Annotated in this window: 52 protein-coding genes (2 of these 52 running past the window's edge); 23 read left to right on the top strand and 29 right to left on the bottom strand. The window is 42.8% G+C overall.

The features are described 5' to 3' along the window. The 3 genes in view from LX73_RS09935 to LX73_RS09925 are tightly spaced (at most 47 nt apart) and all read left to right on the top strand, a layout consistent with a single transcriptional unit that may run on beyond the window. On the top strand, positions 1–116 hold the final stretch of the coding sequence (locus LX73_RS09935) for a DUF4350 domain-containing protein (protein ID WP_148899349.1). The gene continues 1078 nt to the left of window position 1, outside the view; only the last 116 of its 1194 coding nucleotides appear in the window; the start codon falls outside the window, past its left edge; the stop codon is at positions 114–116. Next, positions 113–1117 carry an AAA family ATPase gene (locus tag LX73_RS09930; RefSeq protein WP_148899348.1) on the top strand — a complete coding sequence of 335 codons (1005 nt, stop codon included), beginning with the start codon at positions 113–115 and terminating at the stop codon, positions 1115–1117. Before LX73_RS09935 ends, LX73_RS09930 begins: the two co-directional genes overlap by 4 nt. Before the next feature lie 47 nt (positions 1118–1164). After that, positions 1165–2448, top strand: a complete 1284-nt coding sequence (locus LX73_RS09925) for a DUF58 domain-containing protein (RefSeq protein WP_246138226.1) — start codon at positions 1165–1167, stop codon at positions 2446–2448. A gap of 58 nt (positions 2449–2506) precedes the next feature. Here LX73_RS09925 and LX73_RS09920 read toward each other — a convergent pair whose 3' ends face one another. The 6 genes from LX73_RS09920 to LX73_RS09895 all read right to left on the bottom strand — a co-directional run bounded on the left by LX73_RS09920 (position 2507) and on the right by LX73_RS09895 (position 11527). Beyond that, positions 2507–4948 (bottom strand): alpha-ketoacid dehydrogenase subunit alpha/beta, encoded by a 2442-nt coding sequence (locus tag LX73_RS09920; RefSeq protein ID WP_148899346.1) that lies wholly within the window; start codon positions 4946–4948, stop codon positions 2507–2509. A 233-nt stretch (positions 4949–5181) separates the two neighbouring features. Then, positions 5182–6576: a class II fumarate hydratase gene (locus LX73_RS09915; protein WP_148899345.1), complete on the bottom strand. Its 1395-nt coding sequence runs from the start codon at positions 6574–6576 to the stop codon at positions 5182–5184. Between the two features lie 168 nt (positions 6577–6744). After that, a complete protein-coding gene (locus tag LX73_RS09910; protein ID WP_148899344.1) occupies positions 6745–7878 on the bottom strand; it encodes a GNAT family N-acetyltransferase in 1134 nt (377 codons plus the stop codon). Between the two features lie 3 nt (positions 7879–7881). Then, entirely contained in the window at positions 7882–9126 is a 1245-nt protein-coding gene (locus tag LX73_RS09905; protein ID WP_148899343.1) for an aminotransferase class I/II-fold pyridoxal phosphate-dependent enzyme, read from the bottom strand. 90 nt (positions 9127–9216) lie between these two features. Beyond that, positions 9217–10356 (bottom strand): glycosyltransferase family 4 protein, encoded by a 1140-nt coding sequence (locus LX73_RS09900; RefSeq protein WP_246138225.1) that lies wholly within the window; start codon positions 10354–10356, stop codon positions 9217–9219. A 16-nt stretch (positions 10357–10372) separates the two neighbouring features. After that, the gene (locus LX73_RS09895) at positions 10373–11527 is read right to left on the bottom strand and encodes a glycosyltransferase family 4 protein (protein WP_148899342.1); all 1155 of its coding nucleotides are present in this window, start codon (positions 11525–11527) and stop codon (positions 10373–10375) included. Positions 11528–11644: 117 nt separating this feature from the next. Between LX73_RS09895 and LX73_RS09890 the strand changes: the two genes are divergently transcribed. From LX73_RS09890 to rpsU, 6 genes are all read left to right on the top strand, one after another. Beyond that, on the top strand, positions 11645–12619 hold the full coding sequence (locus LX73_RS09890; RefSeq protein ID WP_148899341.1) for an NAD-dependent epimerase/dehydratase family protein: 975 nt from the start codon (positions 11645–11647) through the stop codon (positions 12617–12619). A gap of 16 nt (positions 12620–12635) precedes the next feature. Further along, positions 12636–14189 (top strand): putative Ig domain-containing protein, encoded by a 1554-nt coding sequence (locus LX73_RS09885; protein WP_148899340.1) that lies wholly within the window; start codon positions 12636–12638, stop codon positions 14187–14189. Positions 14190–14234: 45 nt separating this feature from the next. After that, on the top strand, positions 14235–15329 hold the full coding sequence (mutY, locus tag LX73_RS09880) for an A/G-specific adenine glycosylase (RefSeq protein ID WP_148899339.1): 1095 nt from the start codon (positions 14235–14237) through the stop codon (positions 15327–15329). An 89-nt stretch (positions 15330–15418) separates the two neighbouring features. Continuing rightward, positions 15419–16261, top strand: a complete 843-nt coding sequence (locus tag LX73_RS09875) for a TIGR02757 family protein (protein WP_148899338.1) — start codon at positions 15419–15421, stop codon at positions 16259–16261. A gap of 387 nt (positions 16262–16648) precedes the next feature. Beyond that, positions 16649–17167 (top strand): hypothetical protein, encoded by a 519-nt coding sequence (locus LX73_RS09870; RefSeq protein WP_148899337.1) that lies wholly within the window; start codon positions 16649–16651, stop codon positions 17165–17167. A 228-nt stretch (positions 17168–17395) separates the two neighbouring features. Further along, positions 17396–17590: a 30S ribosomal protein S21 gene (rpsU, locus tag LX73_RS09865; protein WP_148899336.1), complete on the top strand. Its 195-nt coding sequence runs from the start codon at positions 17396–17398 to the stop codon at positions 17588–17590. Between the two features lie 32 nt (positions 17591–17622). On the opposite strand, the gene radA is transcribed toward rpsU, so the two are convergent. From radA to LX73_RS09850, 3 genes are all read right to left on the bottom strand, one after another. Continuing rightward, positions 17623–18993, bottom strand: a complete 1371-nt coding sequence (gene radA, locus LX73_RS09860; protein WP_148899335.1) for a DNA repair protein RadA — start codon at positions 18991–18993, stop codon at positions 17623–17625. Continuing rightward, the gene (locus LX73_RS09855; RefSeq protein ID WP_246138224.1) at positions 18993–20093 is read right to left on the bottom strand and encodes a lysylphosphatidylglycerol synthase transmembrane domain-containing protein; all 1101 of its coding nucleotides are present in this window, start codon (positions 20091–20093) and stop codon (positions 18993–18995) included. The genes radA and LX73_RS09855 overlap by 1 nt, the downstream gene beginning before the upstream one ends. 151 nt (positions 20094–20244) lie before the next feature. Next, entirely contained in the window at positions 20245–21321 is a 1077-nt protein-coding gene (locus LX73_RS09850; protein WP_148899334.1) for a class I fructose-bisphosphate aldolase, read from the bottom strand. 177 nt (positions 21322–21498) lie between these two features. Here LX73_RS09850 and dusB point away from each other — a divergent pair, with 177 nt between their 5' ends. Beyond that, the gene (gene dusB / locus LX73_RS09845; RefSeq protein ID WP_148899333.1) at positions 21499–22491 is read left to right on the top strand and encodes a tRNA dihydrouridine synthase DusB; all 993 of its coding nucleotides are present in this window, start codon (positions 21499–21501) and stop codon (positions 22489–22491) included. Positions 22492–22784: 293 nt separating this feature from the next. Further along, entirely contained in the window at positions 22785–23006 is a 222-nt protein-coding gene (locus LX73_RS09840; protein WP_148899332.1) for a hypothetical protein, read from the top strand. On the opposite strand, the gene LX73_RS09835 is transcribed toward LX73_RS09840, so the two are convergent. From LX73_RS09835 to serS, 3 genes are read right to left on the bottom strand one after another with little or no spacing between them, the layout of a single operon-like run. Next, complete coding sequence (locus LX73_RS09835) at positions 23003–23857, bottom strand: mechanosensitive ion channel family protein (protein ID WP_148899331.1); 855 nt, start codon at positions 23855–23857, stop codon at positions 23003–23005. The two genes, LX73_RS09840 and LX73_RS09835, sit on opposite strands and share 4 nt — an antisense overlap. 22 nt (positions 23858–23879) lie before the next feature. Then, positions 23880–24656 (bottom strand): DUF432 domain-containing protein, encoded by a 777-nt coding sequence (locus LX73_RS09830; protein ID WP_148899330.1) that lies wholly within the window; start codon positions 24654–24656, stop codon positions 23880–23882. Positions 24657–24673: 17 nt separating this feature from the next. Continuing rightward, positions 24674–25948, bottom strand: coding sequence for a serine--tRNA ligase (serS, locus tag LX73_RS09825; protein WP_148899329.1), 1275 nt, complete (start codon positions 25946–25948; stop codon positions 24674–24676). 200 nt (positions 25949–26148) lie between these two features. Between serS and LX73_RS09820 the strand changes: the two genes are divergently transcribed. Both LX73_RS09820 and LX73_RS09815 read left to right on the top strand, forming a co-directional pair. Continuing rightward, positions 26149–26625: an Lrp/AsnC family transcriptional regulator gene (locus tag LX73_RS09820; protein ID WP_148899328.1), complete on the top strand. Its 477-nt coding sequence runs from the start codon at positions 26149–26151 to the stop codon at positions 26623–26625. A gap of 22 nt (positions 26626–26647) precedes the next feature. Beyond that, positions 26648–28162, top strand: a complete 1515-nt coding sequence (locus LX73_RS09815) for a hypothetical protein (protein WP_148899327.1) — start codon at positions 26648–26650, stop codon at positions 28160–28162. On the opposite strand, the gene rpoN is transcribed toward LX73_RS09815, so the two are convergent. Continuing rightward, positions 28159–29691 (bottom strand): RNA polymerase factor sigma-54, encoded by a 1533-nt coding sequence (gene rpoN / locus LX73_RS09810; protein ID WP_148899326.1) that lies wholly within the window; start codon positions 29689–29691, stop codon positions 28159–28161. The two genes, LX73_RS09815 and rpoN, sit on opposite strands and share 4 nt — an antisense overlap. A 164-nt stretch (positions 29692–29855) precedes the next feature. On the opposite strand from rpoN, the gene LX73_RS09805 reads away from it, so the two are divergent. Further along, positions 29856–30599, top strand: coding sequence for an MBL fold metallo-hydrolase (locus LX73_RS09805; protein WP_148899325.1), 744 nt, complete (start codon positions 29856–29858; stop codon positions 30597–30599). Between the two features lie 27 nt (positions 30600–30626). Here the strand turns inward: LX73_RS09805 and dprA are convergent, their stop codons facing one another. From dprA to LX73_RS09775, 6 genes are all read right to left on the bottom strand, one after another. Further along, positions 30627–31769, bottom strand: a complete 1143-nt coding sequence (dprA, locus tag LX73_RS09800; protein WP_246138223.1) for a DNA-processing protein DprA — start codon at positions 31767–31769, stop codon at positions 30627–30629. Continuing rightward, complete coding sequence (gene obgE, locus LX73_RS09795; protein WP_148899324.1) at positions 31744–32754, bottom strand: GTPase ObgE; 1011 nt, start codon at positions 32752–32754, stop codon at positions 31744–31746. The genes dprA and obgE overlap by 26 nt, the downstream gene beginning before the upstream one ends. A 190-nt stretch (positions 32755–32944) precedes the next feature. Further along, positions 32945–33796 carry an acetyl-CoA carboxylase, carboxyltransferase subunit beta gene (gene accD, locus LX73_RS09790; RefSeq protein WP_148899323.1) on the bottom strand — a complete coding sequence of 284 codons (852 nt, stop codon included), beginning with the start codon at positions 33794–33796 and terminating at the stop codon, positions 32945–32947. Between the two features lie 284 nt (positions 33797–34080). After that, the gene (gene tsaB / locus LX73_RS09785) at positions 34081–34737 is read right to left on the bottom strand and encodes a tRNA (adenosine(37)-N6)-threonylcarbamoyltransferase complex dimerization subunit type 1 TsaB (protein ID WP_148899322.1); all 657 of its coding nucleotides are present in this window, start codon (positions 34735–34737) and stop codon (positions 34081–34083) included. 148 nt (positions 34738–34885) lie between these two features. Next, positions 34886–36853 carry a DUF3857 domain-containing protein gene (locus LX73_RS09780; protein ID WP_148899321.1) on the bottom strand — a complete coding sequence of 656 codons (1968 nt, stop codon included), beginning with the start codon at positions 36851–36853 and terminating at the stop codon, positions 34886–34888. A 63-nt stretch (positions 36854–36916) separates the two neighbouring features. Then, the gene (locus LX73_RS09775; RefSeq protein WP_148899320.1) at positions 36917–38212 is read right to left on the bottom strand and encodes a dihydroorotase; all 1296 of its coding nucleotides are present in this window, start codon (positions 38210–38212) and stop codon (positions 36917–36919) included. A 92-nt stretch (positions 38213–38304) separates the two neighbouring features. Here LX73_RS09775 and xseA point away from each other — a divergent pair, with 92 nt between their 5' ends. Beyond that, positions 38305–39498 (top strand): exodeoxyribonuclease VII large subunit, encoded by a 1194-nt coding sequence (xseA, locus tag LX73_RS09770; protein ID WP_148899319.1) that lies wholly within the window; start codon positions 38305–38307, stop codon positions 39496–39498. A gap of 23 nt (positions 39499–39521) precedes the next feature. Further along, a complete protein-coding gene (locus LX73_RS09765) occupies positions 39522–39983 on the top strand; it encodes a hypothetical protein (protein ID WP_148899318.1) in 462 nt (153 codons plus the stop codon). A 132-nt stretch (positions 39984–40115) separates the two neighbouring features. Here LX73_RS09765 and pheA read toward each other — a convergent pair whose 3' ends face one another. From pheA to LX73_RS09725, 8 genes are all read right to left on the bottom strand, one after another. After that, positions 40116–41267, bottom strand: coding sequence for a prephenate dehydratase (pheA, locus tag LX73_RS09760; protein ID WP_148899317.1), 1152 nt, complete (start codon positions 41265–41267; stop codon positions 40116–40118). Positions 41268–41618: 351 nt separating this feature from the next. Continuing rightward, positions 41619–43331, bottom strand: a complete 1713-nt coding sequence (locus LX73_RS09755; RefSeq protein ID WP_148899316.1) for an ATP-binding protein — start codon at positions 43329–43331, stop codon at positions 41619–41621. A 44-nt stretch (positions 43332–43375) separates the two neighbouring features. Next, positions 43376–44635 (bottom strand): hemolysin family protein, encoded by a 1260-nt coding sequence (locus tag LX73_RS09750; protein ID WP_148899315.1) that lies wholly within the window; start codon positions 44633–44635, stop codon positions 43376–43378. A gap of 125 nt (positions 44636–44760) precedes the next feature. Then, on the bottom strand, positions 44761–45540 hold the full coding sequence (locus tag LX73_RS09745) for an enoyl-CoA hydratase/isomerase family protein (RefSeq protein WP_148899314.1): 780 nt from the start codon (positions 45538–45540) through the stop codon (positions 44761–44763). Positions 45541–45547: 7 nt separating this feature from the next. Then, positions 45548–46444 carry a hypothetical protein gene (locus LX73_RS09740; RefSeq protein ID WP_148899313.1) on the bottom strand — a complete coding sequence of 299 codons (897 nt, stop codon included), beginning with the start codon at positions 46442–46444 and terminating at the stop codon, positions 45548–45550. 11 nt (positions 46445–46455) lie between these two features. Beyond that, complete coding sequence (locus tag LX73_RS09735; protein WP_148899312.1) at positions 46456–46911, bottom strand: hypothetical protein; 456 nt, start codon at positions 46909–46911, stop codon at positions 46456–46458. A 9-nt stretch (positions 46912–46920) separates the two neighbouring features. Further along, positions 46921–47706: a PspA/IM30 family protein gene (locus LX73_RS09730; RefSeq protein ID WP_148899311.1), complete on the bottom strand. Its 786-nt coding sequence runs from the start codon at positions 47704–47706 to the stop codon at positions 46921–46923. Between the two features lie 88 nt (positions 47707–47794). Then, entirely contained in the window at positions 47795–49135 is a 1341-nt protein-coding gene (locus LX73_RS09725) for a thymidine phosphorylase (RefSeq protein WP_148899310.1), read from the bottom strand. 75 nt (positions 49136–49210) lie between these two features. Between LX73_RS09725 and LX73_RS09720 the strand changes: the two genes are divergently transcribed. Beyond that, entirely contained in the window at positions 49211–50344 is a 1134-nt protein-coding gene (locus LX73_RS09720; RefSeq protein WP_148899309.1) for a 4-phosphoerythronate dehydrogenase, read from the top strand. On the opposite strand, the gene LX73_RS09715 is transcribed toward LX73_RS09720, so the two are convergent. Together LX73_RS09715 and LX73_RS09710 are read right to left on the bottom strand one after the other, a co-directional pair. Continuing rightward, a complete protein-coding gene (locus tag LX73_RS09715; protein ID WP_148899308.1) occupies positions 50324–51088 on the bottom strand; it encodes a TatD family hydrolase in 765 nt (254 codons plus the stop codon). The two genes, LX73_RS09720 and LX73_RS09715, sit on opposite strands and share 21 nt — an antisense overlap. 13 nt (positions 51089–51101) lie before the next feature. Then, positions 51102–51932: a hypothetical protein gene (locus LX73_RS09710; protein WP_148899307.1), complete on the bottom strand. Its 831-nt coding sequence runs from the start codon at positions 51930–51932 to the stop codon at positions 51102–51104. 140 nt (positions 51933–52072) lie between these two features. Here LX73_RS09710 and LX73_RS09705 point away from each other — a divergent pair, with 140 nt between their 5' ends. The 6 genes from LX73_RS09705 to purN form a co-directional block, all read left to right on the top strand. Beyond that, entirely contained in the window at positions 52073–52855 is a 783-nt protein-coding gene (locus LX73_RS09705; RefSeq protein WP_148899306.1) for a tryptophan 2,3-dioxygenase, read from the top strand. A 94-nt stretch (positions 52856–52949) separates the two neighbouring features. Continuing rightward, positions 52950–54137, top strand: a complete 1188-nt coding sequence (locus LX73_RS09700; protein WP_148899305.1) for an aminotransferase class V-fold PLP-dependent enzyme — start codon at positions 52950–52952, stop codon at positions 54135–54137. Between the two features lie 222 nt (positions 54138–54359). Beyond that, complete coding sequence (recA, locus tag LX73_RS09695) at positions 54360–55424, top strand: recombinase RecA (RefSeq protein WP_148899304.1); 1065 nt, start codon at positions 54360–54362, stop codon at positions 55422–55424. Beyond that, positions 55424–56092, top strand: coding sequence for a regulatory protein RecX (locus LX73_RS09690; protein WP_148899303.1), 669 nt, complete (start codon positions 55424–55426; stop codon positions 56090–56092). The genes recA and LX73_RS09690 overlap by 1 nt, the downstream gene beginning before the upstream one ends. Continuing rightward, a complete protein-coding gene (locus LX73_RS09685) occupies positions 56089–57153 on the top strand; it encodes an AI-2E family transporter (RefSeq protein ID WP_148899302.1) in 1065 nt (354 codons plus the stop codon). Before LX73_RS09690 ends, LX73_RS09685 begins: the two co-directional genes overlap by 4 nt. Before the next feature lie 101 nt (positions 57154–57254). Further along, positions 57255–57671, top strand: partial view of a phosphoribosylglycinamide formyltransferase gene (gene purN / locus LX73_RS09680; RefSeq protein WP_148899301.1) — the 5' portion only. The gene runs 186 nt beyond the window's last position; only the first 417 of its 603 coding nucleotides appear in the window; the start codon lies at positions 57255–57257; the stop codon falls past the right edge of the window.

Below are 57671 nucleotides of genomic sequence, written 5' to 3'. Positions count from 1 at the left end.
TACAACATCTCTTTGAGCAAATTACAGCTATTAAAAAGAAACAAGATATTTCTGCAAAAGAACTTTGGAAGCTGAATAACCAAATTGAAACCTTTTACCAACAATCATCACGATGAATAATACATCTGAAGAATCAAACACCTTTGCACCTTCATTCGAAGATCGCACCGATCTTTCGGGCATCCAAGAAATGGCTGATCAAATACGTGCAGAAATCAGTAAAATTATCTTGGGCCAGCAGAAAATGATCGACCTGTTAATTACGGCTCTGCTGGCTAATGGACACGTACTTATCGAAGGTGTACCTGGCGTAGCTAAAACGTTGTCGGCCAAACTACTGGCTCAAACCATTTCTACGGATTTTTCGCGCATACAGTTTACCCCCGATCTTATGCCCTCGGATGTAATTGGCACTTCGGTTTTTAATCCCAAAACAACAGAATTCAATTTTAAAGAAGGTCCGGTTTTTGCCAATGTAGTGCTCATTGACGAAGTAAACCGTTCGCCCGCTAAAACACAGGCTGCTCTTTTTGAGGTGATGCAAGAACGACAAATATCTGTTGACGGCACTACTTATACAATGGATGAACCTTTCATCATCCTGGCAACACAAAATCCTATTGAGCAAGAGGGCACATACAAGCTGCCTGAAGCTCAACTTGATCGTTTTCTGTTTAAAATTGAAGTTGGATATCCCGAATCGAATCACGAAACGGCAATTCTTGAAGGTGCCCACAAACGAAACCATAAAACAAATCCCGATCAGCTCGAGGCCGTAGTTGAGTCTAAACGTCTGATCAAAAACCAACAAAAAGTAACCCAGGTTCATGTTGAAAAATCGCTGATGCAATATATTACCCAAATTACTCAGCGCAGCCGTAATCACAGTGCCATCCACATGGGAGCATCACCGCGGGCATCTGTATTTTTAATGCGTGCTTCACAGGCCTGGGCCGCTGTTATGGGACGTGATTTCGTAATTCCAGAAGATGTACAACAGATGGCACCTCCGGTCTTACGACACCGGCTGATACTGACTCCCGAAAAAGAAATGGAAGGAACCAATGCCGATGAAGTAATAAGCCGAATTTTAGAACAAATTGAGGTACCGCGATAGTCCGTTTCCTCCGAAATATCTACCTAAAAGACCGACTCTTTACCCTGTTGGCCGTTATAGCCGGTATTTTTATACTTGGCTATTTTTACCCCCTGCTCTATGCTGCAGCAAAAATGCTGTTGCTGGCTATGGGTATATGCATCGTCATTGACAGCCTGATGCTCTTTCGATATAACCAACCGGTACAAGCAGGTAGAAACTTACCAAAACGACTCTCCAACGGGGATCCAAATCACATTTCGATTACACTGTCCCACGTCTATCCGTTTCATGCCTCATTTACAATTATCGATGAGCTTCCGTTTCAATTTCAGCGGCGCAATCATCACTTCGACTTCAAAGCTGATGCCCACAAATCTACTGAAATAAGTTATGAGTTAACACCTACCCAACGCGGTGAATATAGCTTCGGTGCTTTAAATGTGTATGCCTCATCACCATTGGGACTTGTTGAACGCCGACTCCGTTTTAATGAAGAACAAAGTGTGCCGGTCTATCCATCTTTCATTCAAATGCGTCAGCTGGAACTAAAAGCTATCTCGGATCAACTGCAGGATGTGGGCATCAAGAAAATCAGGCGTATTGGTCACACTATGGAGTTCGATCAAATCAGAGAATATGTGCGCGGTGATGATGTGCGTTCTATCAACTGGAAGGCCACGGCACGCGCTAATGATTTGATGGTAAACCAGTATCGGGATGAACGATCGCAGCAAATATACAGCGTCATTGATACCGGACGTGTTATGAAGATGCCCTTTGAGGGATTAAGCCTGCTGGACTATGCAATTAACAGTAGTCTGGCGATCTCGAATATTGCACTCACCAAACATGATAAGGCGGGCTTTGTTACTTTTGGCGACCACGAAAATATGATTGTGCCTGCCCAAAAGAAACGGAGCCACATCTACCGCATCCAGGAGGCCCTTTACAATGTAGAAACTAATTTCATGGAATCGGATTTTAACCGGCTCCTTACCTTTCTGCATAATAAGGTCCACCAGCGCAGCCTGATACTGCTGTACACTAACTTCCAGACGCTCAGCAGCATGAAGCGCAAACTGCCTGTGCTAAAACATATTGCTTCTAAGCATTTACTGGTGAATATCTTTTTTATTAATACTGAGCTGGATGATCTGCTTGATAGTACTCCAGAGGATGAGGAGGATATTTATATAAAAACTATGGCTGAAAAGTTTGCCTTTGAAAAAAGAAGCATCGTGCGCATCTTAAATCAGCATGGCATTCAAACGATCCTCACACGACCACAAGACCTTTCGGTCAATACCATTAATAAGTACCTGGAGCTTAAGGCACGGGGATTAATTTAGAGGAGGAAGAGTTTCCCTTCTCTACTCTCATCCCCTTCAGTCGGCCGACGAAGTATAATTATTCATAAATCGGTGGATATTGGGCCGGATTAGCCTCACTCATAAGCGCATATATCGCCTCAAAGATATCCTCTTCATTAGGCTTGGAAAAGTAATCACCATCAGAACCATATGCTCCACGATGTGCTTTAGCGGTGAGACATTGAGGTTCAGAATCCAGATAATAATACCCTTTCTGCTCCTGAAGTACTTTGTTCATCATATAGGCCGACGCGCCGCCCGGCACATCCTCATCCACAAACAAAATGCGATTCGTTTTTTCGAGCGATGCTACAATATCTTGGTTGCGATCGAACGGCAACAATGTACGCACGTCAATAAGCTCAGCAGAAATGCCAACTTCTTCAAGTTCCGGAAGTACCGATTCACAAATGTTACAAGTAGATCCATAAGAAACAATAGTAATATCACTACCTTCTGAAACAATATTGGGAATACCGAGCGGCACCGTAAATTCACCCAGATTATCCGGCATTTTTTCCTTCAGGCGATACGCATTGAGCGGTTCAATCATCAGTGCAGGATCATCACCCTGCAACAGCGTATTGTACATGCCTGCCGCTTCCGTAAGATTGCGGGGCACGCACACATGTAGCCCCCGAACTCCGTTGATAATCATACCCATGGGAGAACCGGTGTGCCATATTCCCTCAAGACGATGCCCCCGCGTACGGACAATCAGCGGTGCCTTCTGTCCGCCCATGCTGCGGTAGCGAACAGTGGCAAGGTCATCACTTAATCCCTGAAAACAGTACAGCAGATAATCGAGATACTGAATTTCGGCAATGGGTCGGAGTCCGCGCAGCGCCATCCCAATGCCCTGTCCTAAAATAGTAGCCTCACGAATGCCGGTATCGCGGACACGCAGTTCGCCATATTTATCCTGCATATTTTCAAGTCCTTTATTTACATCACCCAGCTTACCGGTGTCCTCACCAAAAACGAGCGTCTCAGGATATTGTTCAAAGAGCTTATCAAAATTATCACGCAATACAACACGTCCATCTACTTCTTCGGGATCATCCGAATAAGTAGGTGTCACTTCTTCTACATTAAGCGGTGAATCTGCTGTTTCACTATACAAATGCGTATCGTACCGCTCTTCATTTGCCTGATTACTTTCATCCAGCCACTGCTTTAGCTTATTCTTGCTTTCCAGCTGCTCATCACGGACAATGCGAAGGGCTTTACGCACTCCTGAAACAATATATTTGCGCAACGGAACCATCGGTGCCTTCATCTCCTTTTTAACCTCTTTAAGCGCATCAGCGTGCGAACTTTCTGAAGATAAATCATCTATAAGTGCAGTAGCTGTTTTGAGCTCTTCTTTGAGCTCTCCCTTAAAGGATTTCCATGCTGCTTTCTGAGCATCTTTTACCTCTGATTTGGCAGCCTCTTCGATCTCTTCAATTTCATCAGCAGTAGCAATATCTTCGTCGATCAACCACTGACGCGTTTTGTTGATACAGCAGAATTCTTCTTCCCACTCCAGGCGTTCATCCGACTTATATCGCTCATGCGAACCTGAGGTAGAATGCCCCTGTGGCTGCGTAACTTCTTTTACATGAATAAGCACCGGAACATGTTCTTCCCGTGCAATAGCAGCAGCTTCTTCATAGGTCTTCATTAGCGCAGGATAATCCCAAGCATTAACGGTCAGAATTTCCAGTCCCTCTTGATCTTCAGTACGCTGAAAACCAGCCAGAACATCAGAAATACTTTCTTTGGTGGTCTGGTATTTGCGCGGTACTGAAATGCCATAGCCGTCATCCCATACAGAAAGTACCATCGGGACCTGCAGCACACCGGCAGCATTGATAGTTTCCCAAAAGACCCCTTCCGAAGTACTGGCATCACCAATTGTGCCCCACGCAATTTCACTACCGTCATCTGAAAACTTTTGAAATTCTTCTTTGTCCAACAGCTCATCGTGATTACGATAAATCTGTGAAGCTTGTGCTAATCCAAGCAGGCGTGACATCTGTCCGGCGGTGGGGGAAATATCGGGAGACGTATTTTTCATCTCTGTCAGATCCTTCCAACTGCCATCATCATTGAGGCTTCGTGTGCTAAAGTGGGCATTCATTTGGCGACCGCCGGAATTCGGTTCTTCTTCGATATTAGCATGTGCATACAGCTGAGCAAAAAATTGCTGTATAGTTACTTGATCAATAGCCATCATGAAAGTCTGATCACGGTAATATCCAGCACGGAAATCACCGTTCTTAAAATACTTGGCCATGGCAATCTGGGGAAGCTCCTTACCGTCTCCAAAAATACCGAACTTGGCCTTTCCGGTAAGCGTTTCTTTGCGACCGATATAGGAAACTTCACGGCTCTTTACCGCCAGTTTATAATCTTGGAGAATTTCTTCCTTGCGATTTTCAATATCAATTTCAGCCTCAGACTGTGTGCTTTCTTTTGTTTTTGTAGGTGCCATAATATCCGTTGAATTAGCGCCGCTGACTAATACAGCAGCAAGTACTAAAATTGTTTTTAAAAATTTGAACTAACGTTGGCTATTTTATTCCGAGGAAAAAGCGACGAAGAACCTTAAACATAATCACAGTTCGTTGCTTTATTAATCTGATCAAAAATAGTACTGCAATTTAAGATCTTTCTCCACCTGACGGGAGTCGGGATAGTATTATAGTTTTACAAAGCCTTCCACTCTTATTCCATAAAACCGCCCTTCGTCATCTTAATGGGATCTAGTGCTTCATCCAATTCTTCATCGCTCAAATCTGTCATCTCACGAGCGACTTCTTTCACAGGACGCTCCTCTTTAAATGCCTTTTTAGCTATTTTGGAAGCTTTATCATACCCGATAAGCGGATTCAATGCGGTAACTAATACCGGATTTCGTCCCACCATATCAGCTACCTTGTCTTTATTAACAGTTAGTCGAGAAACCGATTTTCGAGCAAAATTAGCGACGGCATTTCCCAGTATAGTAATAGATTCCAACAGATTATGTGCCACTACCGGCAGCATTACGTTAAGCTCAAAATTACCGGACTGTCCCGCTACAGTAATGGCCGAATCATTACCAATAACCTGAGCACAAACCATAGTTATTGACTCTTCAATCACTGGATTTATCTTGCCCGGCATAATTGATGAGCCCGGCTGTAGCGCTTCGAGTTTAATTTCGCCAATGCCACTATTGGGACCGGAGTTCATCCATCGCAGATCGTTACCCATTTTCATAAGTCCCACTGCAATGGTTTTGAGCTGACCACTCAGTTCTACCGGGGCGTCAACTGTTGCCTGTGCCTCAAAGTGATCTTCAGCTTCACTAAAATCAATACCCGTTTCTTCTGACAATGATGCCGCCATCTCGGCTCCAAACTTCGGATTTGTGTTTAAGCCTGTTCCTACCGCGGTACCACCCTGCGGAAGTTCTGTCATCCGTTCCAGCGCCGACTCCAGTCGTTCAATGTTCAACTGCAGCTGACGAGAATAACCATCAAACTCCTGCTTGATGGTTACCGGCATCGCATCCATCAGGTGGGTACGACCTGTTTTCGCTACATCGGAAAATTCGTTGCCTTTTGCCTGAAATTCTTCTTTAAGTTCTTTAAGTGCAGGTATGAGAGTATTTTTTACAGCTAATACTGCTGATAAACGAATAGACGTCGGAATTACATCATTAGAACTCTGCCCATAATTGACATGATCATTAGGATGAATATCGACCTCTACATCATCATCTTTTATCTCATTGGCACGACGAGCAATAATCTCGTTAGCATTCATATTGGTGGAAGTACCGGAACCCGTCTGGAAAATGTCGATAGCAAAATCTTTATCAAATGCACCTTCAGATACCTCTTGCGCAGCCTGCTTTATAGCGTTGGCTATCCCTTCATCAACTTCGCCAAGAGCGGCATTGACCTTAGCGGCATGCTCTTTAACCATACCCAAGGCTTCAATGAAATTTCGGCTGAATCGAATATCACTTACAGGAAAGTTATCTATCGCTCGCTGGGTTTGTGCGCCATAATAAGCATCTTTGGGAACATTAATTTCACCCATTGAATCTTCTTCAACACGGTAATCGCTCATACATCCAAAATTTAAGTCAAAATTTGTTCATCATACTTAATGATAATAGGTGCTCATCAAGCAGGTTGAAAGTACAAAATTTTTGATAAATTTCGGAGTATAAAAATTGGCTTATTACCATCAAGAACCTTACCGAAGTTGAATAACAATCTTCTTAAACAGTAAACTTTAAAGCTCACTACTGTACATCCGGTAGGTCTTTTCAATATGAGCACCAATTTTTTCGGCAACCTGTATCATTGCTTTATTGGATTCTAAAACCCAGCTCAGCTCTGATGAATGGTATCCAACCTCTCTACCGTTAACAATGGCCTCTTTGTGAAGAAGTGCATCTATACCCTTACCCTGATATTTAGGTAAAACGCCCATCAAAGCTGTACGAATCTGATCAATATTTCGCCGGTGCCATAACAGTTTAAAAATACCCGTCGGAAAGAGCGTACCATCCATATGCCGGAGCGCTTGGTTTAAGTCGGGAAGTGCAATAGAAAAGGCAACTGGCTCTCCATCTACCTCGGCAATATGTGCTACCTTTGTAGCTAAAATAAGTTTTAAGTCTTGGGCCAGGTCGGCCAACTCTTCTTTCGTAAGAGGAATAAATCCCCAATTCCCCGACCAGGCTTCGTTAAAAATTCGTCGTACAATTTCGACTTCCTGGTCAATCTGACTTAAATCGATTTCTCTAATTTCAAGAAGCGGCAGGCGACGGCGCACGATTTCTTCGGCCCGGTACATACGATCCAACTTAACATTTTCCTGTGTGGCCCTAAAAGCATACATATCCATTTCTTTGGCAAGACCGGCATTTTTAATGAGCTTATTGTAATATGGTTTATGGTAAGGCATCATAATACTGGGATAGTACTCAAATCCATCCACCAAAATACCTATCTCATCCATCATACTGGGATTAGCCGGCCCCAAGATATCGGTATACCCCTGCTCACGAAGCCAATCTCCGGCTACTTTAAATAACAAGTCTGCCACTGACTGATCATCAATACACTCAAAAAATCCAAAGAAACCAGTATTACTGTCATGATGATTATTGTAGCGGTGATCACAAATAGCTGCTATGCGACCACATATCTCACCATTTTGTTCAGCAAGGAAAAGGGCAATTTCGCCATTTTCATAAAAAGGGTTTTTTTCTTCATCAATAAGTTTTTTCTGCTCCATCTTAAGTGGAGCTACCCAGTACTCATCTTCAGCATAGTGCTGATAGGGAAAGTCGATAAACTGCTTGCGCTCTTCCTTAGAAGTTGCAAGTGTAATTCCATTAGTACGATGAGAATGTGCCACAGTCTAATTGTCCCCGAGTAGTGAATGACCGTTTTGATCGATGATACCCTGTTCAATCCCCACTTTGCGGAAAGCTTCTAAAATGCGATTGAGATGGTCTTCGGTGTGCGTGGCCATATAGCTGGTTCGAACAAGCGACTGTCCCTCGGGGACTCCCGGCGGTACTACTGCATTTACGTAAACTCCCGCCTCAAAGAGCCCTTTCCAAAATTCGAAACACTCCATCATTTCACCAATAACAACTGGAATAATAGGTGTTTGGGAACTCCAAACATTGAATCCCATATCTTTGAGAGAATTACGCATATAATCAGAAATTTCTTCCAGCCGCTCGAGTCTCCAGGTCTCATCCTGCAAGATCTCAAGCGCTTTTAGTACCGTAGCCACATTAGCAGGTGGCATAGATGCACTAAAAATGTGCGCAGGAGAATTGTGCCGAATAAACTCAATTACTTCTTCATCACCCACCAAAAAGCCACCGAGGGATGCAAATGACTTAGAAAATGTTCCGCTAATCAGATCAACCTCGTCCATCAGACCATGCGTAGAAGCCGATCCCCGACCGCCTTCACCCACTACCCCAATGGCATGAGCATCATCAAGATAAAGGCGAGTATCAAACTTCTTCTTTAGTTCTACTAGTTTAGGAACTTTGGCAATGGTCCCTGACATTGAGAAAACGCCGTCACTGACAATAATCTTGCCTGCTTTTTCATCAGCACGATTTAACAACTTTTCCAGCTGTTCCATATTGTTATGCTGATATCGCATGGTCTTGGCATTAGAAACAAGCGTGCCCGTAACAATACAAGCATGATTATCTTTATCTGAAAAAATAACGTCACGGCGACCGGCAATTGTTTGTATAGCACCCTCGTTGGTTTGATAACCGGTACTAAAAAGCACGCATGAATCTTTGCGCATAAAGTCTGCAAGCTTCTCTTCAAGTTCGAGATGCAGATCCAACGTGCCATTTAAATAACGCGATCCGGTGCAACCCGTTCCATAAGATTTAAGAACCTCACGTGCCGCTTCAATAACACGAGGGTCATTGGTTAACCCCAGATAGTTATTGGAGCCAGCCATAATTACTTCACGTTCATCAATCTGAACGGTAGTTCCATCCGTGGCCTGCAGAGGTTTAAAGTAAGGATAAAGCCCCCGATCTTTGATTTCATCCGCTTTGGTGAAATCGTAAGCCTTGGAGAAAATATCTTTTGTTCTTACATCAGAATTGGATTCGGCCATTCGCTCTTATTTTCGGCTTTTTTGGAGAGTGCTTATCATTGTAAATATACTTCCATATTAAACATCAATCAAATTATGAATAAGATAATATTAATTGATATGCCTGCTATGGTGGTTTTGTACTACAGTTTCTAAAAAATCGACGTATTCTTGGGCCACATGAGACCAACTAAACTGTTCTTGTACATAGGTACGTGTTTGACGAGAAAAATGTTCCAATTGTCCCTCCAGCATACTTCGTACTTTTACTGCAAATTGCTCCGCATCAAGTGTAGGAACCCGATACCCGTTTTGGCCCTGCGATATAACATCTTTAATACCTTCAAGATCTGATGCTACAGCCGGTGTCCGTGCCATATTGGCCTCCAACAGCACAATGCCAAAACCTTCCATATCTCCTTCAACGGGGATATTGGGCATCACAAAAAGATCAGCAGCAGCATAGGCCTGTTTTAATACTTCATCGGGCTGGCGTCCCAGCAAAAATATGCGGTCGCTATATGGAACCTGTTCCGCCAATTCTTCAATACTTTCAAATTCGGGGCCGTCACCCACAGTCACATAAATAATGCGGTCATCAAGCTTTGACATAACCTCCCGGATAAACCATTCATGCCCTTTACGCTTTACTTTTCGTCCTACGGTAAGTAACATAAAATGATTATCAAGCGGGATACGAAAATTTTGTTGTAAACGCCGGCGGGATTCTGCCTTATCGGGAAAATTATTTAACGCTGCCATATCAAAACCATTAGCCAGCGCAACGCCCTTATCGGGCGACATCCCACGTTTGATACATTCCTCACGTGTAGCCCTTGATACCGAGATGACCCCATCCAGGCTCTCAAATATCTTGGGTACAAACCACTGATATAATTTTACGGGTAGCGTAACATCCCGGCCGTGATTTATAGTCACCATCGGCACCGAAACCTTGTGTTTGATAAAGTAAGATATACTAGCCGTTACCATCGAAGAGAACAATACCACATCAGCATTGTATTCCTCAATTTTATGTGGAAGCCGAAATATCTGCCTGAATAAAAATGAGGCGGTGTTAAAAGCAATCTTCCCTTCTTCAGAAACATTAATGGTTTCTGTAAAAACACGAACTGACTCTTGGTGCTTCAGCTCTTTAATAAGTTGCTGGCTTACTCGTTGCATTCCGCCTACATTTTCCAGGATCTTTCCTTCGGGCGGATGTGTATGCGAGACGTAAAGTATACGCACAATATGCTTTTTAAGACTAAAATTTAAGTGCTGGCCGTGGCTCGTCCAGAGCTTCGCGATAATTATCCAACAGCTTGCCGTTTACATTGTCCCACGAATAAGCTAGTGCTTTTTGGCGCGCTGCTTCTCCCATTTCTGTAGCCAGCTCATCATCTTCAACAATCTTTTCTATACATTCTGCAAAGACTTCGGTATCTCTGGGCGGTGCCAAAAATCCATTGACGCCCGACTCCACTAATGACCGGCTGCCCGTTGCGTCAGCGACCACACAGGGCAAGCCACTCGACATTGCCTCAAGTGTTACATTGCCAAATGTTTCTGTCTCAGATGGAAACAGGAACACATCACTGCTGGCATATGCACGGCTCAACTCATCACCGGTAATAAAACCGGTAAAGTGGGCATCAGTCAACATATGTTCCAACTCCTTTAAGGCCGGACCATCACCCACAATCATCGGCTTAATATTTTGATGTGTTTGTTGAAGCTTCTTAACTGTATCCACAAAAGTCTGTAAGTTTTTCTCCCATACCAATCGCGACACAAATGTCACGACTCGATCATCATCGTCAAACCCCACCGACCGGCGCCACTCCATATCACGAAAATCAGGTGAAAACTGATCGGTATTAACACCACGCGCCCAAATACGAATGCCCTCGTCAATACCTTCTTCGTTAAGCTCATTAGCCATTGACGGTGAAGGCACATAAATATGTTTACACTGGCTGTAAAACCACTCCAGATATTTCCAGCCCAACATTTTAAGCATGCCAAGGTTGTAATACTTCAGATAGCTGGTAAAATGGGTATGATAAGATGAAACGATTTGAATATCGTTGCCCTGTGCCCATCGCATAGCTCGAAAACCCAACAAATCAGGCGTGGCCAGATGGATAAGTGTAGGTTCGAACTCATGAAGTCGGCGTTGGGCCGCATCAGGAAATCCGACAGTGATGCGATATTCCTGTCGGCCGGGCATTGGTACCGACGGCACAGACACAAACTCTCCCTCATGATCAATCTCAGGCTCATCAACGGTAGGGCCGAATACTAGTACAGGAATATCCTGCTCCTCTAAATAAGCTACCAGCCTATTTAGTGTAAGTGATACCCCATCCTGAATATGATTATAATTTCCGGTAAAAATTGCTACTCGAAGATCACTCATAAATTTTCCAATGCATCATTGATATTTGTATCTTAGCTGTGATATAAAATTGCTTAATAACCTAGCTTTGCAATACATAATCACTAACTATTTAAGTTTCCAAATATACAAAATTTGATGAAAGCCTTTGTAACTGGTGGGACAGGTTTTATTGGCAGCCATTTGGTGGACCAGCTAATTGAATCGGATAAATATACCGAAGTCCGATGCATGATTCGCAACAACGAAAAATGGCTGAAAAACAAAAATTTTGTGCGCGTAAACGGTGACCTGGATGACCTAAATATGCTAAAAAAAGCCGTTAAAAATGCGGATGTAATATTTCATCTTGCCGGCCGTGTAAAAGCGCCTTCATACGATCAGCTAGCCCATACCAATGTACAAGGAACTGAAAATCTGCTGCGTATTGCTCAAAAGCAGGGAGTTAACAAGTTTATAGTGCTCTCTTCACTGGCAGCTGCAGGACCCAGCCAAAACGGGCCGGTAACCGAAGATCAGCCCATGAATCCTGTAAGCATGTATGGCAAATCAAAGAAACAGATGGAGGAAATTGTTCATGATATTGGCAACAATGAGATCTCTATCACCATTCTTCGCCCCCCTGCAGTTTATGGTCCGCGCGAAGATCAGATCTATTCATTTTTCAAAATGATGAATAACCGCATATGCCCCATCATCGGTAATGGACACCGCCCACGCATCTCAATGGTGTATGTGGCTGATGTCGTAAATGGCATTCTAAAAGCAGCCGAATATCAACCAAAAGAAATTAAGACCTATTTTATAACTGGTCCCCAGATCTATACCTGGAATCAGATTCGTGGAACCACGACCAAAGTTCTGGGTAAAAAAAATATCCCCATTTATGTTAAACCTTCGACCGTAAAGAAAATAGCAGGAACAATAGAAAAAACTGCATCATTTTTTGGGATTTATCCCGTTTTAAATCGTGACAAGGCTAAGGAGTTAGTGCTTGAATGGACCTGCTCCGCCCAAAAAGCCGAAAAAGAATTGGGATTTAACGCACAATACTCCCTAAACGAGGGTATTTCACGAACTATTCACTGGTATCAACGACATCACTGGTTGTAAATCATAGAAAAGAATTATGAGAAATTTTATCGCCATAATACTTATCAGTACAATTACGGGAATAGTTACCCAAGCTACCGCACAACCCACCCTGCAAAAGGATTATTCCTACACGATGCAAATTCCATCGGTGGTTACAATTAGCAGTTCCCCCGCTCACTTTTATGCTCTATCAAAAAGTAAGGGTATGGCCGTTTTTCGCGCACATCAAGACAGCCTGCAGTGGCTTTATACTTCAACGGGTATGCAAAAGCGCGGCAACACAGTTTCCGCTGATATTCGATTTGCCTATATCTTTGGCAGTAATCGGCGATTGACCGTTCTCGAACCCACTTCATTACTGGGAGTCTATTCCGCTACCTTACTGCCTGCAAATCCTATGGATGTAAAACGAATAGGTCAGGATTTATATGTAGCAATGGGCCAAAAAGGGCTGGGTAAAATATCACTGCGCAGTGCTTCTTCAGTTGATTCAACAGTACAATATATATCCCGTTCGAGGCTAAACGATGAGAAAATTATTGATCTTGAAGTATCCGGCAAGCAGCTTTTTGCCCTTGCACGGGGAAACAAGCTCTATAAGTTCAAGGATCCAAAAGAGGATAAAGCAATTGAAATAGTTAACGAATTTAAGCTGTCTAAATCACTTGACCATATTTACTTGGTCAACTCTTCACTCTATGGATCAAATTCCGATGGTAACATTTATGAAATCGACAACGCCGGAAATTTATCTACAGTGGGGACAATCGGTGAAGGGACAACAAAAATAGCATCCTGGAATGACTGGATGATTATCAGAGGTCAGTCGGGCAGGCTTTGGACTTCCTATAAGAATCAAAAGCTTAGCATTTGGAAGGATAATCAAGAAGCAGGCAACTATTTTACGGTTACAAAAGGAACGCTCTGGCTGTGTGAATATAATCAAATAAGCAAAATTCGAAGTGTCAGTAAAGCGGCTTCGGAACCCGGACAATCCACTAAACAACAGGGGCCTTTATCACTGAAAAAAATAAGCGACCAAACGGTACCCAATTCGAAACCGCTGTTGTTGCCGATTAAATTTGAGAACAATATTTCAGTCAAAAATTTAAAAATTACCTACCAGTCACCAGACATTAACAATGCAGAAGTGCGTGGGCTTAGTTTCTACTGGCAACCCACTGCAGATGACATTGGCCAGCATCACGTAAAGTTAATTGCTACTACGAGCAGCGGCAAAACCGACAGTACGACTTTTAATATTGATGTTAGCTCATATAATGCTCCGCCGCGGTTTGCACCCGTTCGGACCGTCAGCATTCCGGTAGGTGAAGAATTTTCGCTGCCTATTTCGGCTACTGATCCCGACGGTATGGACGGTAACCTAATTCGCTTTTTGGGTGTAAACATGCCGCAGGGAGCATCAATTGACGAAACTACCGGTGTATTTAAATGGACACCTACCGCTCGTCAAGTTGGTAAAAATCAATTTCGGATTATTGCTACTGATCAATATGGAGCTGCTGCCTCCAAAGACATCACTGTTAAAGTCATCGAAGCGGTTCGTCCCGGCGATACCGGTAATTAACTTTGTTTCTGCTACTCTTTTTAATCCGTTGAACCTTACAACTCATTGACTGACACTGATTTTCGAAATCATTTATTGGCTTGGTACGACAATAATAAGCGCGACATGCCTTGGCGCGACTGCGGAGATCCTTACAAAATCTGGATTTCTGAAATTATGCTCCAGCAAACACGCGTCGATCAGGCTACCCCCTATTTTAAACGCTTTATGGATCGCTTCCCCACTGTTCACGATCTGGCCAAAGCTGACCAACAAGACGTGCTTAAGGTATGGGAAGGGCTTGGGTATTACAGTCGGGCACGCCACCTTCATGCGGCCTCTAAACTGGTAGTTGAGGAGTTTGATGGCAAAGTACCCAACACCTGGGAAGAAATTAATGAACTCAAGGGCGTAGGCCCTTATACCGCTTCGGCCGTGCTGAGTATCGCTTACCAAAAAAAGCACGCTGTGGTTGATGGCAATGTAATTCGCGTGCTGAGCCGATACTTCGGCATTGAAGATGATGTTCGGAGTACTAAAACAAAAAATACCATCCAGGATTATGCAGATGATTTGATCTCAGAAGAGCGCCCCGGTGATTTCAACCAAGCGGTAATGGAACTTGGCGCCATGGTTTGCACCCCCTCGAATCCAGAGTGTGAGAAATGTCCCCTGCAGGCAAATTGCGTAGCTCATAAAACGGTAAAAACAGAAGACATCCCATATAAATCACCAGCTAAAAAGCGTCCGCACCATCAGATAGGTGTGGGAATTATCATGAATAACAATGAGGAAGTACTTATTGCCCTCCGACCCGATGATGCCATGCTGGGGGGCATGTGGGAATTCCCGGGAGGCAAACAGGAAGAGAATGAAAAAATGGAGGATACAGTAATACGAGAGCTTCGGGAAGAGCTGGACGTTGATGTTTCAATTTCAAAACCGTTTATGAAGCTCGATCATGCGTATTCGCATTTCAAAATTACCATGCATGCTTACCTGTGTGAAATTGAAGCGGGAACTCCACAGCCAAATACCAGCCAAGAGATCCGGTGGATAACCATAGATGAGCTCGAAGATTATCCCTTTCCAAAAGCCAATCGTAAGCTTACTGAAAAACTGATGAATTTAGATAAAGGACAACAGGAGCTGGAGATTTGAATACCAACTCCAATGTCATACTGAATTCGTCTCAGCATCTGTCAAACGTTCACAATCAAGATGATAGGTATTCAAATTAATATTGATCAATGAGCCAAGAGCTTAGCAAACGTTCTGAACTACAAATAAAAGAACTCAAACCCTTCTTAAATAAATGGGTGGAGCGTGTTGAACAACCAGAATATATTGATGACGACCCAGTGCTGTTCATGCATGCGTTCCAAAATAAAGAAGATCAGCTGCTAGCCGGATTCTTTGCTGCCACCATGGCTTGGGGGCGCCGCGACGTGGTCATCCGTAAAGTGCGGGATTTTTTGAACCGGATGGGTAACCAACCTACCGAATTCATCGCCAACTTTACTGATCGCGATGCCCAACACTTCGAAGGATTCAAACACCGTACCTTTAAACCGGTGGACATGGAATGGCTGGTTAAAATATTACAGTCCATTCTTTTGGATTATAATTCGTTTGAAGACTTTTGGTCTTTCTGTTACAAACGAGCATCTAAAAATGAACGGCCACTAATGTCAGTTTTCCATGAACAGTTTTTTAGACAACGTCCCGAAGCTCCACAACGTACGCGCAAGCACGTATCCAGTGCCGATAAAAAAAGTGCATGTAAACGGTTGTATCTATTTTTACGGTGGGCCGTGCGCAACAAAAGTTGTGTTGACTTGGGGATTATGGACTTTATGCCTCCCTCAGAACTATATATCCCCTTGGACGTGCATGTAGCTCGGCAAGCTCGAGCACTTGGGCTATTAACGAGAACCTATAACGACTGGTGGGCGGTAGAAGAACTAACAGAAGCATTACAACTGCTCGATCCTCAAGATCCTGCCAAATATGACTATGCCCTATTTGGCTTGGGGGTAGATGAAGATGGGCTGCCAGAAGAGTTTGTGTTAAACCCAGAAGTATTAAACTAAAATTTTACGTCAGCTCACTATTAATACTCATTTGATGCTTCTTTTATAAAATCTGTGGCGGGGATTGAAGGGGTTATGCTGGAACCTCGAATGGGAATTGACGTTTCATTTCAGCTATTTGATTCGTTTATTCTAGTGGCAAATTCTGGATACTTACTTCGATTTAATCCTATGGATAACAAGTTGGGTATGGCTCTATTCAATCTTCAGATCAACTTATAGGCTTTGATTATGTAAGATGCTGACCAGGCATTATCAGATCCATAACAAATTTTTTGATACTCAATGTCTAAAACTCGCTCATTACTTCTTTTTTGCATATTCCTAATCAGTATAAGCGTTCAAGCGCAGTCGGTTAAATCTAAGGTTGGTATTCAGACTATCTATATGCCAAAGCTAAAGGTACAGGAAGCCTCAGAGCGAAATGTACAAGCTGTTGGCTTGCGGTGGATGGTTTCTGATTATGATAGAGTCCCTGTTGAATTGGGTTTACATTTACTTATCGGCTATGGAAAAGTAGCGAGCGGCTCATTTGGAGGCAGTTTGGCCTACATTTTAGCAGAGCCTAATTCTCTAAATTTCAAGTTTGGTGTAAGTTTTAGCAAAATAGACCTTCTTGATGTGGATGCAGAGAAAAAAGGATCCGGTCCTCAGGTAGGAGATGTTAATTTTACATCAAGAGGAAATCAGTTCAAACCATTTATTGAGCTTGATTGGGATTTCTTACGATTTAGTTCCATTTTCGTACGATCCGGCTATCGAATCATTAATGGCGAAAAATCAACCATCACATCTGTTGAACCCACTAATGACTCCTCAAATACTGTTAAAGTTGAACGGGACGATACCTTTTTCTATTCAGCAGCCGGTTTTGAGCTTGGGATAGGAATTAATGTAATTTTTTAGAGTCTGGTTCAACTTTTAGTGCTTTATGCGTTTATTAAATCATCTGTATTGCTTTCATCTTAGTAGTCTCCTATCTGATACCCTGAACACAAAGAACTCTTAGTCAACTTCTCGTAAAAGGGAAACCCAAACATTAAGTGTTAATCTTTTTTATTAAGATGTGTACCTTTCCAAAAAGATTATTATATTTTGCGTCCAAGAAATTGAAAGGAAAACAATTTGCAATATATGGTTGGAGTTAAAGTAAAAGACAACGAAAGCATAGACCGAGCCGTTAACCGGTTCAAAAAACTGGTTGCACGTTCGCGCATTCTCAATGAATACAAAGAGAATCAGCAATATACTAAGCCTTCAAAAGAACGACGAGAAGCGCTTAAGAAAAGTATTCGTGAACAGAAGCGTCGCAGTCGTCACCAGTTTTAAAAAAACGACTTTTTTATAGAAAAGCTCTTTAGTTAATCTTGAAGGGCTTTTTTTATGGAACTCATAATATTTGTGACTTCCATAACATTTAACCCTTCTACGCTCTGCGGCTTGTTACCCTTCGGCACGATGGCGTGCTCAAAACCGAGTTTTTGTATTTCGCCCAGACGGTGATCAACTTTATTCACCGCCCGCACTTCTCCGCCCAGTCCCACTTCTCCCAGAAAGGCCATTTCATCGGAAATTGGAGTATCCAACAGGCTGGATACCAGTGCCAGCATTACGCCAAGATCTGCAGCGGGATCGTTAATATTTAATCCACCGGCGATGTTTAAATACACATCCTGCCCGGAAAACTGGTAGCCACCCCGTTTTTCTAATACTGCCAGTAGCAACGAAAGTCTTTTATAATCAAATCCATTAGCCGTTCGCTGCGGCGTGCCGTAATTGCTGGGCGTAACCAAGGCCTGTACTTCAACCAGCAGCGGACGCGAACCTTCAATCGAACAAATTACAGCATTACCGCTGACCTTGCTGTCATATTCTGAGAGAAAAAGCTGCGAGGGGTTCAGTACGTCAATCAAACCAGATTCTTTCATCTCAAATACCCCTACCTCTTGCGCCGGGCCAAATCGATTTTTAATACTCCGCAGCATACGGTAGTTATAATTACTATCACCTTCGAACTGCAGCACTGTATCTACCATATGTTCCAATACGCGTGGTCCCGCGATATCACCTTTTTTCGTAACATGACCGATTACCAGCGTTGTAATATCCTGCTTCTTAGCTAGCTGCTGTAGCAAAGCTGCACATTCTTTCACCTGCTGCACACTGCCGGCCATACTTGTCAGTTCAGTGCGATAAACGGTCTGAATAGAGTCAACAATTAGTAAATCAGGATCTAGCTTCTGGGCTTCGTTTAGCACCTTATTAATATCTGTATCAGTGTAGATATAAAAATTATCTGAGCTCACTCCCACCCGCTCGGCGCGCTGCTTAATTTGTGCGGCCGATTCTTCACCGGCACAATAAAGAATTTCTAAATCGGAATTTGCTTCTCCAATTTGCAGCGTAAGCGTACTTTTGCCAATGCCCGGATCTCCTCCAATAAGTACAAATGATCCGGAAACAAATCCGCCGCCGAGTACGCGATCAAATTCCTGGATGTTACTTAAAAATCGCTCTTGGGATTCGGTATCAATTTCGTCGAGCTTTTGAGGTGGCTGCGAATCTTTGAGTCCGTCAACCTTACCCTTATGCTCTTTTTCTGACTTTGTTTTTCGCTCAACCTTGTACTTTTTGAAAGTATGCCACGCTCCACAATTTGGGCAGTTCCCCAGCCACTTGGTTGAAGTATGTCCACAATCTCCGCAAACATATTGAAGGCGATCTTTAGGCATTACTCTACTGATTTTGAAGATGAAGTATCACTTGCATCTAACTCTTGAGAATCGTTGTCATCGCTTTTCAGCTCCACAACTGAACGGTTTATATACCAAGTTGTAGCCATCATTCCCAGCCCCACAGTGATATAGTAACTAATTACACGCCATGCAAATACAGCCAGCCCGATAAAAGCCTTCCGGTCTATGAGTGGACCCTGAAATATGGCAAAAAGTCCCTCTACCCCTCCACTGCCGCCAGGTGTGGGCATAATCAAGAATGCCAGATTCATAGCTAAACTCCGAAGCACTGATAAAATAACATCAGCGGGAAGTAAGCTAAGTACTACAATAGTAGGCAGGGCTATTCGGCACAACCATGACATGGTAGATAAGAAGAATGCTTTTAATAAAAAGCTGGTTGGTTTCTTGCGCAGTTCGTGAGAATACTCAACAAGATTATCCACCTCATCAGCCACATTGTCTTTCCATTTTTTTAAAAACGGAAGCTTGAAAACAAAGTTTACAACTTTTTTGATGGCATTGGGATTTTTAAGCACTCCGTAGGCCATCAGTCCGGCATAACTTAGCAAACCTATATATAACAGCGCCATCGAGGCATGCCCCACCATCCCGGTATTGTTAGGTACCACTTCGAAGAACAGGCCTGAAACAAGTAGGATGGGTACAGCCACGGCAAACCAAAGCTGATCGAGCAGTACACTGTAGAGAATAATGGCAGTTGATTGGCCAAAGTTAAAACCTTCTTTGGTCATTGCATAGGTGGCCATCGGAGCTCCGCCAATTGTTGAAGGTGTAATAGATGAGGTAAAATCCCAGCTTAACATCACTCGAAACGAGGCCATCCATCCCAGCACTTTTTCGGAGAGATATCGAATCTTGGCCGCCGAAAACCAGAGCCGTAAGAAAGACACAATTACCGCTAGAACAATACCCGGCAATCGCTTGGGTTTCAAATGCTTCAGTACCCCCGGCGTATAAGTCAGGTATATCAGAAAAGCCATAGTGGCGATACTCAACCCAATTGATATCACCAGGTATTTTTTGGAAAAATACTTTTGGGGATTTTCTTCTATTTGGCGTTCGTTATCAGGCAAGAAGAGTAGATAATTGTTAAAGAGATACCGCTTAATATCAAATAGGAGCGGAAATTGCGAGCCATTTATGTACCGTATGCTGTGGCAAACAGTTTTATAGAGAAAGGCCTCATGAGCGTTGTCCCATAAGGCCTTTCCAAAATGGGTTTGATCATGCTACCGTAATATCATCATCCAGATATACATCCTGGATAAAGTTTAAAATACGGATACCTTCTTCCATGGGTCGCTGAAATGCCTTTCGGCCGGTAATGAGTCCCATACCTCCGGCACGTTTGTTAATCACTGCTGTTCGAATCACCTGTTCAAAATCATTGTCGCCAGACGCACCACCGGAATTTATTAGCCCGGAACGTCCCATATAACTATTCGCTACTTGGTAACGGGTTAAGTCTATTGGATGGTCACTGGAAAGCTCATCATAAATATCTTCATCCAACTTACCATACGAAGAATCACCTTTGTTGAGCGCTCGATAACCGCCGTTTAAGGTGGGCTGTTTTTGTTTTACGATATCCGCCTGGATAGTAACTCCCAGATGATTAGCCTGCCCGGTTAGGTCAGCCGCAGAATGATAATCTGTACCATCAACTTTAAATGCAGAATTTCTGGTGTAGCACCAAAGGATGGTAGCCATTCCAAGTTCGTGCGCCCGCTCAAAGGCACGTGCTACTTCCTGAATCTGACGACTTGATTCCTGAGACCCAAAATAGATAGTAGCACCAACTGCAGTAGCGCCCATATCAAAAGCACGATCGACCGTACCAAACATAATTTGATTATAATTGTTGGGATATGTCATCAGCTCATTATGATTGAGCTTCACAATAAATGGAATTTTGTGAGCATATTTGCGCGCTACCGATCCCAACACACCAAATGTGGTAGCCACACCATTGCATCCGCCCTCAATAGCAAGCTTTAAAATATTTTCGGGATCAAAATAATCAGGATTAGGAGCAAAAGAGGCACCTGCCGAATGTTCAATTCCCTGGTCAACGGGCAGAATAGAAACGTACCCCGTACCGCCCAACCGTCCATGATCTAAGAGCGCCTGCAAATTTTTGAGGACACGAGGATTCCGATCCGTCTGCATAAACACGTCATCCACAAAAGATGAACTTGGAACATGCAGCTTGTCTTTGGGAATCGTTTCACATTCATGAGTCAGTAAATCCTCAGCCTCATCTCCGAGAAGTTCTTCAATACTTTTTGATGCTATTGCCATGACAGTATCCCGCTTTTTTCATCTAAATTTTAGTTTATAGATCGTAAATATAAGTGATAAAATATCAAATGACTAGTACTACCCACAGCCTTTTCAACTAAACAAAGCTATCTCGATCTTAACAAAAAAATTGGTATTTTTACCAACAAGAAAATTATTTACAAAACAGTACCTTCTATGAAGATTGGCAATATTGATTTAGGTAATAAGCCTATTCTTTTGGCACCGATGGAAAATGTAACGGATTCCCCTTTTCGCATGATGTGCCGGCGAAAAGGGGCCAGCATTGTCTATACCGAATTTATTAGCTCTGAAGCTATTATTCGCGATACCAAACAGGCAATGCACAAGATGGATTTCAGTGAGGAAGAACGTCCCTTCGGCGTGCAAATTTTTGGCGGACGCGAAGAAGCTATGGAAGGCGCTGCCCAAGCAGCCGAAGAGCATGATGCCGATGTGGTAGATATCAATTTTGGATGTCCCGTCTATAATATAGTCAAAAAAGGAGCTGGCTGTGCCTGTCTCAAAGATATGGATTTAATGGAAAGTATGGCGGGATCGGTAGTCGATGCTGTTTCAGATCGGCCTGTTACCGTCAAAACGCGGCTGGGCTGGGACTATAAAAGTATTCGTATACAGGAAGCAGCTCTGATGTTGCAAGATCTTGGTATCAAAGCGCTAACTGTTCACGCCCGCACCCGAAATCAAAAGTATAAGGGAGATGCCCAATGGGAGTGGCTTAAGAAGCTTAAAAACACCAAGGGGCTCGAAATACCCATTATTGGCAATGGCGATGTTACCTCCCCCGAAGATGCCAAACGCATGTTCGACGAAACCGGCGTTGACGGTGTGATGATCGGCCGCGGTGCGATTGGCAATCCTTGGATTTTTGAACGGTCGCGCCATTACATCGAAACAGGTGAGCTGCTGCCGGAACCTTCTGTTGAAGATCGTCTCAACTTGTGTATCGACCAGCTTCGCCGCTCTGTCGATCATCACGGCGAACGCTATGGTGTCATCGTCATGAAAAAACACTATGGTAAATATCTAAAGGGCATGCACAACAGTCGTCAGCTGCGCGGCAACATCATGGAAGAAAAAGAGATGCAGCCTATCATTGATCTTCTGAAAGAATATATGGAGGAAGAGGTATTTGCAGTGGCTTCCTAGCATGTTAAACTTAAATCCTGATTCGAATAATTCGGAACAGGATAAGATCCTCGTTTTTTAATACACCAAGTATGAATCAAGTGTGAAAACTTAATTCAACAATACAAAACCCACCACTTCCCAGGCATCCACACTTGGGTATAAAAATAATTTTACTCTGGCCGGAGTCCTGATTATTAAGGTGTATCTAAAAAGTTTCGCCCCCCATACCAGTTCTCATCTCTACCTCAGGATGAATCTTTTAGCTCTTCTCTTCGTATGCCGGAATGAATTGGCAACAACTTTATATTATCATGTGGCAGCGATTTCTTCGTCTTCTTACCATCGGGTTTAATGCTTACAGCTTTTATTCTAATCCTGTTCGATTTATTGTGAGCATTCTTTGTGTGATACTCGTGCCTTACCTAGCCTATATCTTTTGGGGAACAGTGATAGTTATTCTCTTGGCAGCGGCTGGAATCTACCTGATCTACCGAATCTTTACTACACAAAAAAATACCGGCAGATATTACTAATCATCGCCCGGATTTTGATCTTTGGTCTTAGTAAGAACCTCCACGGGTAATGCTGTAGAGTCGGAACCAGTATAAAATGATACATGAGGAAATGGTATCTCAATACCTTCTTCGTCAAACTTAGCCTTCACCTCTTCCTGAATGGTATTTTTAACTAGTAACCAATCATCTGCAGGTGCCCAAATTCTAAAATCCAGGTTAATAGAAGAACTGCCAAAAGCATCAAAAATAATCTGTGGTTCTGGCTCACTTAACGAGTATTCATTATTTCTAGCTACCTCCAACAACAGCTCACGTACGCGACCGATATTTTCTTTATAGGCTACCGAAACTTTTGCATCAAATCGGCGAATGGGAAACCGTGTCAAATTCGTAACCTCTGTCTTGATGATCATTTCGTTTGGTATGCGCACAAACTTATTATCAAAAGTGCGCAACTTTACCGACAGCACATCAATCGACATTACAATACCGGTAGTGGTATTTATAGTAATAATATCATCAACCTTGAACGGTTGTTCTGCAATCAGGAACAAACCGCTGATAATATTCGATACACTGGTTTGAGACGCAAAGCCCAGTGCCACACCCACAATACCTGCTGCTCCCAACAACGGTGCCAAACTGATACCCAGCTGTCCCATTACAGTAACTACCACAACAATAAGTCCCGAATAGAACACTAACTTACTGGCTAGCATGCCGTAATGAGGGGTATATTTCTTCGTGAAAAATCGCTTCGCCCATCCCCGAACAATAAACAAGATTGGTAGGCAAACGACGATTATTACTGCAACAGAAAAGATAGTATGCAGCATTTCTTCAGATATATATTGCTCCAAATCGAACATAATTTTTTGATATAGTATATTATCAGCTCAGTGTAAAAGTGTCTTCAATTAGACGTTTAAAGGTACGTGTGGCTAAACTCTTCTGAATTTTTTTGCGTGGCGTAGCTACCGCCTGTTCGCTTTTGATACCTTGTGGAAGTTTACCGGTCATAATCACATCGCTATTGCTTTCTTCACCGTGAAAAATAATTTTTGTTTCATCTGCCCATAACTCTTCTTCATATTTATACATACCCAATCGCTCAACGCGGAAACAAAAATCTTCGAAATCGAGTACCGTAGCTGACTTATTGGATATCGTAATCGGGCAACTTACCAAATACGGTTTTTTATCTATACCTGCCAAGGTTCTACGGGCTTTGGTTGTAGCATAATAACAGAGCTCGCCTTCTGTAAAGGTGCCAAACCATGTCCGCGATAGCAAAACAGTAGGCAATTCTGTAAGCTGATAATCATTCTCAGCAATTGATATTCGTATCCAAATTGGAATGCGAGCAAATATCTCAATTTGCGTATCAGGACTTACCTTAAGCGCATATTCGGAATTCACAACCAGCGAGAGATCAGGAAATACCGGCTGAATTTCAATTTTGTTAGCATTATTTCTCGTTGCCCACCTTGACCATGAGACCTCATCAGGAGGATGCTCTTCAGAAATATTATCGGGTAGCTCACTAGAATATGCGGATGCAAGCCAAACCTCCTGATCGCTATAAGTGCACCAGAGATGCAAATCACCAACCTCAAAATAATGAATCTCTCCTTCGGCCAACTGAACCTTTCCCCAAATATCCTGCATAATAGTAATTTTTATTTCTATGGTGTTAGAACCTTGGTTCCCAAAAATGGCTGTAGTACCTCAGGCACTTCTACACTTCCATCCTTTTGCTGATAAATTTCTAAAATAGCTGCTACTACACGGGGCAGTGCCAATCCCGAACCGTTAAGTGTGTGTAATATTTCTGTGTCTCCGTTATCTTTCCTGTACCGAAGCATCATCCGCCGCGCCTGGAAGCCTCCAAAATTCGAGCACGAGCTCACTTCCAGCCACTGCTGTTGACCCGGACTCCAGACCTCGAGATCATATTTCTTAGTCTGCGTAAATCCCATATCACCAGTACACATTAACAGGGTTCGGTACGGAATACCCAGACTTTCGAGCAGTGATTCGGCATATCCAAGCAGTTTTTCCAGCTCATCGTAAGCAGTTTCAGGATGGACAAGCTTTACTAATTCTACTTTGTCAAACTGATGTAGCCTATTAAGTCCTCGTACATCTTTACCATATGAACCAGCCTCACGGCGCCAACACGGTGTGTAAGCAGCATAATAGACCGGCAGCTCTTCTTTAGGCAAAATCTCATCACGGTGGAAATTAGTAACCGGGACTTCGGCAGTAGGAATCATGAAAAAATCATCTCGAGGTATTTCGTACATCATATCTTCCTTGTCGGGAATTTGTCCCGTACCTCTGGCCGAATCTTCGTTCACAAAATATGGAACCTGCAACTCGGTATAGCCCTGCTCTTCTGCCTTATTCAAAAAATAATTAATAAGTGCCCGCTGCAGTTTAGCTATCGCCCCCTTATAAAACGGGAACCCTGCTCCCGTTACTTTGGCTCCGCGCTCAAAATCAATCCATTCGGCATCTTCAACCAACTTCCAATGCGGCTTGCGCCACTCTTCTTCCACAGGATCACCCCATGTTTTAAACACCTCGTTGTCATCTTCGGTCTGGCCTACCGGTACCGATTTGTGCGGCACATTGGGAATGCGGAGCAACAGCTCGTCGCGCTCTTCCTTGGCGGAACGTAAATCTTTTTCCTTATCCTGAATTTTTTCCTTTAACTCACTAGTATATTTAATCATCTCCTGGGCTTCTTCTTTATTGCCGCTGCCCATCAGCTCCCCAATTTTCTGGGCTTTGGTATTGCTCTCTGCCCGCAATTCATCCGTTTCTTCTACAAGCGAACGCCATTTTTTATCCACGTCGATAATTTTATCCACAACTTTAGTTTCGGACTCCCCTTTATTTTGCATTGCCTGCTTTACTTTTTCGGCATTTTGGCGGATATATGTAACGTCTAGCATTCTTCTTGGATATTTTTAATCGATATTGGTTTAGCTAAAGATAAAAGAGTTTTGTGAAATGTTTGAACTTTAAAACCCTATTTTCACAACTTTTAGATTGCTTTTTCTTAACAATCATTTATACATAAAATGAATTGAAGTCCTAATTATTTAAAGTTATTTTTAACAAATCATAGAAAATTAAGGAAAAATATTTCCCAATGGCTAAAGGACTTGATGAAATTGATATTAAAATTCTGAAACACCTGCAAGAAGACGGGCGTTCTCAACGCAATAAGTTAGCTGACATTGTGCACTTATCCGTTCCGTCTGTTTCTGAGCGAATGCGAAAGCTGGAAGATAAAGAACTGATCCAGGAATATCGTGCTATTCTGGACTCAAAAAAATTCAAGTTTGATATCACTGCTTTCGTTTTCGTAGAGGTTGACGGTTCTGATAATTACTCAAAATTTGTTGACAAAGCCTGTTCCGAGCCTGAAATACTAGAATGTCATTCTATTACTGGGGACGGTTCTCATATTTTAAAAATTCGTACTGAAAATACGGCCTCTTTCGAAAAATTACTTTCTCGCTTACAGTCGTGGAATGGAGTAAGCAAAAGTCGGTCGAACGTTGTTTTGAGCAGCTTTAAAGAGACCACAACACTGCCTATTGAAAAAACATTTGACCCTAAATAACCTCTCATTTCCTTCTTGTACATTGGCGTATTTTAATTTTCGCGGCCTGTTACTTTGCTTCTTTCTGATTATAGTTGGAACATCTATTTCCAAAGCGCAACATCAGCTTGGCGTTCGGTGGGATCCTCCCCAAAAAACTGAAGTAGCATTACAAGAACTTGAACAATTCAACGACATAGGAATTTCTATTCTCGAGGTTTCTCCACCGCTACCTTCGGCAGTCTGGACAAAAATTGACAGCCTTCAATTAACTGTTTACGGACAACTCAATGTTCGCTATCCACTAACCTATACATTCTCGAGTACCGATTCGGTATCTATACAACAGTTTCAGCAGAAAATTTCTGCTCTTATCTCTCAGCCCTCTGTTAAGAGTATCGGGTTGTTTTCATACGGGGCCATCCATCGGCAATCATTTCAAGCTGCTATTGCTCCCTTCATTAATCAAATAAAAAATGTTGCTGATGTTGATATCTACGGAATTTTAAGTCCCGACCAAGCACTGCCGTCCCATGAATTACCCGTTGATTTTATGATTCGCGAACTTGTCGTCAGTTCTAAAAACCTAGATAAACTTTCGGTTTCTCCGCATCCGTTAATTAAGGGCTACCACTACATACCTTCAGCATCATTACAGGATTACCTGTTACCTTTCAAAAAGGTGATTGAAGCTACCCCCAAATCCACCGAGATGCCTACTATTCTGGTAAAAGATGATTGGCTGCTTTCAATGTTGAAATCTTTTCCCCAATCGAAATCGACTTTTCAATCCCTTACCCAAAAAAAGGATATTGTTTTTCCCCTGCCCAATCGTAGTATCCCTGCTCCAAAATCATCCTCCTCAGTGGTGATATTATTGCTCATTATCTGGCTGTCCGTTGGCCTGCACTATCGGGCAAGCCCCATATATAGAAAATCGCTTTTCCGCTACTTTACCGGCCATCAATTTTTTGTTAATGACGTAGCTAAACGCCATTTCCGAACGCCGACACCGGCCATCATACTACTTTTTCAAAACGCTTGTGCTCTTATTATTGGCACGTATATCTCTGTAAAAACACTTACAAACCCTAGTGGACTTTCGGCTTTCTTCCATCATCTGCCCGGAGCAGCAACATTGGGGACTTCCGCTTTGGGTCTTGGATTCTGGATTTCAATAATAAGCCTGGCTATTGCTGTAATTAGCATATTGTGGTTATCTCTCACTGGGAAACAACTTAGTTCTCCTTCACAGCTGGCAACACTTTATTCATGGCCGTTGCATATTAACCTCCTGTTAATAACCTTAGCAGTTGTATTTTTTACCAGCGGTAGCGGAACTTTTATAATTATAAGCTGTACTGTTTGTGCCATTTTACTTCAGATCAGCTGCTTTATTATTACTGCTCTTGATGTGGTAACATTTAATCGATCGCGCCGACTGCTTTATCTTTCGAGTACTATCGTAATTTACGTAGGGCTGATTCTTACAGGGTTAATTTGGGTAATTAGTAACAATTACCTTAAAGACGTGCTAAGCCTTACAGTAAGTCTCTAGGCGATCTGTTTACGAAGTCGAGCGACGGGAATATTTAATTTCTCTCTGTATTTACTGACTGTGCGGCGTGCCACTTTATAATCCTGCTCTTTGAGCTTATCAGCTATAGCCTTATCACTCAAGGGGCTTTGTTTATCTTCATTGTCCACAATATTCTGAACGGCATTTTTAACTTCCCGACTGGATACTTCTTCACCAGTGGTGGTCTCAAGGGCTTCACTGAAAAAATATTTAAGCTCAAAAACCCCAAAATGTGTTTGCACATATTTGCCGTTAACCACTCGCGAAATAGTTGAAATATCCAGATTAACACGATCTGCAATATCTTTCAGTATCATTGGCTTTAGTCCCTCACCGTGCTTAAAGAACTCTTCTTGCAGTGCTACAATAGTCTGCATCGTATTCATCAGTGTATTTTGCCGCTGGCGAATAGAATCAATAAACCATTGGGCCGACTCCATTTTACTCTTAATAAAGCTCTTGGTTTCTTTCTTCTGTTTCCGATCGCTATCTTCGTCTTTTAATTCATTCCACATTTTCTTATACCTCGGAGAAATACGTAGCGGAGGCACATTGCCATCATTAAGCTCAATAATAAAATCTCCCTCTTCATCGGGATCCTCCTCATCCACAGTCGGCGGCTGATAACGAACTTCAAAATCCGGTTCAATATAATTTTTAGTGTCATCCACTGCATTACCTGTGCCACCCGGCTTGGGATCCAATCCTTTGACCACCTCAAAAACCTCCTTCAACATCTCACTGTCAGTATCAAGCCTATTTTTAAGCTTTGAAAAATGTTTTTTCTCAAACAAATTCCAATGATCACGCAACATTTTAATGGCCAGCTGCTTTGCCTCCGAATCTTCCTCACTAAGCTCCAATTGAGTCAACAGGCAATCACGTAGATCCCGCGAAGCAATACCTTGCGGGTCAAGCTGCTGAATCTGCTTTCGTACTTTTTCTACCTCCTCGGCATCCGTTAATGTACCATGGTTGAACGCTATATTGTCCACCACAGCCTCAATTTCACGTCGAAAATAGCCGTCTTCATCCAGCGAGCCTAGAATTTGATCTGCAATTAACTTCTGTTCCTCATTCAAATTAAGCAGCCCAACCTGTTGTTCCAGCTCTTCGAGCAGTGACTCATGATACGGATTGGGCAAATCACGCCAGCTTTCATCTCCGCCTCCACTGTACCCGCGACTGCTACCATAATTTTCACCGTCATACTCGGTATTTTCCATATATTCATCCCAGTCGATCTCCTCATTTTCATCCACCGGCTCCAGCTCATCATCTTGTTCCGACTGTGGTTGATCTTCATCAAACTGTTCAAATTCATCCGACAAACCTTCATCTTCTCCTTCTTCCAGCAAGGGATTCTCTTCCAACTCCTCCTTAATTCTTTCCTCCAGAGCCACCGTCGGCAGCTGCAACAATTTTATATACTGGATCTGCTGGGGCGACAGCCGCTGTTGCTGCGACTGTTGCTGATTCATCTGTTGATTTTGACTGCTCTTAAGCATATTTAACAATTGCTGGTTATTACAAATCCTTCAAAAAGAGGCCCAATGGCAAAATTTAGCCACTTTAGCGAGCTATGTTTAATGAAGATACTATTTAATGAATGAAGGCAAAAATTGTACCATGATTTTATAACGGTAAAATTAGCCTATTAAACCCAGTTATTATGAAGTTTTTTTCTACCCTTGTTATCCTATTATGTTTTGTTAGCCTACAAGTACAGGCCCAGCGTCCCACGGCCGACCAAATTAAAACCCTAAATGATTCGCTCACTGTTCAACCGATTCAGCACGGAACGCTGGTAATGAGCAGAAATGGAACCGACATATATGTTGACCCTGTGGGCAGTGCCAGTGCTTTTGATGGGTTGGATAAACCCGATATCATATTGATTACCCATACTCATGGGGATCATCTAAGCATTGAAACACTCGATGCACTGGATACTGAAAATGCCCAGCTCATTGTTCCCCAAACTGTTGCTGATGCCTTACCAAACAAATTTTCTAATCAAATTACAGTGCTGGGAAACGGGGAACAGACTCATCTATTGGGAATTAATATCCGGGCAGTGGCTATGTACAATTTACCACCGAGTAAGAAAAAGTATCACGCCAAAGGAGATGGAATTGGGTACCTAATTAGTGATAATAGCGACAAAATATATATTTCAGGTGATACTGAAGGTACTCCTGAAATGCGTGCACTCAAAAATATTGATATTGCCTTTGTGTGCATGAATTTACCCTATACTATGGATGTGCAACAAGCGGCTGATGCTGTGATCGATTTTGCGCCAGCTATTGTATACCCCTATCATTATCGCGGGCAGGATATAAAACAGTTTAAACAGTTGGTAAATGCTAAAAATAAACAGATTGACGTTCGGCTACGGAACTGGTATGAATAAATCTCTAATAAATTTTAGTAGGGAAATTCAGACCAACTCAAAATTTTTGCCGGCCGTTTGATGAACACAGTCCTCCATTTCAAGCTCCAGCAGCTTGGGCATCAGTTCGTGTGTCTGCATCTGTAATTTATCTGCCATATCATCAATATGTAGCGGCTTTTCTTCGAGCGACTCACAAATTAGAACAGAGAGCTCATCCAACTCACGAGACCTCCACTTCTTTTCTTTAACTTGCTCTGCCTTTGCTTCTGAGTCTTTCTCCTTTTCAATATGTGCCTTAGTCTCAGCAAGGATATCCTCCACATTTTGTACCAGCTTGCCCATCCCGCGCTTGATCAGGCTGTTGCAACCAATAGCATTGGGATGCCCCACCGGATGAGGAACCACAAATACTTCACGGTTTTGATCCAGCGCGGATTTTGCCGTAATCATACTGCCGCCGTCTATACCCGAAGCAACAACCAAGCTGCCCAAACTCATACCGCTGACAATACGGTTGCGAACCGGAAAATTACCCATTTCGGGAGCTGTACCCAGCGGAAATTCAGATATCACTGCCCCACCTGTCTTGACGATACTCGAAGCTAATCCTTTGTGATCACTTGGATAAATCCAGTCGATGCCCGATCCCAGCACGGCCACCGTTTTACCACCGGCTTCCACAGTTGCTTTGTGAGCCGCACCATCTACGCCATAGGCCAAACCACTAACGACCGTTAGATCGTGCTCTACCAATCCTTTGGCAAACTTATCGGCCATCTTAAGTGCATACTTCCCCGCCTTGCGGGTGCCCACAATAGAGATAGCATCCGTATTCAATACCGATCGGTTACCTTTAATCCATAAAATAAGAGGCGGATCGTAAATTTGGCGCAGCAACTCGGGATAGTCATTATCCCAATAAGTCATAATCTGTGCGCCGGTCTGATCAGTCTTTTCGAGGATTCGGTCCACTTCGTCCCACTGGTTAAATGCCAGCACTTCATCGGCCGTCTTTGGACCAATACCACGAATAGAAGTAAGCTCATGACGCTCCAAACGAAAAATTAGCTGGGGATGCTCAACGGATTGTAACAACCGACGGATACGCTGTGCACCCAGATTGTCCATCAGATGAAGGGCAACAAACTCTCTTACCGGCGGCTCATACGTCTTCTCTTGTAGATTCAATGTCTTGTAATTTTTCCCAGATGATCTCTTTTAGTTCATCTATATGGTAGTTGGTTGCAGACGAAATTTCAACTACCGGGATATCTAAATCAACACTTTTTTCTGCATCCAGCTGATAGTCTTCCTGCAAATCCATTTTTGTGATCGCCAGAATGCGCGGTTTGTCCAGTAAATCTGCGCGATATGACCTCAATTCATCAAGAAGCGCCTCATATTCATATTCAATATCCTGCTGTGAGCTCACCATAAAAAGCAGCAGGTTATTGCGTTCGATATGCCGCAAAAACTGAATCCCAAGGCCGCGTCCCTCGTGCGCTTCTTCAATAATGCCGGGGATATCTGCCATCACAAACGTACGGTAATCAGGCATAGTTACCACTCCTAAGTTTGGCTGCAGCGTAGTAAAGGGATAAGAATCAATCTTCGGTTTAGCACCCGACATAGTGGAAAGAAGCGTGCTCTTACCCGCATTGGGGAACCCTACAAGACCTACATCAGCAATAAGCTTGAGCTCAATTTCAATAGTTCGTTCCTCTCCGGCCTTGCCATCTTCTGCCTTTCGAGGTGCTTGATCAGTAGAAGTACGAAAATGCCAATTTCCCAATCCGCCGTCGCCACCCTTAGCAACTACAATCTCCTGCTCGTGTTCAGTAATTTCTCCGAGACGCTCTTCAGTATTGGCATCATAGACCACGCATCCCATGGGAGTTTCCAGAATTTCATCTTCCCCAGACTTTCCTTTTTTCTTCGAAGGCCCGCCCCTGCTACCATCTTCAGCATTTACATACTTACGATAACGGAGATCCAACAGCGTGTTCAGCTGTTCGTTACCACGTAAAATTACATCACCGCCATCACCTCCATCACCACCGTCGGGGCCACCACGAGGTACATATTTTTCCCTGCGAAAATGTACCGAACCATCACCGCCGTCACCGCCGGTCACATAAATTTTTGCATAATCAGCAAACTGTACTCGTCCCATATCAGAGATCTTCGATAATAAAGTTATTCAATTTATTGTAAAGATGGCGCCGCGTGTTACCACCGTAAAAACCATGATTCCTATTGGGTTAATACACAGTCTCAGATTCTACAATTTCGGCTAGCTGCTCATTAACCAGCCGAATCAATCAATATACCTCACCCTGCAAAACCAACAGTGTTCTCTATGGTTATTTTTCGTGCTTGTGGAGAAGGATCTTGATCAAGTTGGTAAGCTTGCCTTTTATCTGGTTACGCGGCGTAATGAAATCCAAAAAGCCGTGTTCAAGCAAATATTCCGAACGCTGAAACCCGTCGGGCAGATCACGACCAATAGTTTGACGGATAACGCGCGGACCGGCAAAACCGATAAGTGCCTCCGGCTCAGCAATATTAAAATCACCAAGCATCGCAAAACTAGCCGTAACACCTCCGGTGGTGGGATTGGTCATCAGCGAAATATAAGGCACACCTGATTCTTCGAGCTGTGCCAGTTTGGCCGATGTCTTTGCCATCTGCATCAGGCTCAACACACTTTCCATCATTCGGGCACCGCCGGATTGTGAAATAATAATAAGGGGGCGCTCATTTTCACGAGCATGATCAATGGCCATGGCAATACGTTCACCTACCACTGAGCCCATACTACCACCAATAAAACTAAAATCCATACAGGTAATAACTACATCCAGGTCGTTCATCTTGCCGATACCAACACGTACCGCATCACTTTGACCTGTTTTTTCCTGATACTCGTCAAGACGATCGCTGTATTTCTTGCGATCTTCAAACTCCAGCGGGTCGGTGGGGACAATATCCTGGCCAATCTCTTCGAACTCCCCATCATCAAATAGGAAAGAGAAGTATTCGTCGCTTCCAATACGAAAGTGATATCCACTCAGCGGATCAACCCATTGATTGTCTTCGAGTTCGCGCCGATGCACCGTTTCACCGGTTTTCGGAACTTTTACCCAGACACCTTCCGGCATCTCTTTTCGCTGATCGGTTTGTATATTTTTGTCTTTACGTTTAAACCAAGCCATAGAGAGTCATTTTCATTTTCTATAAATGGATCCCAAAAATAACGATTCTGGCCTGAAGCTAAAATCTTTTATTTTCCCGATTTTTATACCACCTACTGACATATTCTAATAAGAATATTAAGCTGTGGGAACAATTACGTAAAATCACAAAGCAGTATTCAGCCCCTATTACCGCTGCGAAATTCAAACCCATAAACCATATTGCTGAATAGTATCCTAATGATAGTCGTAGCTATCCTCAATTCGACAACTTTGCAAGCAATATGGAATAATTCAAAGCTATTTTAGCTTCCCTGATTCGAAGTATAATACTTCGGCTCAAACGATTCGGGCTCAACCTTTTTAACAAAGGCAGAGAATCCATCCTGATACAAGGCAATTAATGATTTTGCGGTAATAACTTTTGGCCCAAAGGTTATAGCTTTTTTACAAGCTTCCTCATTGATACGATTTAAGCCCGTCCCAACAATGATATCGTCTTTTTGTACCATTGATTCCAATGTTTCTATAGGAATAATCTCCACATCATCAGCAGCATGCAGACCTTCATCAGCAGTAAATTTTTGATGATAGACATGCACGCGTCGCGCATCAATAATACTATGGATCGTTTGTGTCGCTAGGCTGTTTTCCATCGCCTGCATCGCAAATGAAGCCAGCGTATTAATGCCGTAGAGAGAGGTATCAACCTGAAATAACAAGCCTTTAACAGCGCTGGCACTAATGCGCAGTCCGGTATAAGAGCCTGGGCCTTCACTCACCAACACAGCATCCAAATCAGGAATAGAAAAATTGTGCTGTTCCTGCAATTCCTCAATAAAAAGAAAAAGCTGTTCAGAGTGCGAGCCATGCTGCTCTGTACGCCGTTCGTGAATCGTACCGCTGTCATCACAGAAAGCAACTGAACATACGTCTGTAGCTGTTTCTAAAGCTAAAAGCATATGAGTTTTATTCCATTAAAGGAAGACTATCTGCAGGTTTTTGAGAAACCCGTGTCACCCTAAATTTAATTCAAAATCTGTCAGTTAAAATTTCCTTAGTGGTTTAAGCTACAGAGCAGGAGATGGTGAAACAAGTTCAGTATGGTAATTATCGCTCAATGAGCCACGTGCTGTTACTAAGCTCTACCCACCGCTCATATAAATCGTATAATCGCGGAAATAATGCGGTGGAAAAATTCTTTTGAGCAATATTAATCTGATAACCATAATTTAGCCTATTGGCTTGCATATCATATTGTTCCCGGAATTTTGCCCCCGGAAAGCCCATTGACTGATTTTGCTTTCCTTCCTTAACAGAAAACCCTGACGGGAGTGCAATGGAATACGAAACCTTGAGTCGTTCTGGAGCATCCAACGTAACCGGTAAGGTACGAGCTGTACTTTCAAATGGATTTTCTTGCCGATATCCCACCAGCATCGGAGGATATTCAAGTCCATTAGAAAAACTCTGTGCATAATTTTCGATGGTAATTTGCCCCGATAACACCACACTATCTGACCGTACATCAGTGATAACTTCTGCACTGTCTATAGCCATATCAGGATATCGTTCAAAGAGTGTGCTCCGCAAAATCCCACCATCATTTTTCCCATTTGCCTGCTGCCGGCGGACCTCTCTGGCAGGGTACCCTTTTTCTGTAATTTCAAGTGATCCCGAGAGCGTGCCCTTTTTACTGAGTGCCCCATCAAACGCTACTTGTATATCAAAACGGCTGGCAGATGGAGCGATATCAACCCATTCAAAGGTATCCGTTTTGAACAATAATCCAGGACTGTTATAGGAGTCAAAAGGAATAAGACCCGGACGACCGTGAGAAAAACTGGCATCCAGTAAGAAAGATTGCCCGTTAACCACCGTTTGTACCAGTTGACCGTTAAACTGGTAGAACGAAGGAAAATCTTTGTTAATTTTGCCCGATTGTTTGGTTGAAATCAATACAGGATAAGCCTCAATACCCGCTCCGCGGAGCATTGCTATCAACGTCTGATTAATAGCCGCTTGATCAGCAGCATTACCGTTCAAGACAACGGTATCTGTTGTTTCGCTGTATGCATGGTGTGCTCCCGAAAAACTCATCCGCCTGTTTAAATACTGATAAATGCTATCTTGCAGAGCCAAATTAGAAGAAAAGTCCAAAGTGGTGGCCAACGAATCCCCCACTGCACGTGCTTTCTTATTTTCGGTAATAATTTTTAGCGGATTGGTCTTCTCCCGCATCCTTGCTACTGCTACGGCCCAGCTATTTTCCAATGACTGCCTTGGAATGCCAAACTCACTGAGCATAAACTTAATCTTGGCACGATAATCATCCAGCGAAGAAATGTAACTCTTCTTTGTAGTAGGCGGAATATTGTAAGCCATCCACCGTTCAGTAACAACCGGAAGAGGCTGAGGGATCGTAAAAATTTTAGGTACCGAACTGGTATCCCTGAGTACAATATCATTTTGAATGGGAGTACTGTTATTCTCCATTATTACATTGTATCGCATATAACGGGGATAAGTAATACTGGTCTTGGCTGCAGCAGTTGGTACACTGTGCGACAAATAAAAATCAGGGAGCTCTTCGATATATTTACGCTTAATAGTATAGCGATACTCAAGAATAGATCCGTCTTGCACCAACGGCATCCGAAATTCTTTAACATTATAACGGGCATTAATATTAACCGTACGTATATCTTTCGACTGCAACGGTACCCGTTTCCCGGAAGGCAGATGCGTCCACCCCCTGATATCCGAAACTTGTTCCATATCATTCTCAAAATAATAGGGAATCGTTATGAGAGAGGCTTCAGGGTTAGAGTTATCAAATATCTTAAGCCGTACATGGTAATCCATGATGGCTACAATCGAATTTCCTTCCTCCTGAAATCGAACATCACGCTCTTGATTGGTGATCATGTAGGAAGCATCAGCGTAGTCTGCCGGTAGCTGAAGAGAAGCCAGCGAATCCGGTATGACACCAAACTCGGCGTCCTGGAACTGCTGAGCCTGTCCACTCACCAGCAAACTAAAAAATAAAAACAGGGTAGTAACAATAAATCGAGTCAACAAAATGGACTGTAGTTATAAATTAGAACTTACTAACGCCTCGAGCGTCCATTCATTCTGCAATTAAATCGTATTGATAACAAACTGTCCGTTATTATAAATAGCCTCTGCGCGACCTTTTAATGATTCTCCCAAGTAGGGTGAATTGTGAGATTTAGACTGCACCAGCTCCTCCCGATACGACCATTCCTGATCGGTATTGAAAAGCGTCAAATTAGCCGGTGTACCTTCTTCAATTTTAGGAATATCAATATTCAATATTTCGCGCGGTTTCTCTACAAACTTTGTTATCAACTCTGCCAATTCTAAGGCTCCGGAATCTAATAGCTGTCGCACACTTATGCTCCAGGCCGTCTCAAGACCAATAATGCCATTAGGCGCATAGATAAACTCTACTTCTTTTTCCTGGATGGCATGCGGAGCATGATCGGTACAGATGGCATCAATAGTACCGTCAGCAAGCCCCTCTATCATGGCCTCTACATCTTTTTGGGTGCGCAGTGGTGGATGCATCTTTACATTGGTATCAAAATCGCGGCGCTCAATTTCTTCGTCCGTCAAATCAAAATGATGAGGGCAAACTTCCGTGGTAACATTCACCCCGTCGGCCTTGGCCTGTCGGACTAAATCCACCGCTTTGGCCGTACTGATGTGCGCCACGTGAATGTGTCCGCCGGTAAACTTAGCCAGCAAGATATCACGGGCAATCATCGTTTCTTCGGCAATACCCGGTGTACCGTCCAGTCCTAACCGTGCCGACACACGTCCCTCGTGCATATGACCCGGTCGAGATAGTTTTAAATCCTCTTCGTGATTAATGATCGGCATATCCAACATGGACGAATACTCCAGCGCCACGCGCATAAGCTGCGAATTATAGACGGGATCACCATCATCGCTAAAAGCAACCGCCCCGCCCTCTTTCATATCGCCCATCTCGGCTATTGATTTCCCTTTGCGTTCTTTGGATACGCAACCAATAGGATGTACATCAACAGAAAATTGCTCAGCATTGTTCTTTACAAATTCTACCACATCGCGGCTGTCGATAGCCGGATTCGTATTAGGCATACAGGCAACTTCAGTAAATCCACCAAAAGCCGCTGACTTGCACCCTGTTTCAATAGTCTCTTTATGCTCGTATCCTGGTTCCCGCAGGTGCACGTGCATATCCATCCATCCGCCGGAAAGATAGCTACCATTAGCATCATGTAGCTCTTCGTCTTCTTTGGAATCTAATTCCGCGCTAATTTCGACAATTTGACCTTCAGCTATACGGATATCTACGGTATCCGTACCGTCAAAATTACCGCCGATTGGACGTACGTTCTGGAGCAATAAATTTGGAGTATGACTCATACAAACTTTCCGTTATTTTTAATTGCAAATATACGTGTTTTAATCAGAATTCAATAACTCTACAAACAGCTGTCAGCTGAAATTTTTCCCTTATGTCTCAATCTGATCTTTTTGCTGCATCTACCTTCTCAGTTTCGGAGCTTACACAAGATATTAAAACACTGCTGGAAGGCAACTTTATGGACGTAAAGGTGGAGGGAGAAGTCAGTAATGCCAGCACCAGCCGCAGCGGACACACCTATTTTACACTTAAGGATGAAGATGCTCAACTCTCATGCGTAATCTGGCGCGGAGTATCCCGTTCTATTGACGCCGAAGTAGTAGATGGACAACATATTATTGCCGGAGGCGACATCGAGGTGTATCCGCCACATGGAAAATATCAGCTAATTGTGCGCTCGCTGGAACAGGCGGGCAAAGGGGCTCTGCAAGAAGCCTTCGAGAAACTGAAGAATGACCTTAAAGATGAAGGACTGTTCGACGATGAACATAAAAAAGCGTTACCTCCCTTTCCTTTCGATATTGGGGTGATAACCTCGGCCACAGGGGCCGCTTTCCATGATATCCGTGATACCCTTGAACGACGCTGGCCACTGGCAACTGTGCATCTTCATCATGCAAGCGTGCAGGGTGTGAATGCTGCTCCAGAACTAGTCAGAGCCATCAACTTTTTTTCAAATAAACAGAACGTAGATCTACTGATCGTTGGTCGCGGCGGTGGTTCGCTGGAAGACCTTTGGCCGTTTAATGAAGAAGCGGTGGCTCGTGCCCTCTTTGACTGTAAAGTGCCGACCATCAGTGCTGTGGGACACGAGGTTGATTTCAGTATCTCAGACTTTGTGGCTGATGCCCGTGCCGCTACACCCACGCAGGCGGCTATTGTAGCTACGCCGGATGTAAATGAAATTCGTCTCTTTGTCGATGACCTCTCAACACAACTGCAAGAAACCATCGACCGGCGTATCACCAACCAAAAAGAACGCGTGCAACAACTGGTGCAATCCCATGCACTGATGGCAGTTAAGCAGAAAGTGACTAATAATCGCGAGCGGCTCCAAAATCTTACCGAAAGACTGCAACATCGTAATGAGGTACAGCTGATGCAAAAACATGAGAAGCTGAATAATTTGCGCCATCGGCTGGAGCTTCAAAATCCCAACACCGCATTGGAACAGGGCTATTCGCGTATCTGGCAAGAGGATGGATGGGTTAAGTCACTTGATGATTTTGATACTGATGAAGAATTAACGATTGAATGGAAAGATGGGAAAGTTGAATTGCACTAGTATTAAACAAAACGTCGTATGATATGCTTGAACAATACCGTATTCGCATAGAAAATAGAAGCAGAGAGCATCAAATTATCAATGCCTTATTGGCACTGACTACCGGTGTCCTCACACTTGGCTATCCTAACTTTTTATACCTGATAGCAGGAGCCTACCTCGTGGGACTGGGATTACTATTTGTGATGTACAAGGTATCACCTACAGTTGCAGCTGTTCCTATTGTAAGCGGGCTTGTTATCTTCCTCTTTCCGGGACTTATTCCCACAATATTTGCTACTTTTTTGGGCTTTTTCGGTCTGATACTTTTATTCGGCTTTCAGTTTGCCCTGCTGGGCGTACTCACCCTTATTATTGCGGTGCTTATCATTGCCAATCCCGATTCTGTAGCTTATCTCGTAGCGGTCTTTTTGTTATTCTATTCTATCTCTAACCTCATCCGGTACTACCAGGAATGGCAAAATGATGATACGATAATTTTTTGATGGCTGACCCTGTGTGCAGAATGCTATATAAAGGATAGGGGATGAGTGAGGAATAACTGATAAGAACTCCGAACTTCAGCACCCAGACCCAACACTTGATTAACCACTAGCTACTCAATAACTGTTCACTGATCAGTCATCTCCATTCCCAACCTGGGCCGGATAGCAACCAAGCACCTTCAGTGAACTGGCTTCCTGCTCCAGCTCTTCCAACGCTACCCGTGTATCAGGCTCTGCAATATTACCTTCAATATCGAGATAGAACTGGTATTTCCACGGTGCATTAGGTTTAGGCCGAGATTCCAGCTTGGTCATTCGAATATCATGATCGTCAATCACATTCAAGCATTTGATAAGAGCCCCCTTATCGTGTGAGGTTACCATCAGTAGTGACGTTTTGCACGGTATCTGCTGATCTACTTCTACCAAATCACGCCCCACAACCACAAAGCGCGTGAAGTTTTCAGGTTGATTAGCGATATCACGCTTCAAAATATTTAGTCCATAAATTTCTGCAGCATAACTCCCGGCGATCGCAGCCTGCGAAAGATCGCCATCCTCCAACACTTTTTTAGCAGACATCGCTGTATCAATATACGACTCAATTTTGCAGTCGTGCAGTTTTGCCAGGTAAGTACTGCACTGTGAAATAGCTTGCGGATGCGACATGATGCGACGAATACGTTCAACCGCCACATCCTCTAAGGCTAGCAGGCAATGAACTATTCGTAACGCTTCTTCCCCAACAATATGCAGATCGTCCTCACCCAAGATGTTATAAGTATCATTGATGGAGCCGGCGGTGGTATTTTCAATCGGCAGTATGGCATAGTCAACTTCTTCATTTTCAACTGCCTCTGCTGCCTCCTGAAAGGTGTTATAACCGTAGGAGTGGACTTCGGTATATCGCTCCTCAAAATGACGATAAGCCGCCTGATGACTAAATGCTCCGTCGGTTCCCTGGTATGCTACCTGGACAATCTCATCATCTTTTTTGGCATTTTGATGATCAACCAGGGTATGCGTTTGAAATCGAACGGAGTGATGAATGATATCTTTAAAAAGCTCTTCGGCAAAATAGCGATCCAGACCGGCTTCGCGAGCCAGCTTTGTGATTTTATTCAACAGCTGTTCTTCGCGTTCTTTATCACGAATATTGCGTTCTTCATCCAGCTTAAAGGATGAAACTTCACGTACCAGCTCTTGGCGCTTTGCTAGCGCATCTATAATTTTTTTGTCCGTTTCGTCGAGTAGTTTTCTAATTGATTCCAGTTTGTCAGCCATCGGCTAAGCCAAAATTGTTTAAATGAAGTGAACTATAAGAATATTAGATTGGCATCTCTTATGAAAGAGAAATTACAAATATTGCAACTTTATAATTTATGCCGCTCGATCTTTCCTACTGTAATTTTTGCATTTATACTAAGATCCTGAAAATATATTTCATCGAGTTCAACAGATGATCTAGGATGACAAGATTTTATGAAGTAGATTTACGATATCGGAAAATTGCTGCAGGTAATATCACAACCGCCATAACAGACAGTATCCCCACAAGATGTTGGATATCCGCCCAGCCAGCACCTTTAAGCAAAACCATGCGCATAATTTTAATAAAATGAGCAACAGGATTAATTATCCAACCCGAAGCTTCAAATTCTCAATCTTCTCAAGGATTTCCCCACGATCCATTTCTCGATACCGCTCGGGCAGCAGCTCTTTAGAAGTGCACTCAATAACAGCACTGAGCGTCTGTAACTCTATTTCCTGCGGATAAGTGGGCGGCAGAAAATCATTTAGTGCTGCATCTAGTATTTCGGGTGTTACTTTCTCTGAATTCTGTGCCGCAGCACGAAATTTAGCGCGCGTCAGTGCAGCCTCCATATCAGCACCTGACAGTCGATTACTATCTTTCTTTATAAGTTTTGGCACATATTCTTCGGTTAGCTGTAAGCCAGATTTATTTTTCATAGCCTCAAACAATTCGATACGGTCTTCTTTAGTATGTGGCGGGAATAGTGCTAAATGCTCCTCGGCCCGACCCTGACGCTTTAAATCTACCGGCATAAGATCCGGACGAGCAGTCATCAGAAACCACAGTATTTCGCCCCGGTTGCTGGTATCACTCATGAATGATGCAATCTGTGAAAACACGCGGCTAGACACACCGCTGTCCCCACTCTGGTCGCGGTCGCCGAGATATGCATCGGCTTCATCAATCATCACGGCCACAGGCGCCATGGCTTTGAGAAGTCCCAGAATCTTTTCCAGATTCCCCTCTGTCACTCCCTGCCATTGGCTTCGGAAATTTTTGAGCTTTACCATAGGGATACCCACTTCACTGGCAAAGCATGTTACCATAAAAGTCTTGCCGGTACCTACCGGACCGCAAACTAAGTATCCCATAGGAAGCACGTCTTTACGACCGTTATTCAATGCTTTTACGGCCTGACGCAGATGTTTTTTGACGGCTGTATGGCCAGCAACATTATCAAGTGTATATTCGGTTTCTACAAATTCCAAGAGGCCGTATGCCTCGGCTTCAATAAGCTCTTTTTTGGCTTCCGAAAGGCGTTTCGTAGATATTTTTTGATCCTGCTGCTTGGCATTGGATAAAATTCCTCTAATGTTGATAAAATTAAGCCCTGCCGTCTGCTGGGCCACTACCTTTTGGGGGACTTCTGAAATATCACTAAACACATCTGCAGAGGTCTCAAACTCTATAAATGCACTTCGTTCTTGCTGGTCGGGTATAGGAATCGTAATCTCATTAACATATGGATGCTGGACAAGGGTTTTATTAAGATCCGCAAGATTTTCGGTGAGTAAAATAGTGGTAAAGTCAGCAGCTAAAAACATAGGATCCTGTGCCCATCGTGACAGATACACCATGGCGGTTCGATCTTCGGACCCCGTTGATCCCGCCTCATTCATGGGTACGATAGTTTCGGCATAGTCAATGACAAGTGCGATACTCTTTTTGTTATCGAAACGCACGCGAAAGTACTGCTCCAGCAAAGAAAAAACACGTACGGGATCTTTCGGCAGATTATCTGCATAATCGGTTCCCAGAAGTGAATCGCGACCCGAAAGTGCACGATTGAAATCTTTTTGTGTCTCTTGATCCCGAAAATATATGCCTGATGAGCGATCATAAAAGATAACATAGTCCCGCGCACCAAAGAACTCCTTGGAAAAGAATTCTTTTAAACGTACAAAGTCAGTCTCCCCTTCTTTATTGAGCGGAACTAAATCATGTACATTGCCATGCAGAATAAACTGATTTATGGTTCGGCTTAGATATTTTTGTGCAAGCTGCTGCGCCCAGTCTGGGTAGTGATTAAACATAATTTCTCTTCTCACTTATAAATTATTCACCATTAAGCACTATGCTAATCTAAAACAACTATTTTGACTCGTTCAATACGGCTGGATGTAGCCTTACTGATGATAATTTTATAGCCATTGATTACTAGCTCTTCATTTACTTTGGGGATTCGTCCAAGCGCATTGATGATATATCCGGCCACGGTTTCAAAATCTCCTGAATCTTCCGGAAGATTAATTTCGGGATATTTTCCAACCAGATCTTCAGTCTCGATACCGGCACTCATAATATAGGTGTCATCAGAAAGTTTTTTCACAAAATGGTTTTCGGTGTCATACTCATCCTGAATATCCCCTACCACCTCTTCCAGTAAATCCTCAATGGTAATCATCCCCGCGGTACCGCCATATTCATCAATAACGATAGCAACTGAAATATTTGAGTCTCGAAATTCTGAAAGCAGGTCTTTTGACTTTTGTGAAACTGGAACCAGTTTAATAGGACGTATAATTTCGGTCAGTGAATCGGGATCGTTAAACAAGTCATAAGCAAACATAACGCCGATGATATCATCTATGCTCTCCCGATAAACCGGCAGCTTTGAATATCCCGATGAAATAAAAAGCTGTAAGGTCTCTTCAATACTCATACTTTCTTCTACGGCAAGAATATCTGTACGAGGAATCATTGACTCTTTGACTCTTTTATTTGACAGCTCAAGCACATTATTTAACATTTCTGAGTCTTCTTCGTCAATGTCCCGTCCATGCGTATCCAACAACTGTTTAAAAATAGCTCCTTGCTCTTGGTTAGAACCACCCTCTTCTGAACTGCCTATCCCTGCAAACAAATATGAAGATTGTGTAGCTAAAAAGCTGATAGGGGTAAATATCCATCGGAAAAACTGTTGAGGAAGAACGAATACTTTGACCCATCGTTCTGCATGAATATTAAAGAGTGTTTGAGGCACAAACTGCCCGAAAAGAACAAGGAGAAATGAACCGGCAATTGTTAATAACAGAATAATTGCAAATATAGAAGGAAATGAACCAACCCAACTCTGATAGTAGTTTTCAAATGTCTGCTGACCAAACAAGTGCAATAGCGTAGCAAAGATAACCGTCCCAATTACCGTACCCACCAGAGAGGTAGTAAGATAACATTCCGGCCGATTAACGAAAGTGTTTAGCAAGCGTCCGGTCCACGTATTTTTGCGCGACTCAATTTCCAGCTTTAGCCGTCCAGAGGTAACGAACGAGATGCTTGATCCTGCAAAAAAGCCAAAGAAAAGAATAGTTAAAACTATAAATAACAGTTCAATCATTAATACATGGGGTGCTAGATAAAAATTGACAGCCCTGAGGGCTGCCAATAGTTACTTTGTAATAGAAATACCAACTACTAAAGTATCCTACTATCCATCATAATTGGGTTTCCAGGTAAAGAAAATTAGTGTCCCTCAAAATTGGGGTCTCGTCCCTCAAGGAACGCTGTTGTACCTTCAATAAAGTCATCTGTATCGCAAAGCTCCCCAAAGAGGTCAGCCTCAATCTGATAACCATTTTGATTGCCCGAATGGTACACTGCCTTGAGAGCACTTTGAATAGCTATAGGACCATTTTCTAAAATGTCATCGGCAAGTGATTGTGCTGTCTCATATACATCACCATCTGTAACATCATTTACCAGCCCCATTTGGAATGCTTCATCTGCACTAATCTGCTTACCAGTTAAAATCATTTCAAGTGCGCGGGAACGACCAATTAGTTCTGACAATCGCTGAGTACCACCATATCCGGGAATCAATCCTAACCCTACCTCGGGCAGTCCTAATACAGCATCTTGCCCTGCTATCCGCATATGACAAGCCATTGCCAATTCAAGGCCACCTCCAAGAGCAAAACCATTAATAGCTGCGATAACCGGTTTCCGAGTATCAACAATCAGCTGAAAAATTTGTTGTCCCTTTTGGGAGGCCATTCGACCGGATCGGTTGCCCAACTCCTGCAGCTCTTTAATATCTGCACCCGCTGCAAAAGCCTTGTCTCCGGCTCCTTTTATGATAACAGCCCGCAGGTCTTTATCAACTTGCACACTTTTAAAAAACTGCGCCAGTTCATTAAGTACCTCATCATTCAACGCATTCAGTTTGTTGGGACGGTCAATTGTTAGGGTAGTAACACCAGAATCATCGGTATTGTGAGTGATCGTGTTAAAAGACTTACTCATAAGTAAATTATTCTTTTATCCGGCTCGAAGAATTCACTTTCGACCCCGATTCGGTTGTTTGTTGTTCGTCATTATCTAATTCAAGAAAATCTGAATCTAAGTCCAGATCATCAAGATCGGAATAAAAAGGTAAAATATCCTCATCCAGATCATCAATAAGTTGCGATGTTTCTTCGACCTCTTCAAGTAAGTTATCCAACTGAAATCCAATTTCTTCGGGATTGCTCATGGTCATCGACTGCTCGTAAATATATCGCACAGCATCTTCGATGGTTTCAAGGTGCGTTTCACAGACTAAATATTTTTCTTTTGCAATCTCAAATTTCTTTAAGCGTTTTTGTAAAATTTTAACTCTTCGTGCTTTAGTATGCTTCAAACGATCAGATTCTAACTGCTTAATATATTCTTTTTCATCCTGTACTTCACGTTTTAAGCTCTCTTCGACTGAGGTATTCATATAAAGCTGATATCGCTTATGCAGATCGAGCAGAGTAAGATAGTTGGAAATAAGCTCCTGAATTTTATTACGGATATTCTCCAGCAGGCCCTGCGAGCTGTAAGGCATCGTATCAAAATTTTCTTTGATAAGTTCGGCCAGACGCTTGAGTATCAGAAATCGTTTTTGGCTTTTTTTGTCCAACTCCTGAAATGTTGACCGTTCAGCAGCGGCAGGACTTCGTTCCTGAAGTTTTCGCATTTTCAAATCCTTTCGAAATCGCGGCAGCCGCGGCACCGTACCCAAATACATTAGCTCCAGGCCAAAAATAATGCTCAGCAATACATTTGGAGCTAACCCCACGTCCGTCAGCAGCAGTGCCGTGACGGTAGAAACCAACAGCATTCCCAAATTAATGGGGTGCATAAAAGCTTCTTTGGTAAAATTTATGGATTGCTCGTCACTCATAATACTCGTTATTATTTATGTTCTGGACGGGTCGCTGGATCATTTGATGAGCCATCTGATTTATTTCCTACTGTCTTTTCCACTTTCAGAGAATCAGCCTGCTCTTTAAGTTCTTCATATAAAAGCCCCATCTCCATTTTCACCTTTCGGAGTGTCTCTTTGGCCTGTTCTCGCTTCATTTCTTCATCAAATTCTTGTTTTTGGGCCTCAGCATCAATGTCATCCGACAGTCCCTCCATGGCTACATCAAGCCGGGCTTCTACCTGTGCGACTTTATGCTTAACTGAAAACAGAAAATCGTCAAAGGTATCGAGCATTTTACGCTTATCCATACTCTTGAGTGCCTCAGCAATATTCTGTGTCTTTTTTGCTCGCGACACGCGCTTTTTCGTCTCACGCATTTTACGATAATGCGTCTTGTACTTTTCTTTTAAACGTTCGCGTTCGCTCCGGCTGTCATTTGACATAACAGTATGCTAAGATTTTGATCGTTCTTTATTGCCGATCGTTTTATTCTGTTCTTTATCTGAGGACTTATCTTCAATATTAATTTCTTCTTCATCCGAGGAACCAACGCTTTTTTCTTCTTCGGTAGCATCCGCTTTACCCATATCAACCTTAAACTGCTTAACCAGTTCGCTGGCACGCAGCTTTTCTGCATTGGCTTCAATCTCCATGGTTTCAGTATCAATACTGTCGAGCGCCAATTCCATACGTGCCTCATTCTTGGCAGTGCGTTCATTCAGGCGATTAACCATTTCATCATGCGTTTGATCAAGTCCACCTGTCTCAAACTGTTCCAGCGCATCAGCTACCTTTCCCTGCCATTCAGCACGTTCACTGGCACGTAACGCTTCTTTCGCTTCCTGTATCTTTTGGTCCTTTTCGCGAATAAAGGCTTTCTTAACCTTCAATGCTTTCTCATAAGCCTGTTCGGCAAATTCAAGCTGCTCTTTAGAACTGGCAAGATTTTCTTTAGCCTTCTCAAGCTGCATTGCATACCCTTCAGCAATGTCATCGCGGTCTGCATTAATAGCAGACTTTATTTTTGCCGTCAGATCTTCGATCTGCTTCTCATAGTTCTTCACTTCTTTTTGAAGCATCATCATATTCGCCTTCACTGTGGCTATATTTTCATTCATCTGGGGAATCTGATCATTGAGATCCCGAATATTCTGCTCCAAAATCAGTTTCGGATCTTCCATTGAGCTTACAAATCCACCGAAAAGTGACTTTATTGCGCGAATAAATCGTTTAAACATAATATTATTGGCTTTTATTTAGTATTGCCCTTGCCCTGAACACTTAATTAAGTTATGGGATTTTTAGGATATTGCAATTATTAACATCCTATATTTCCTGAATACCCTTACTATCAACACGATGGGTAATCATCGGTGGTTGATCGGGCTTATCATCAGAAAGTGTAAATGCTTCCGCTAACATATCAGTTACTGTTTCTTTGCTTTCTTTGTTGTTCGTATAACCCACGGCTAATGTTTCATCTTTTTTAATTTTTGCCCCAACTTTATGCTTTAGCACAATTCCAGCAGTGGGATCTATATCATCTTCTTTGACTTTTCGACCAGCCCCCAGCTCTAAAGAAGCCATGCCTATCTTATAGGCATCAATCGCTGACAGATAGCCCGACTCAGGAGCACTATATTCAATATCATATTCGGCCTTCGGGTACTGATCAAAATCCTTGAGTACTTCTGTATCTCCATCCTGAGCTTCCGTCAGCTGCAGCCATTTATCAAATGCCTGCCCATTATGAACTGCTTCTTTGCTCATTTCGATACCCTTAGATACCGATTCTGCTTTATCGCCGAGCATAATCATAGTACCAGCCAACATATGTGTTACTTCCATTACGTCTTCTGGTCCATCACCACGTAGTGAGTTCACGGCCTCTTCCACCTCCAGCCAGTTTCCGATTTTATATCCCAGCGGCTGATTCATATTTGTGAGATATGCGACAGTCTCTTTGCCAAAATCTTCTCCAATAGCTACTAACGTTTGTGCCAGCTTTTTTGCATCCTCAATCGTTTTCATGAAGGCACCTGACCCAAACTTAACATCCAGTACCAGGGCATCAATACCTTCGGCCAACTTTTTACTCATAATACTCCCGGCAATAAGCGGAATTGACTCCACCGTAGCCGTAACATCACGCAGTGCGTATAATCGTTTATCAGCCGGGGCAATATCTTCGGTTTGACCAGCCATCACCATCTTGCATTCTGCTAAAATCTGCTGATAGCGTTTCAGCGACATATCTACGGTAAAACCGGGAATCGACTCCATCTTATCAAGTGTACCTCCTGTATGACCAAGTCCGCGACCCGAAATCATTGGCACCGGCACATCATAACTAGCTACGATAGGTGCCAGTATAAGCGACAACTTATCACCCACACCACCGGTGGAGTGCTTATCAACTTTCTTGCCGGGAATGTCGCTCAAATCCAGTACACGGCCAGAATGCAGCATCGCATGTGTCAGAGCTGCAACCTCATCCTTATTCAGACCGTTCAAATAGGTTGCCATCAAAAAGGCACTCATCTGATAATCCGGCACCAGGTCTTTAGTATAGGCATTAATAAGGGTGTTGATCTCATCGCGGGTCAACACCTCGCTATTTCTCTTTTTTTGAATAATTGATCCAGCATTGAATGATTTTAATGTCATAAACCGCGTAATTCAATTAATTTTTGAAGTTCAAAAATGTATATTTCTGTAAATTTTACAAGCAACCATCACTAAATGATTAATGTTTTAGCTGATCGGTATCTGCGTAATATAACATCTTATCTGCCCGATACCATTAATCTCGACTGCTATGATCCGGGGAATGGGGTGCCTGACCTCACAGACACCGATGCTTTGCTCATTCGCACCGTCACGGATATCAACAAACGAACAATGCCTGCCATACCAAAACGCCTATCATTTGTGGGCACCGGGTCTGCGGGCATTGATCACGTTGATACGGATTATCTTACCCAGTGTGGAATTACATTTTCAAATTCAGCGGGATGCAATGCGCGATCTGTTGCCGAATATGTTGCTGTATGCCTTCTATATTGGAGCGAACAACAGGAAGAAAATGTAGAACAAATGACGATTGGTATTTTAGGCGTGGGACATGTTGGCACGCAGGTCATTAAGCTTTTGAATAACCTAAATATTACAACAGTAGCTTATGACCCACCGCGCGCTGAGCGTGAAGAAAACTTTGATTCTGCAACGCTACAACAAATCCTGCAATGCGATATCTTGTCCTTCCACACACCGCTAACCCACTCCGGAGAACATCCTACCTATCACTGGCTTGCTGAAGACAAACTCAACAATCAGCAATTTTCGCTCATTATTAATGCAGCCCGCGGTGGAGTGATCGACGAACAGGCTGTTTGCAATGCAATGACTGAGGACCGTGTGGGTGATATTATTATCGATGTTTGGGAAGGTGAGCCGCAGCTCCAACTGTCAACAGCTAATCAGGCATTTATTATCACGCCGCATATTGCCGGGTATTCAATACAAGCCAAAAGAAATGCCTCAAAATTCATGGTGGATGCTATGCTAGATCATTTTGACTTGGAAAGACCATCTCATAGCGAAGAACCTGATCCCAGAATCATTGATCCTGATGTCTCACCTCCTGACTCTCTTTCTGCGATACTAGATGAACTCCACCCGTTAAAAACATACGAGAAAAAACTGCAGCAGATCATTCTGCAAAACTCTCAAAAAAGAGGAAAACTCTTTAACAAACTTCGCGCTGAATTCCCCTTGCGGCAGGAATTCAACCAAATTCAGATTCCCGCTTCCTATATTGATAAGTTTCCCATACTTGGTAAGCTCGGCTTTTCCTTAACTGCTGATTCCAAATAGTTCCAAGGCATTACTTGTCGTAATTTGGACTGTTTTTTCAAAAGAGAAGCCCTGTACTTCAGCTAATTTTTGAGCAGTGTATTTCACAAAAGAAGGTTCATTTCGTTTTCCCCTTTTGGGATCAGGTGCCAGGTAGGGCGCATCCGTCTCCAATATCATATGCTGTAAAGGAAGTTTGGCTACCGCCTCATCAACACCGGCATTCTTAAAGGTGAAGATTCCTCCTATACCGAGTGCAAGTCCTATATCTATGGCTCTTTCCCCTTCTTCTTCCAAACCTGTAAAAGAGTGCCATACTCCCCTAAGATTTCCATCCTGTTCATCCTCAATGATGTTCAATAACTCATCAGTACTATCCCGGTTGTGTAAAACAATTGGCTTACCCAACTGCTTTGCCACTTTACAATGAATGCGCAGGCTTTGCTCCTGATCAGATTTATATTCGTCACTCCAATAGTAATCGAGACCGGTCTCTCCGACCCCTACAATATCATCTTGGCTGCAATACCCATAAAGTTCTTCTTCGGTTGTGCGGGTGCCCTCATTAATATCTGTTGGATGAATACCCGCCATTTTATGGAAAGTGATTTCCAGATGAGCGATCTGTTCCATCTTTGGCAGTGAATCAAAATTAATCGCCGGCATAAAGATATGATCTACCCCCGCTTGCGCGGCGCGATCAAGAACTTCCGCAAGATCATCTTCAAACTGTTCAGCATAAATATGGCAGTGGGTATCAATCACAATATAAATGGTTTTAGGTGTGGTATTCTACGAGACGCTCCATGGGATGACGAATAAATAATCCGGCCGTCAAACCGTGTTCCTGCAAAATTTCTTTAATCACTTGCTGATGAGCATATGCTACCGATCCCACAAAGCGAACTTCATAATCAGCAGCATTTGAATACTTGGCGACAATACGCCTGACAAAGTTTTCAAATCCTTTATACAGCATTTTTCTGATATAGGGATGTTCGGCATGATTACCTAAGAAAGCTCCATAAGAAGCTATAAAGCGACTTTTCTGGGATCCGTCATATAAATTTGTTGTAATATAATTCAATGACATATTGTGTTCTTCTCTAAGGGCATTTTGCAAATCATCCGGAAGTTCATCCCGGAAGTACCTGTTGATCAGCTGCTTACCGAAATAGGCGGCACTTCCTTCATCCCCCAAGATAAAAGCCAGCGAGGGTATATGCTCAACAATTGCAGAACCATCATACAAACAAGAATTTGACCCTGTTCCCAGGATACATGCAATACCTGCTTCATTGCCCAAACAGGCACGGGCTGCAGCCAACAGGTCATGATGTACCTGTACCTCTGCGGTAGAAAAACGTTGGCTCAGCGCTTGCTCAATCATTTTTTTCTTAGCTTCACTATCGCAGCCTGCTCCATAAAAATAAATCTCATCAACAACATCTACCGTTGGTAAGAGTTCTTTTTCAATCACCGAGCCTATACTATCAGCGGAATGATAATATGGATTTAATCCCTCGGTTTGATCAGTTTGAGTAACTGAACCAGACTGATAATACCATTCAGTTTTGGTAGCTCCGCTGTCCGCAATTAAAATGCTCATAACATATTTTCTAATTTCTCGGTGGAGGCAAAGCTAATCAATTTTCGATAGAGCTACAGAAGAATATCAAAGATAGAGACTATGCAAAATTCTGACTATAATCTGATTGACCCATAAATGTAATTAAATACGCTCTGCGGATGAAACTCACCTACAGTGATTACCTCAATATTGATCAACTTCTTGATCTACAGCAGCTACGCTCGGAACCCGAAGAGCACGATGAGATGCTCTTTGTTATCATCCATCAAACGTATGAACTGTGGTTCAAGCAGGTATTACACGAAATGGATAAACTACGCGATGACCTCGAAGCGGGTAACACTTGGGGAGCGGTAAAAACCATGAAGCGGATCCTCACTATCCTAAAAACGATGGTGGGACAGATCGATATTCTTGAAACGATGACGCCGCTGGAATTCGAAAGTTTCCGTGGCTTTCTGGATGAAGCCAGTGGTTTCCAATCAGTACAATTTCGGGAAGTTGAAATATTATGCGGCCACCGCTCATCACACATGTTCAAAGCGCACGAAGATCAGCCACAATATCTTTCGCGCATGAAACAGCGCATGAATGAACCAACACTCTGGGAATCTTTTTGTTCATTTCTTTCCCAAAAGGGATATGATCCTGAAAAACCAGAAAGAAAAAATGATCAGGGCTTAGTATATGACCCTTCTGAAAAAAACCAGGAATTGCTGTTGGATATTATGCAGAATGATAACGAAACGGCCATGCTTTGCGAGCTGTTTGTTGACTTTGACGAGGGTATGCAAGAATGGAGATACCGACACGTCAAAATGGTGGAACGAACAATCGGCGACAAATCAGGAACGGGTGGTTCCAGCGGTGTTGAATACCTGCGAAAAACCCTGCACCGGCGTATCTTTCCTGACCTGTGGGAAATACGATCAGAAATTTAATAGAATTATTCCAACGATCTGCATTTTGTAATAACGAATTAACATGGACACCGATTCAAGCTCACAGCATGTAGATTTCAAAACATAATTACTGATGAATAGTATCGATCAATTAGCAACAAAACTAGCACCCCATTATTCATATTTTGATGTAAGCAACCGTCTTTTATTTACCGGCCACTCCCATCAGGCCTGGCCAAATGTAGCCTTAGAAGGACTCACTGATTCCTTTATGTCTGCAGCTACAGAAGTAGATACCAAGTGGGAGTCTGCTGCTGAACAAACAGAAATACTGCGTAATTACCTGCGCAATTATTATGATGATCCCAATGGGTTATACTGCCTGGGACAAAATACCCATCAGCTGCTGGTTTCTTGGCTTTCAAGTTTTGATCTCAACGAGAATCCCAAGGTCATTACAACAGATGGGGAATTTCATTCTATGTTTCGGCAGTTGCATCGGCTCAAAGAAGAGGGGCTGCAAGTAGCATCTGTCGATCCCTATTCAGATGGGATGGTAAATAATATTGAGCAACAAATTGACGACAACGTCTGTGCTATTATGCTCTCCCGCGTTTATTTCGAGAGTGGAATCGTTAATCAAAATATTTCTCCTATTGCAGAGCTGGCACGTAAACACAATATTCCTTTTTTGATCGATGATTACCACGGTACTAATGTCGTTCCGCTTTCTATTGCTGATCAAAATTTAGAAGACTGTTACTTTTTAATTGGCGGATATAAATATCTGCAATGGGGCGAGGGGAATTGCTTCCTGCGATTTCCAAAAGACTGCAAATTACGTCCCGCGATTACCGGATGGTTTGCTGAATTTGATGCACTTGACGAACCCCGAACTAATGACCTTGTAAGCTATGATGACGGTGACCAGCGTTTTGCCTCGGGAACGTACGATCCGGCCTCACAATTTCGGGCAGCCAAAGTCGTACAATTTTTTGAAGATCAAGGACTAACTCCCGATCTACTTCAACAACAATACCGAGAGCAAGTAAAATTGCTGAAAAACAATTTCTTAGAACATGATTTTGACCCGGAGATTATTACCCTTCGACATAATCGGCCGCTTCAAGAAAACGGGGGGTTTTTGGCGCTCCGTTCTCCCTTTGCCCGAACAATCTGTAGTCAATTAATGGAGAAAGGGGTCTTTACGGATGCCCGCGGTGATATCCTGCGGATGGGGCCGGCACCTTACATTACATCAAAACAAATTACACAGAGTATCAAACAACTAGCAGAAGTCGTCAACAGTTTAAACCCATAGTTTTGTAAGGATTAGCTCTGAAATCCATCTTACTATATAGAATTTTGTGTATCATAACGTATTCCTTGTGTAACTTTCTGCTAGAATAATTATATCTAAAAAAGGATAGCATTAAACACCTTATTAACTAGCTTATTTTTCAATACCACCTGACACTATGTTGTCAGTTTTATTTAATATATTGACCAGTGGAAACTCAAAAACCTAATTATTCAAGAATTTATGTCTGACAATAAAGATCGCGACAAGGCACTGGAAATGGCTATTGGCCAAATTGAAAAGCAACACGGCGAAGGTACCATCATGAAGCTGGGAGATGAAGCTACCAAAGATGTCCCCAGCATTTCAACGGGATCCATTATGGTCGATTATGCACTTGGTATCGGCGGTGTGCCCCGGGGAAGAGTTACCGAAATTTACGGTCCTGAAGCCAGCGGAAAAACCACTCTGGCCATGCACGTTATTGCCGAAGCACAAAAAGAAGGAGGATATGCAGCATTCATTGATGCCGAGCACGCTTTTGATCCTCGTTATGCAAAAAATTTGGGCATTAATACTGATGAACTGCTCGTCTCTCAGCCTGACAGTGGTGAACAGGCACTAGAAATTACCGAAACCCTTATACGCTCTGCAGCCCTGGATGTCATTGTTGTAGATTCTGTTGCTGCCCTGGTACCACGCGCCGAACTGGAAGGTGAGATGGGCGATTCACATGTTGGCTTGCAAGCACGGTTGATGTCGCAAGCGATGCGTAAGATCACTGCTATCATCAACAAGACCAAAACGTCGGTTATCTTTATTAATCAGATTCGCGAAAAAATTGGGGTTATGTTTGGTAATCCCGAAACAACATCTGGTGGACGTGCACTCAAATTCTACTCCTCTGTCCGTATTGATATCCGCCGTATTGGATCCGTCAAAAACAGCGGCGATGTAGTAGGTAACCGCACTAAAGTTAAGGTCGTTAAAAACAAAGTTGCCCCTCCTTTTAAGCAAGTAGAATTTAATATTATGTATGGGGAAGGTATTTCACGAATGGCCGAAATACTGGATATGGCCGTAGAGTTTGACATCATCGAAAAACGCGGAAGCTGGTACCGTTACGGAGGTGAGCCTATTGGACAGGGATCAGAAAACGCTATCGAATTTTTAGAATCTGATCCGGAGCTTACTGAAAACATTGAGCAACAAATTCGTGCTGAAATGAATCCTCAAAAGGCCGATGAAGAAGAACAAACAGATGACGAAGAAGATAATGATGACGAGAGTGACAGTGACGATGAATAATGGATGAAATATCGAATCATAATTTACCGGGCGTTATTTCTGCGGTGAGCGTTCAAAAAAATGATAAAGAACGCTATTCTATTTTCGTTGACGATGAATTTTTAATCGGTATTGCAGAACATACGTTACTTAAATTTAACCTTGCAAAAGGCGATACAATAACGCCCTCACTTTTTCGAAAATTGCAACGCCAAGAGGGGCGATCTGTAGTGAAATCATATATGATGAAACTATTGGGCCGTCGCGACCATGCCCGAAAAGAATTATTTACCAAGGCCATCCGCAAGGATTATGAGAAAGATGTGATCGAAGATGTTCTCAATGAACTGCAACAGAAAGGGTATCTCAACGAGGCTAAATTTGCTGATAAGTTTGCCTCCGACAAAAGCAGGCTTAATAAATGGGGACCGCAAAAAATAAAGTCCCATTTATTTAAGAAAGGAATACCTAATAAAATAGCAGAACAAAGTATCCAAAAAACCTTCGAGGATGTTGACTTAAAACAAAGATTTTTAGATTTGGTTTTAAAGCGTAAAAGACGATTTTTAAGAGAAGAAGACGTGTATAAACGAAAGAAGAAAGTAGTTGATCATCTGGCAAGAAAAGGATATCGGCCCGGTAATATTTTTGATCACATTGATGAGCTAATGGAAGCCATTGCACAATGAATAATTTTACCCTTGAGCGTGTCATAAAATCGGTATTAGGGATAGCCGGTATTACGGTGCTGGGATTGTTGCTATATTATTTTGGTACGCTTGTAGGATATGCCATAGTAGCTATGATTTTTAGCTACATGCTTGACCCACTCGTCAACCGTATGCAGGCAGCCGGAATGAATCGAACTGGGGCCATCGTACTTGTATTAAGCGCACTTATGCTTATCCTCGTCTGGATTTCTACCAATATTATCCCCATAATAGCTAATCAAATGGTAGAACTGGCCGGGCAGCTCAATATTCAAAACATCCAAAATATTACCCGCCAAATTGAAGAGCGGCTCATTCAAGAATTTTCATTTTTACCAAAGGATTTTTTAAGCGACAATTTAACCCAGGGTTTGCAAAATCTATTTGATGTTGGTGAGCTACCTGCTGCCCTCAGCAATATTATCGGCATATTCACTAATATTTTTTCTGCGGCACTTATCATTCCTTTTGCCACCTTCTTTTTCCTAAAAGACGGTCTCACTATTCGACGTGATATTCTACAGATCGTCCCCAATAAATATTTTGAGACTTCGCTTAGTATCATTGATAAGATTGAAACGCGGCTGGGCATTTATTTTCGAAGCGTTATGCTCCAAAGCCTTATTGTGGCCTTCACCTCATGGTTAGGGCTGACTGTCGTTGGGCTTGAAAATGCCCTGTCAGTAGGTATTGCCGTGGGACTTGCCAACACCATTCCCTACTTTGGTCCTATTATCGGCTATATTCTTTCAATTATTGTTTCAATCATAGAAGTGGGCGACTTTTCACTGGTACTACCCTGTATTTTAGCCATCTTGCTTGTACAAATTCTCGACAATATTGTACTACAACCATTAATCTTTTCACGGTCAGCAGACATGCACCCTGTTGCTATCTTATTTATTATTATGATTGGGGCACAAGTTGGTGGCATTCTGGGTATGCTAGTTGCTATTCCTATTGCAACAATTATCAAGATTACCTTTAATCAGATTAGCTGGAGTTATAATAATTACCATGTATTTCGAAGCAGTTCGTAACTGATCCTAACAGTGGATTAGTTGATATTTTAGCTTAATCTGTTCCTTTTTTTACTTATCTTTTCGGGCAAACTTTATACAACTTTATTTTTCTTTTTGCCTTGACCAACATCGTTGTTTTCGCCTCGGGATCGGGAACTAATTTTCAGGCTATTATTGATGCCGTTGAGTCCGGCCAAATAAATGGACGGATTGCCGGGCTCATAACCAATAAATCAGGAATACAGGCTATAGAACGGGCCCAAAAACACGATATTGAACATCGTCTCCTTGCCCCCTCTCAATTTTCCGACCGGTCAAGATATATAAATACCCTCTTGGATCAACTAACGGATTGGGAAACTGATCTTATTGTCTTAGCCGGATATATGCTTAAAATTCCGCCGAAAGTCATTGAACAATTCCGCGGAAGGATCGTAAATATCCATCCGTCACTGCTGCCCAAATACGGTGGTAAAGGATTTTACGGAATGCGTGTGCATCAGGCAGTAATTGACAATAATGAGGATAAATCCGGT

Origin of the sequence: Fodinibius salinus, from assembly GCF_008124865.1 — a bacterium.
GTDB lineage: Bacteria > Bacteroidota > Rhodothermia > Balneolales > Balneolaceae > Fodinibius > Fodinibius salinus.
This window is presented reverse-complemented; position numbering and strand designations above follow the sequence as displayed.

Excerpts from the sequence above, each read along its gene's own strand:
- LX73_RS09930 (WP_148899348.1), top strand. The coding sequence starts at position 113 with ATGAATAATACATCTGAAGAATCAAACACCTTTGCACCTTCATTCGAA.
- LX73_RS09920 (WP_148899346.1), bottom strand. The coding sequence starts at position 4,948 with ATGGCACCTACAAAAACAAAAGAAAGCACACAGTCTGAGGCTGAAATT.
- LX73_RS09915 (WP_148899345.1), bottom strand. The coding sequence starts at position 6,576 with ATGAGCGATTACCGTGTTGAAGAAGATTCAATGGGTGAAATTAATGTT.
- LX73_RS09905 (WP_148899343.1), bottom strand. The coding sequence starts at position 9,126 with ATGGCCGAATCCAATTCTGATGTAAGAACAAAAGATATTTTCTCCAAG.
- LX73_RS09895 (WP_148899342.1), bottom strand. The coding sequence starts at position 11,527 with ATGAGTGATCTTCGAGTAGCAATTTTTACCGGAAATTATAATCATATT.
- LX73_RS09890 (WP_148899341.1), top strand. The coding sequence starts at position 11,645 with ATGAAAGCCTTTGTAACTGGTGGGACAGGTTTTATTGGCAGCCATTTG.
- LX73_RS09885 (WP_148899340.1), top strand. The coding sequence starts at position 12,636 with ATGAGAAATTTTATCGCCATAATACTTATCAGTACAATTACGGGAATA.
- LX73_RS09875 (WP_148899338.1), top strand. The coding sequence starts at position 15,419 with ATGAGCCAAGAGCTTAGCAAACGTTCTGAACTACAAATAAAAGAACTC.
- LX73_RS09870 (WP_148899337.1), top strand. The coding sequence starts at position 16,649 with ATGCCAAAGCTAAAGGTACAGGAAGCCTCAGAGCGAAATGTACAAGCT.
- rpsU (WP_148899336.1), top strand. The coding sequence starts at position 17,396 with ATGGTTGGAGTTAAAGTAAAAGACAACGAAAGCATAGACCGAGCCGTT.
- radA (WP_148899335.1), bottom strand. The coding sequence starts at position 18,993 with ATGCCTAAAGATCGCCTTCAATATGTTTGCGGAGATTGTGGACATACT.
- LX73_RS09850 (WP_148899334.1), bottom strand. The coding sequence starts at position 21,321 with ATGGCAATAGCATCAAAAAGTATTGAAGAACTTCTCGGAGATGAGGCT.
- dusB (WP_148899333.1), top strand. The coding sequence starts at position 21,499 with ATGAAGATTGGCAATATTGATTTAGGTAATAAGCCTATTCTTTTGGCA.
- LX73_RS09840 (WP_148899332.1), top strand. The coding sequence starts at position 22,785 with ATGTGGCAGCGATTTCTTCGTCTTCTTACCATCGGGTTTAATGCTTAC.
- LX73_RS09835 (WP_148899331.1), bottom strand. The coding sequence starts at position 23,857 with ATGTTCGATTTGGAGCAATATATATCTGAAGAAATGCTGCATACTATC.
- LX73_RS09830 (WP_148899330.1), bottom strand. The coding sequence starts at position 24,656 with ATGCAGGATATTTGGGGAAAGGTTCAGTTGGCCGAAGGAGAGATTCAT.
- serS (WP_148899329.1), bottom strand. The coding sequence starts at position 25,948 with ATGCTAGACGTTACATATATCCGCCAAAATGCCGAAAAAGTAAAGCAG.
- LX73_RS09820 (WP_148899328.1), top strand. The coding sequence starts at position 26,149 with ATGGCTAAAGGACTTGATGAAATTGATATTAAAATTCTGAAACACCTG.
- rpoN (WP_148899326.1), bottom strand. The coding sequence starts at position 29,691 with ATGCTTAAGAGCAGTCAAAATCAACAGATGAATCAGCAACAGTCGCAG.
- LX73_RS09805 (WP_148899325.1), top strand. The coding sequence starts at position 29,856 with ATGAAGTTTTTTTCTACCCTTGTTATCCTATTATGTTTTGTTAGCCTA.
- obgE (WP_148899324.1), bottom strand. The coding sequence starts at position 32,754 with ATGGGACGAGTACAGTTTGCTGATTATGCAAAAATTTATGTGACCGGC.
- accD (WP_148899323.1), bottom strand. The coding sequence starts at position 33,796 with ATGGCTTGGTTTAAACGTAAAGACAAAAATATACAAACCGATCAGCGA.
- tsaB (WP_148899322.1), bottom strand. The coding sequence starts at position 34,737 with ATGCTTTTAGCTTTAGAAACAGCTACAGACGTATGTTCAGTTGCTTTC.
- LX73_RS09775 (WP_148899320.1), bottom strand. The coding sequence starts at position 38,212 with ATGAGTCATACTCCAAATTTATTGCTCCAGAACGTACGTCCAATCGGC.
- xseA (WP_148899319.1), top strand. The coding sequence starts at position 38,305 with ATGTCTCAATCTGATCTTTTTGCTGCATCTACCTTCTCAGTTTCGGAG.
- LX73_RS09765 (WP_148899318.1), top strand. The coding sequence starts at position 39,522 with ATGCTTGAACAATACCGTATTCGCATAGAAAATAGAAGCAGAGAGCAT.
- pheA (WP_148899317.1), bottom strand. The coding sequence starts at position 41,267 with ATGGCTGACAAACTGGAATCAATTAGAAAACTACTCGACGAAACGGAC.
- LX73_RS09755 (WP_148899316.1), bottom strand. The coding sequence starts at position 43,331 with ATGTTTAATCACTACCCAGACTGGGCGCAGCAGCTTGCACAAAAATAT.
- LX73_RS09750 (WP_148899315.1), bottom strand. The coding sequence starts at position 44,635 with ATGATTGAACTGTTATTTATAGTTTTAACTATTCTTTTCTTTGGCTTT.
- LX73_RS09745 (WP_148899314.1), bottom strand. The coding sequence starts at position 45,540 with ATGAGTAAGTCTTTTAACACGATCACTCACAATACCGATGATTCTGGT.
- LX73_RS09740 (WP_148899313.1), bottom strand. The coding sequence starts at position 46,444 with ATGAGTGACGAGCAATCCATAAATTTTACCAAAGAAGCTTTTATGCAC.
- LX73_RS09735 (WP_148899312.1), bottom strand. The coding sequence starts at position 46,911 with ATGTCAAATGACAGCCGGAGCGAACGCGAACGTTTAAAAGAAAAGTAC.
- LX73_RS09730 (WP_148899311.1), bottom strand. The coding sequence starts at position 47,706 with ATGTTTAAACGATTTATTCGCGCAATAAAGTCACTTTTCGGTGGATTT.
- LX73_RS09725 (WP_148899310.1), bottom strand. The coding sequence starts at position 49,135 with ATGACATTAAAATCATTCAATGCTGGATCAATTATTCAAAAAAAGAGA.
- LX73_RS09720 (WP_148899309.1), top strand. The coding sequence starts at position 49,211 with ATGATTAATGTTTTAGCTGATCGGTATCTGCGTAATATAACATCTTAT.
- LX73_RS09710 (WP_148899307.1), bottom strand. The coding sequence starts at position 51,932 with ATGAGCATTTTAATTGCGGACAGCGGAGCTACCAAAACTGAATGGTAT.
- LX73_RS09705 (WP_148899306.1), top strand. The coding sequence starts at position 52,073 with ATGAAACTCACCTACAGTGATTACCTCAATATTGATCAACTTCTTGAT.
- LX73_RS09700 (WP_148899305.1), top strand. The coding sequence starts at position 52,950 with ATGAATAGTATCGATCAATTAGCAACAAAACTAGCACCCCATTATTCA.
- recA (WP_148899304.1), top strand. The coding sequence starts at position 54,360 with ATGTCTGACAATAAAGATCGCGACAAGGCACTGGAAATGGCTATTGGC.
- LX73_RS09690 (WP_148899303.1), top strand. The coding sequence starts at position 55,424 with ATGGATGAAATATCGAATCATAATTTACCGGGCGTTATTTCTGCGGTG.
- LX73_RS09685 (WP_148899302.1), top strand. The coding sequence starts at position 56,089 with ATGAATAATTTTACCCTTGAGCGTGTCATAAAATCGGTATTAGGGATA.